The organism is Streptomyces sp. NPDC056161, assembly GCF_042268025.1.
GTDB lineage: Bacteria > Actinomycetota > Actinomycetes > Streptomycetales > Streptomycetaceae > Streptomyces.
The window spans coordinates 1-55,775 of sequence record NZ_JBHJUV010000056.1 but is presented as its reverse complement, the minus strand read 5'-3'; the positions used below and the strand labels follow the sequence as shown (position 1 = coordinate 55,775).

At 68.4% G+C, this 55,775-nt stretch carries 53 protein-coding genes and 11 pseudogenes (1 of these 64 running past the window's edge); 28 read left to right on the top strand and 36 right to left on the bottom strand.

Features of this window, described 5'->3' with window-relative positions; genetic code table 11:
- On the bottom strand, positions 1-275 hold the 5' portion of the coding sequence (locus tag ACFC09_RS37025; protein ID WP_376535840.1) for a prolipoprotein diacylglyceryl transferase family protein. Its footprint begins 127 nt before the window's first position; the window shows 275 of its 402 coding nt (coding positions 1-275); the start codon lies at positions 273-275; its stop codon lies beyond the left edge, outside the window.
- A 439-nt stretch (positions 276-714) separates the two neighbouring features.
- On the opposite strand from ACFC09_RS37025, the pseudogene ACFC09_RS37020 reads away from it, so the two are divergent.
- Positions 715-819, top strand: a pseudogene (locus tag ACFC09_RS37020) (polysaccharide deacetylase family protein); the annotation flags it as partial.
- Between the two features lie 49 nt (positions 820-868).
- Here ACFC09_RS37020 and ACFC09_RS37015 read toward each other — a convergent pair.
- Both ACFC09_RS37015 and ACFC09_RS37010 read right to left on the bottom strand, forming a co-directional pair.
- Positions 869-1,714, bottom strand: a complete 846-nt coding sequence (locus ACFC09_RS37015) for an ABC transporter permease (protein WP_376535838.1) — start codon at positions 1,712-1,714, stop codon at positions 869-871.
- Positions 1,711-2,622, bottom strand: a complete 912-nt coding sequence (locus ACFC09_RS37010; protein ID WP_376535836.1) for an ABC transporter ATP-binding protein — start codon at positions 2,620-2,622, stop codon at positions 1,711-1,713. The genes ACFC09_RS37015 and ACFC09_RS37010 overlap by 4 nt, the downstream gene beginning before the upstream one ends.
- 455 nt (positions 2,623-3,077) lie before the next feature.
- Between ACFC09_RS37010 and ACFC09_RS37005 the strand changes: the two genes are divergently transcribed.
- Together ACFC09_RS37005 and ACFC09_RS37000 are read left to right on the top strand one after the other, a co-directional pair.
- A complete protein-coding gene (locus tag ACFC09_RS37005; RefSeq protein ID WP_376535834.1) occupies positions 3,078-4,010 on the top strand; it encodes a sensor histidine kinase in 933 nt (310 codons plus the stop codon).
- The gene (locus tag ACFC09_RS37000) at positions 4,007-4,669 is read left to right on the top strand and encodes a response regulator (protein ID WP_376535832.1); all 663 of its coding nucleotides are present in this window, start codon (positions 4,007-4,009) and stop codon (positions 4,667-4,669) included. Before ACFC09_RS37005 ends, ACFC09_RS37000 begins: the two co-directional genes overlap by 4 nt.
- A gap of 352 nt (positions 4,670-5,021) precedes the next feature.
- Here ACFC09_RS37000 and ACFC09_RS36995 read toward each other — a convergent pair.
- A pseudogene (locus ACFC09_RS36995) lies at positions 5,022-5,637 on the bottom strand (NAD-dependent epimerase/dehydratase family protein); the annotation flags it as partial.
- A gap of 348 nt (positions 5,638-5,985) precedes the next feature.
- Between ACFC09_RS36995 and ACFC09_RS36990 the strand changes: the two are divergent.
- From ACFC09_RS36990 to ACFC09_RS36980, 3 genes are all read left to right on the top strand, one after another.
- Positions 5,986-6,672, top strand: a complete 687-nt coding sequence (locus ACFC09_RS36990) for an alpha/beta fold hydrolase (protein ID WP_376535849.1) — start codon at positions 5,986-5,988, stop codon at positions 6,670-6,672.
- 289 nt (positions 6,673-6,961) lie between these two features.
- A complete protein-coding gene (locus ACFC09_RS36985; RefSeq protein WP_376535830.1) occupies positions 6,962-7,282 on the top strand; it encodes a hypothetical protein in 321 nt (106 codons plus the stop codon).
- Between the two features lie 680 nt (positions 7,283-7,962).
- Complete coding sequence (locus tag ACFC09_RS36980; RefSeq protein WP_376535828.1) at positions 7,963-8,613, top strand: RNA polymerase sigma factor; 651 nt, start codon at positions 7,963-7,965, stop codon at positions 8,611-8,613.
- Positions 8,614-8,710: 97 nt separating this feature from the next.
- Here the strand turns inward: ACFC09_RS36980 and ACFC09_RS36975 are convergent, their stop codons facing one another.
- On the bottom strand, positions 8,711-8,980 hold the full coding sequence (locus tag ACFC09_RS36975) for a hypothetical protein (RefSeq protein WP_376535826.1): 270 nt from the start codon (positions 8,978-8,980) through the stop codon (positions 8,711-8,713).
- Between ACFC09_RS36975 and ACFC09_RS36970 the strand changes: the two genes are divergently transcribed.
- From ACFC09_RS36970 to ACFC09_RS36960, 3 genes and pseudogenes are all read left to right on the top strand, one after another.
- On the top strand, positions 8,973-9,524 hold the full coding sequence (locus ACFC09_RS36970) for a hypothetical protein (RefSeq protein WP_376535824.1): 552 nt from the start codon (positions 8,973-8,975) through the stop codon (positions 9,522-9,524). The two genes, ACFC09_RS36975 and ACFC09_RS36970, sit on opposite strands and share 8 nt — an antisense overlap.
- Positions 9,525-9,732: 208 nt before the next feature.
- Positions 9,733-10,125 (top strand): annotated as a pseudogene (locus ACFC09_RS36965) (transposase family protein); the annotation flags it as partial.
- 172 nt (positions 10,126-10,297) lie between these two features.
- Positions 10,298-11,020: pseudogene (locus ACFC09_RS36960) on the top strand (transposase); the annotation flags it as partial.
- Positions 11,021-11,115: 95 nt separating this feature from the next.
- Here ACFC09_RS36960 and ACFC09_RS36955 read toward each other — a convergent pair.
- Positions 11,116-11,607 carry a transposase gene (locus tag ACFC09_RS36955; RefSeq protein WP_376535822.1) on the bottom strand — a complete coding sequence of 164 codons (492 nt, stop codon included), beginning with the start codon at positions 11,605-11,607 and terminating at the stop codon, positions 11,116-11,118.
- 64 nt (positions 11,608-11,671) lie between these two features.
- On the opposite strand from ACFC09_RS36955, the gene ACFC09_RS36950 reads away from it, so the two are divergent.
- The 4 genes from ACFC09_RS36950 to ACFC09_RS36935 all read left to right on the top strand — a co-directional run bounded on the left by ACFC09_RS36950 (position 11,672) and on the right by ACFC09_RS36935 (position 14,583).
- Positions 11,672-12,172 carry an AAA family ATPase gene (locus ACFC09_RS36950; RefSeq protein WP_376535820.1) on the top strand — a complete coding sequence of 167 codons (501 nt, stop codon included), beginning with the start codon at positions 11,672-11,674 and terminating at the stop codon, positions 12,170-12,172.
- Positions 12,115-12,324: a hypothetical protein gene (locus ACFC09_RS36945; protein WP_376535818.1), complete on the top strand. Its 210-nt coding sequence runs from the start codon at positions 12,115-12,117 to the stop codon at positions 12,322-12,324. Before ACFC09_RS36950 ends, ACFC09_RS36945 begins: the two co-directional genes overlap by 58 nt.
- 468 nt (positions 12,325-12,792) lie before the next feature.
- A complete protein-coding gene (locus tag ACFC09_RS36940) occupies positions 12,793-13,098 on the top strand; it encodes a hypothetical protein (protein WP_376535816.1) in 306 nt (101 codons plus the stop codon).
- 1,182 nt (positions 13,099-14,280) lie between these two features.
- The gene (locus tag ACFC09_RS36935; protein ID WP_376535814.1) at positions 14,281-14,583 is read left to right on the top strand and encodes a response regulator transcription factor; all 303 of its coding nucleotides are present in this window, start codon (positions 14,281-14,283) and stop codon (positions 14,581-14,583) included.
- 47 nt (positions 14,584-14,630) lie between these two features.
- On the opposite strand, the gene ACFC09_RS36930 is transcribed toward ACFC09_RS36935, so the two are convergent.
- The 3 genes and pseudogenes from ACFC09_RS36930 to ACFC09_RS36920 form a co-directional block, all read right to left on the bottom strand.
- Positions 14,631-15,227, bottom strand: a complete 597-nt coding sequence (locus tag ACFC09_RS36930) for a TetR/AcrR family transcriptional regulator (RefSeq protein ID WP_376535812.1) — start codon at positions 15,225-15,227, stop codon at positions 14,631-14,633.
- Positions 15,228-15,277: 50 nt separating this feature from the next.
- Positions 15,278-16,510, bottom strand: coding sequence for an MFS transporter (locus tag ACFC09_RS36925; protein ID WP_376535810.1), 1,233 nt, complete (start codon positions 16,508-16,510; stop codon positions 15,278-15,280).
- 330 nt (positions 16,511-16,840) lie between these two features.
- A pseudogene (locus ACFC09_RS36920) lies at positions 16,841-16,942 on the bottom strand (LLM class flavin-dependent oxidoreductase); the annotation flags it as partial.
- On the opposite strand from ACFC09_RS36920, the gene ACFC09_RS36915 reads away from it, so the two are divergent.
- The 5 genes and pseudogenes from ACFC09_RS36915 (at position 16,898) to ACFC09_RS36895 (ending at position 19,387) form a co-directional block, all read left to right on the top strand.
- A complete protein-coding gene (locus tag ACFC09_RS36915) occupies positions 16,898-17,029 on the top strand; it encodes a hypothetical protein (RefSeq protein ID WP_376535857.1) in 132 nt (43 codons plus the stop codon). The pseudogene ACFC09_RS36920 and the gene ACFC09_RS36915 sit on opposite strands and share 45 nt — an antisense overlap.
- Positions 17,030-17,345: 316 nt before the next feature.
- The gene (locus tag ACFC09_RS36910; protein WP_376535808.1) at positions 17,346-17,984 is read left to right on the top strand and encodes an isochorismatase family cysteine hydrolase; all 639 of its coding nucleotides are present in this window, start codon (positions 17,346-17,348) and stop codon (positions 17,982-17,984) included.
- 148 nt (positions 17,985-18,132) lie between these two features.
- Positions 18,133-18,702: pseudogene (locus ACFC09_RS36905) on the top strand (FAD-dependent monooxygenase); the annotation flags it as partial.
- Between the two features lie 76 nt (positions 18,703-18,778).
- A pseudogene (locus tag ACFC09_RS36900) lies at positions 18,779-18,946 on the top strand (FAD-dependent monooxygenase); the annotation flags it as partial.
- Positions 18,947-19,105: 159 nt separating this feature from the next.
- On the top strand, positions 19,106-19,387 hold the full coding sequence (locus ACFC09_RS36895) for a hypothetical protein (RefSeq protein ID WP_376535855.1): 282 nt from the start codon (positions 19,106-19,108) through the stop codon (positions 19,385-19,387).
- Between the two features lie 169 nt (positions 19,388-19,556).
- Here ACFC09_RS36895 and ACFC09_RS36890 read toward each other — a convergent pair whose 3' ends face one another.
- Positions 19,557-20,051: a hypothetical protein gene (locus ACFC09_RS36890; protein ID WP_376535806.1), complete on the bottom strand. Its 495-nt coding sequence runs from the start codon at positions 20,049-20,051 to the stop codon at positions 19,557-19,559.
- Between the two features lie 328 nt (positions 20,052-20,379).
- Between ACFC09_RS36890 and ACFC09_RS36885 the strand changes: the two are divergent.
- From ACFC09_RS36885 to ACFC09_RS36875, 3 genes and pseudogenes are all read left to right on the top strand, one after another.
- A pseudogene (locus ACFC09_RS36885) lies at positions 20,380-21,576 on the top strand (ISAzo13 family transposase); the annotation flags it as partial.
- A gap of 615 nt (positions 21,577-22,191) precedes the next feature.
- On the top strand, positions 22,192-23,346 hold the full coding sequence (locus ACFC09_RS36880; protein ID WP_376535804.1) for a reverse transcriptase domain-containing protein: 1,155 nt from the start codon (positions 22,192-22,194) through the stop codon (positions 23,344-23,346).
- A 97-nt stretch (positions 23,347-23,443) separates the two neighbouring features.
- The gene (locus tag ACFC09_RS36875) at positions 23,444-23,626 is read left to right on the top strand and encodes a hypothetical protein (RefSeq protein WP_376535853.1); all 183 of its coding nucleotides are present in this window, start codon (positions 23,444-23,446) and stop codon (positions 23,624-23,626) included.
- A 278-nt stretch (positions 23,627-23,904) separates the two neighbouring features.
- Here ACFC09_RS36875 and ACFC09_RS36870 read toward each other — a convergent pair whose 3' ends face one another.
- The 13 genes from ACFC09_RS36870 to ACFC09_RS36810 form a co-directional block, all read right to left on the bottom strand.
- The gene (locus ACFC09_RS36870) at positions 23,905-25,158 is read right to left on the bottom strand and encodes an ATP-binding protein (protein ID WP_376535802.1); all 1,254 of its coding nucleotides are present in this window, start codon (positions 25,156-25,158) and stop codon (positions 23,905-23,907) included.
- Position 25,159: 1 nt separating this feature from the next.
- The gene (locus ACFC09_RS36865) at positions 25,160-25,825 is read right to left on the bottom strand and encodes a response regulator transcription factor (RefSeq protein ID WP_376535800.1); all 666 of its coding nucleotides are present in this window, start codon (positions 25,823-25,825) and stop codon (positions 25,160-25,162) included.
- 117 nt (positions 25,826-25,942) lie between these two features.
- The gene (locus tag ACFC09_RS36860; protein WP_376535798.1) at positions 25,943-26,599 is read right to left on the bottom strand and encodes a serine protease; all 657 of its coding nucleotides are present in this window, start codon (positions 26,597-26,599) and stop codon (positions 25,943-25,945) included.
- 21 nt (positions 26,600-26,620) lie between these two features.
- Positions 26,621-27,565: a trypsin-like serine protease gene (locus tag ACFC09_RS36855; protein WP_376535796.1), complete on the bottom strand. Its 945-nt coding sequence runs from the start codon at positions 27,563-27,565 to the stop codon at positions 26,621-26,623.
- Between the two features lie 398 nt (positions 27,566-27,963).
- Positions 27,964-28,959, bottom strand: a complete 996-nt coding sequence (locus ACFC09_RS36850; protein ID WP_376535794.1) for a YdcF family protein — start codon at positions 28,957-28,959, stop codon at positions 27,964-27,966.
- A 218-nt stretch (positions 28,960-29,177) separates the two neighbouring features.
- Positions 29,178-30,182 carry an ABC transporter gene (locus tag ACFC09_RS36845; protein WP_376535792.1) on the bottom strand — a complete coding sequence of 335 codons (1,005 nt, stop codon included), beginning with the start codon at positions 30,180-30,182 and terminating at the stop codon, positions 29,178-29,180.
- Positions 30,179-31,162 carry an ABC transporter ATP-binding protein gene (locus tag ACFC09_RS36840; RefSeq protein WP_376535789.1) on the bottom strand — a complete coding sequence of 328 codons (984 nt, stop codon included), beginning with the start codon at positions 31,160-31,162 and terminating at the stop codon, positions 30,179-30,181. Before ACFC09_RS36840 ends, ACFC09_RS36845 begins: the two co-directional genes overlap by 4 nt.
- A gap of 402 nt (positions 31,163-31,564) precedes the next feature.
- Positions 31,565-32,668 (bottom strand): CU044_5270 family protein, encoded by a 1,104-nt coding sequence (locus ACFC09_RS36835; RefSeq protein WP_376535787.1) that lies wholly within the window; start codon positions 32,666-32,668, stop codon positions 31,565-31,567.
- A complete protein-coding gene (locus tag ACFC09_RS36830) occupies positions 32,665-33,387 on the bottom strand; it encodes an RNA polymerase sigma factor (RefSeq protein WP_376535785.1) in 723 nt (240 codons plus the stop codon). Before ACFC09_RS36830 ends, ACFC09_RS36835 begins: the two co-directional genes overlap by 4 nt.
- Positions 33,388-33,549: 162 nt before the next feature.
- Positions 33,550-34,833, bottom strand: coding sequence for an MFS transporter (locus tag ACFC09_RS36825; protein WP_376535783.1), 1,284 nt, complete (start codon positions 34,831-34,833; stop codon positions 33,550-33,552).
- A 516-nt stretch (positions 34,834-35,349) separates the two neighbouring features.
- On the bottom strand, positions 35,350-35,835 hold the full coding sequence (locus ACFC09_RS36820; protein WP_376535781.1) for a lipocalin-like domain-containing protein: 486 nt from the start codon (positions 35,833-35,835) through the stop codon (positions 35,350-35,352).
- Between the two features lie 82 nt (positions 35,836-35,917).
- Positions 35,918-37,093: an aldehyde dehydrogenase family protein gene (locus ACFC09_RS36815; protein ID WP_376535846.1), complete on the bottom strand. Its 1,176-nt coding sequence runs from the start codon at positions 37,091-37,093 to the stop codon at positions 35,918-35,920.
- Positions 37,036-37,521 carry a cysteine hydrolase family protein gene (locus tag ACFC09_RS36810; RefSeq protein ID WP_376535779.1) on the bottom strand — a complete coding sequence of 162 codons (486 nt, stop codon included), beginning with the start codon at positions 37,519-37,521 and terminating at the stop codon, positions 37,036-37,038. The genes ACFC09_RS36815 and ACFC09_RS36810 overlap by 58 nt, the downstream gene beginning before the upstream one ends.
- 172 nt (positions 37,522-37,693) lie before the next feature.
- On the opposite strand from ACFC09_RS36810, the gene ACFC09_RS36805 reads away from it, so the two are divergent.
- Entirely contained in the window at positions 37,694-38,284 is a 591-nt protein-coding gene (locus ACFC09_RS36805; RefSeq protein ID WP_376535777.1) for a TetR/AcrR family transcriptional regulator, read from the top strand.
- Between the two features lie 684 nt (positions 38,285-38,968).
- Here ACFC09_RS36805 and ACFC09_RS36800 read toward each other — a convergent pair.
- The 3 genes and pseudogenes from ACFC09_RS36800 to ACFC09_RS36790 form a co-directional block, all read right to left on the bottom strand.
- Positions 38,969-40,693 (bottom strand): annotated as a pseudogene (locus ACFC09_RS36800) (dolichyl-phosphate-mannose--protein mannosyltransferase).
- Positions 40,690-41,613: a YitT family protein gene (locus ACFC09_RS36795; RefSeq protein WP_376535775.1), complete on the bottom strand. Its 924-nt coding sequence runs from the start codon at positions 41,611-41,613 to the stop codon at positions 40,690-40,692. The pseudogene ACFC09_RS36800 and the gene ACFC09_RS36795 overlap by 4 nt, the downstream one beginning before the upstream one ends.
- A gap of 32 nt (positions 41,614-41,645) precedes the next feature.
- Positions 41,646-41,909 (bottom strand): annotated as a pseudogene (locus tag ACFC09_RS36790) (MFS transporter); the annotation flags it as partial.
- Positions 41,910-42,208: 299 nt separating this feature from the next.
- On the opposite strand from ACFC09_RS36790, the gene ACFC09_RS36785 reads away from it, so the two are divergent.
- Entirely contained in the window at positions 42,209-42,430 is a 222-nt protein-coding gene (locus tag ACFC09_RS36785) for a hypothetical protein (protein ID WP_376535773.1), read from the top strand.
- Here ACFC09_RS36785 and ACFC09_RS36780 read toward each other — a convergent pair.
- From ACFC09_RS36780 to ACFC09_RS36760, 5 genes are all read right to left on the bottom strand, one after another.
- Positions 42,427-43,056, bottom strand: coding sequence for an HAD-IA family hydrolase (locus ACFC09_RS36780; protein ID WP_376535771.1), 630 nt, complete (start codon positions 43,054-43,056; stop codon positions 42,427-42,429). The two genes, ACFC09_RS36785 and ACFC09_RS36780, sit on opposite strands and share 4 nt — an antisense overlap.
- A gap of 302 nt (positions 43,057-43,358) precedes the next feature.
- A complete protein-coding gene (locus ACFC09_RS36775) occupies positions 43,359-43,565 on the bottom strand; it encodes a ferredoxin (protein WP_376535769.1) in 207 nt (68 codons plus the stop codon).
- A gap of 88 nt (positions 43,566-43,653) precedes the next feature.
- Entirely contained in the window at positions 43,654-44,403 is a 750-nt protein-coding gene (locus ACFC09_RS36770; RefSeq protein WP_376535767.1) for a cytochrome P450, read from the bottom strand.
- Positions 44,393-44,854 carry a hypothetical protein gene (locus ACFC09_RS36765; protein WP_376535765.1) on the bottom strand — a complete coding sequence of 154 codons (462 nt, stop codon included), beginning with the start codon at positions 44,852-44,854 and terminating at the stop codon, positions 44,393-44,395. Before ACFC09_RS36765 ends, ACFC09_RS36770 begins: the two co-directional genes overlap by 11 nt.
- 317 nt (positions 44,855-45,171) lie before the next feature.
- Complete coding sequence (locus ACFC09_RS36760; protein ID WP_376535763.1) at positions 45,172-45,759, bottom strand: ester cyclase; 588 nt, start codon at positions 45,757-45,759, stop codon at positions 45,172-45,174.
- A gap of 149 nt (positions 45,760-45,908) precedes the next feature.
- Here ACFC09_RS36760 and ACFC09_RS36755 point away from each other — a divergent pair, with 149 nt between their 5' ends.
- Both ACFC09_RS36755 and ACFC09_RS36750 read left to right on the top strand, forming a co-directional pair.
- Positions 45,909-46,520 (top strand): TetR/AcrR family transcriptional regulator, encoded by a 612-nt coding sequence (locus tag ACFC09_RS36755; protein WP_376535761.1) that lies wholly within the window; start codon positions 45,909-45,911, stop codon positions 46,518-46,520.
- A gap of 226 nt (positions 46,521-46,746) precedes the next feature.
- A complete protein-coding gene (locus ACFC09_RS36750; protein WP_376535759.1) occupies positions 46,747-47,697 on the top strand; it encodes a DJ-1/PfpI family protein in 951 nt (316 codons plus the stop codon).
- Here the strand turns inward: ACFC09_RS36750 and ACFC09_RS36745 are convergent.
- The 5 genes from ACFC09_RS36745 to ACFC09_RS36725 all read right to left on the bottom strand — a co-directional run bounded on the left by ACFC09_RS36745 (position 47,676) and on the right by ACFC09_RS36725 (position 51,498).
- Complete coding sequence (locus ACFC09_RS36745) at positions 47,676-48,047, bottom strand: YybH family protein (protein ID WP_376535757.1); 372 nt, start codon at positions 48,045-48,047, stop codon at positions 47,676-47,678. The two genes, ACFC09_RS36750 and ACFC09_RS36745, sit on opposite strands and share 22 nt — an antisense overlap.
- Before the next feature lie 161 nt (positions 48,048-48,208).
- Positions 48,209-48,511 (bottom strand): muconolactone Delta-isomerase family protein, encoded by a 303-nt coding sequence (locus tag ACFC09_RS36740; protein WP_376535755.1) that lies wholly within the window; start codon positions 48,509-48,511, stop codon positions 48,209-48,211.
- A gap of 329 nt (positions 48,512-48,840) precedes the next feature.
- Entirely contained in the window at positions 48,841-49,452 is a 612-nt protein-coding gene (wrbA, locus tag ACFC09_RS36735) for an NAD(P)H:quinone oxidoreductase (RefSeq protein WP_376535753.1), read from the bottom strand.
- A 353-nt stretch (positions 49,453-49,805) separates the two neighbouring features.
- Positions 49,806-50,219: a VOC family protein gene (locus ACFC09_RS36730; protein ID WP_376535751.1), complete on the bottom strand. Its 414-nt coding sequence runs from the start codon at positions 50,217-50,219 to the stop codon at positions 49,806-49,808.
- 247 nt (positions 50,220-50,466) lie between these two features.
- Positions 50,467-51,498, bottom strand: coding sequence for an NAD(P)H-dependent flavin oxidoreductase (locus ACFC09_RS36725; protein WP_376535749.1), 1,032 nt, complete (start codon positions 51,496-51,498; stop codon positions 50,467-50,469).
- 394 nt (positions 51,499-51,892) lie between these two features.
- On the opposite strand from ACFC09_RS36725, the pseudogene ACFC09_RS36720 reads away from it, so the two are divergent.
- The 3 genes and pseudogenes from ACFC09_RS36720 to ACFC09_RS36710 all read left to right on the top strand — a co-directional run bounded on the left by ACFC09_RS36720 (position 51,893) and on the right by ACFC09_RS36710 (position 55,615).
- Positions 51,893-52,445, top strand: a pseudogene (locus ACFC09_RS36720) (SDR family NAD(P)-dependent oxidoreductase).
- An 87-nt stretch (positions 52,446-52,532) separates the two neighbouring features.
- Positions 52,533-53,153, top strand: a complete 621-nt coding sequence (locus tag ACFC09_RS36715) for a TetR/AcrR family transcriptional regulator (RefSeq protein WP_376535747.1) — start codon at positions 52,533-52,535, stop codon at positions 53,151-53,153.
- Positions 53,154-53,359: 206 nt separating this feature from the next.
- Positions 53,360-55,615, top strand: a complete 2,256-nt coding sequence (locus ACFC09_RS36710) for a SpoIIE family protein phosphatase (protein WP_376535745.1) — start codon at positions 53,360-53,362, stop codon at positions 55,613-55,615.
- The last annotated feature ends 160 nt before the right edge of the window (positions 55,616-55,775 follow it).

Below are 55,775 nucleotides of genomic sequence, written 5' to 3'. Positions count from 1 at the left end.
TCCGCTGAAGACGCTTGAGCTCCGAAGCGGGGACTGTCGATCTGGCTGCCGTCGGACAGGACCGCGAAGGCGGACAGGCCCAAGCCGAACGGCACCCCCCACAGGGCAACCTCCTCCACCATCGCCGGATCACCCTCGGCAGCACGCCAACGGCGCCGGCCGATCAGCACCGCAAGACTGATCCCGACGATGTACATCAGCGCGTAGAAGTGCACGAACAACGGCCCCACATGGAAACCGTTCACCGACGGGGACGGTATCGAAGCGAGCAGCAAAGCCACGAGCGTACGCGGTGCGCCGAGCCGCGCGGGGGGCCTGGCGCAGGGGGCAGCAGGTTCCCGGGCAGCAGGTCGCCGCAAGCAGCTTGCCGAGCTCGATCTTGCAGTCAAGGTTGCGCCTTCCCTCCCCGCCGCGACAGAACCAGTCGGCCGCCTCCGGATCACCGTCTTCTCGGAGCAGTACGTCGAGCCTGCTGGCCGGATTGTCCGCGGACTCCCCGCGAACTTGTCAGTGATCGGTAATGAACGCATCCACCGATCACTTCCCCTCGTCCTGCCAAGTGTTCGGAAAGCGGCCAGGGATCGGCGAGGAACTGCCGGAAAGCGAGGCGGACATGACACGGCACGGCGGCAGACGGAGTTGGTACGGCAAGCTGGTCGGGGCTGCCCTCGGGGTGACGGTGCTGGGCGCCGGGGCCACAGCATGGACCACTCGCTGGGCTGGAACGTGGACTCCAAGGACTTCGAGCGGCCGGGCACGGACGCCGTCGTCGCGACCGTCGAGCGGGAACTGCCCAATGGACCGACGATCCTCTTCCACGGCACCCCTCGCCCTGAAGGCCCTTCACGTGGTGATCTGCCGTCCGGGTTCATACGTCGCGGCGGCGCACGACAACAACCGCGAGCACGACCGCGACGAGCGGCCACACCGCGTACACGCTCCACGAGCCGGGGACCGTGGCGCTGAGCACCGGGGATGTCGGATCCGGCGGCCAATTCTGGACCAGGCGCTTCCAGGCGGTGACGACCATCGCGTGGTTGATGTCGGCGGACCAGCGCTTGGTCTGCGAGAAGATCGTGGGGAGCATCAGCAGCGTGAAGGCGCTGGTGACCATGGTCGCGGCGCTGTGCCGGATCAGCGCGGCGAGGCCGAGACCGATCAGTGCGCAGACCGGCGCCAGCAGCGCGGATGCCACCAGCGCCCGGACTACCCCGGGATGGGTGATCGGAACCCCTGTGTGCCGCCCGTCCAAGATGGCCTGGGAGGTCAGGAAGGAACCGGTGGAGATGACCGTGCCCACGACGGTCCACAACGAGGCGGAGACAACGGCCTTGGCCAGCATCAGTGAGCCGCGGGCGGGGACGGCCACAGTAGTGGTGCGGATCAGGCCGCTGCTGTATTCGCTGACGACGGCAAGGGCCCCGAGGCTGCCGGCGACAAGCATCAGCGTCATGTAGCCGGCCGGCGGGAAGGCATCGAAGGGAAGGAAGACGGGCGGCTGCCGCATGCTCGCGCCGGAGCCGGACAAGTTGTCGTAGTCGGCCAGTGCCGCCACCGCTGAGGACCCGATGACGAACAGGACAGTGAGCGCGATCGTCCACGGAGTGGAACGCAGAGACCACATCTTGATCCATTCAGCGGCGAGCAAGTCGCGGAAGCGGACGGGCGGCTCGGTGACGAAAGCGGTCGGAGTGACGGTGCGGTGCGTGGTCATCGGGGCTGTCCTGCCAGGTATTCGACGCTGTCGGCGGTGAGTTCCATGAACGCCTCCTCCAACGAGGCGGCTTTGGTGGTCAACTCGTTCAACTGGATCTGGTTCTCGAAAGCGAGCGCTCCGATCCGCTCGGCCGGCAGCCCGGTCACCTTGAGCTTCTCGATACCCGCCGCGCCCTCCCGCGCGACCGTAGCGGTCAGCACCGCCGCCAGCTCACCGGCCTGCGGTGTGACCACCACGACGTTGCGCCGGGCGCTGCGGGCCGCGAAGTCGCGTACCGACTCGGCGGCGATGAGGCGTCCTCGGCCGATGACGACGAGTTGGTCGGCGGTGTTCTCCATTTCCGACATCAGGTGGCTGGAGAGGAAGACCGTGCGCCCCTCGGCAGCCAGGCGCCGGAAGAGCCGGCGTACCCAGAGCACACCCTCCGGGTCCATGCCGTTGATAGGTTCGTCGAACATCAGCACAGGCGGGTCGCCGAGGAGAGCGGTGGCGATCCCCAGCCGCTGCTTCATGCCGAGCGAGAACCCGCCGACGCGGCGGGTCGCCACCTCGGCAAGCCCCACCTCCTCAAGCACCTCGACGATCCGGCGACGCGGAAGGGCGTTGCTGCGCGCCAGGGCCGACAAGTGGGCCGCGGCGCTGCGACCGCCATGGGCCTGGGTGGCGTCCAGGAGGGCGCCGACGTGCCGCAGTCCACGGGGATGGGTGCGGAAGGGCACGCCGCTGACGGTGGCGGTGCCGCTGGTCGGCGCGTCCAGACCGAGGATCATGCGCAGCGTGGTGGTCTTGCCGGCTCCGTTCGGGCCGAGGAATCCGGTGACCTGGCCGGGCCGCACGGCGAAGGACAGCTGATCGACAGCGGTCTTGCCGCCGTAACGCTTGGTGAGTTCGTTGACTTCGATCACACGGTCAACCCTGCCGAGAGGAGCCCCGCAGGACATGAGGCCGTGGATGGCAATACCCCCGCCGGGGTAGCCCGTGGGCGTACATCCCGAGGCCGATGTCACGCGGACGGCGCCTGGTTAACCTCACGGTATGGACGACTCATCGACTCCCCAGTCGCCGGCATGCGTATCACCTGGCGATCTCCCTCGCGAAAGGTCACGTCGGTGGTGACGAGGACGAAGGCCGTGTCCTGGCTCGGGGGTGTCCTGTACTTTCTCATCCTTGGTCTGCTGCTGGGGGGCGCGCCGCGGGCCTCAGGCATGGTCCACGGTGTGGGATCGTTACTGGCCGCGAGCCTGCTCGCCGGTGTGCTGCGACGGGTGCCGCTGCTGGCGCCGGCCATGACACTCTTCGGGGCCATCTGCGTGGTAACGGTTTTCCCGCCCCGCCCCGCTACGAGCACGCGCACCGGGCCGTGTCATTTCAGGGCGAGTTCCTGTCGCTCGTGGCGGTGGACCTCGTTCTGGCCTTCATCATCGCCACCCGCACGCGGCGCGCCTCGATCGTCGCCGTGGCCGTGTCTTTCACCGTGCAGCTCCTGCTGATCGGTGGCTTCGCGCACGGAGAGAACCTGACGGTCAACGGCGTGATCGCCCTTCTGGCGATGGCCGCATCCTGCATGGCGGGACTGCTCGGCCGTGAGCGTCGCGAGCACGCGGTGGCGCTTCACGCACAGGAGGTGACCAAGGCCCTGACCGCCGAACGACTGCGGATCGCACGGGAACTGCACGACATGATCGCGCACAGCATCGGCATCATCGCCATCCAGGCCGGGATGGGCAGCCGGGTCATCCGGACACAGCCCGCACAGGCCCGCGAGGCACTGCAAGCCATCGAGGACACCAGCAGACAGACCCTGTCGGGCCTCCGCCGCACGCTGGTGGCGCTCCGTCGGACCGAACCGGAGCCAGCCGCACTGGGGCAGGCCCTCGTCCCCTCGCCGGGGCTGGCGGACATCGAACGGCTCGCGGTGGCGACCGCGGACGCGGGGGTACGCGTCGACGTGCGCTTCAGAGGGGAGCAGCGTCCGTTGCCGGACGATATCGACCTCGCCGCCTACCGCATCGTGCAGGAGGCACTGACCAACGTGGTCCGTCACGCGGGTACCGCACACTGCCGGGTGACCGTCGGCTATGGGGCCGAGGAACTGTCCGTGGAGATCACCGACGACGGGCGCGGCGCCACCGGGAGCGGCCTGGCCCATGGCTTCGGCCTCGTCGGCATGCGCGAACGCGTCGGCATGCTGCACGGCCGCCTCAGCACCGGGACACGTCCCGAGGGCGGCTTCCGGGTGGCCGGACGGCTGCCACTGCCCCAACCCGTCGCAGTCCGACTGGAGGCCCGGTGACCGTCCGGATCGTACTCGCCGACGACCAGCCGCTGGTGCGCTCAGGTCTGCGCGTGCTCATGGCCGATCACCCGGACCTGGAGGTCGTCGGTGAGGCCGCCACCGGCGCCGAGGCGGTCCAACTGGTCGGCGAGATCAGCCCCGACGTCGTGGTGATGGACATCAGGATGCCCGGCATGGACGGCATCGAGGCCACGCGCCGGATCACCGCCGGTCCGGCGATGACCCGCGTCCTCGTGCTGACCACCTTCGACGAGGACGACCACGTGTACGGCGCGCTCCGGGCCGGCGCCAGCGGCTTCGTCGTCAAGGACATGGCGCTGGACGACATCCTCACGGCGATCCGCGTGGTCGCCGCCGGCGACGCACTGATCGCGCCTGGCGTGACGCGCCGCCTGATCGCGGACTTCGCCCGACGCCCCGCGGCTGCACCGGAGCCCTCCCTACGGCCGGTGGAATGCCTCACCGAGCGGGAGCAGGAAGTACTGACCCTGGTCGGACGCGGCCGGTCGAACAGCGAAATCGCCGAGGATCTCTTCATCACGGTGGCCACCGCAAAGTCACACATATCCCGGCTGTTCACCAAACTGGGCGCCCGGGACCGGGTCCAGCTCGTGATCACCGCCTACGAGGCCGGGCTGGTCAAGCCACCCCGCTGACTACGCCGATCAGCACGTCGCTGCCTGCTGTTTCCGCTTGCCTGCTCAGGCAGTCGATGCGAGCGGCGCAAGCCCGAGGCCGCGGGACTGCCCGTCGTCGGTCATCGGCACACACCCGGCCCCGGGTGCCGATGCCCACGGGCTAACCGCCAGGCTCGCCAGTGCGCAGGAACTCTGCCGGCTCGACGGGGGCCGGACCGGCCGTCCGTACTGCGGTGGACAGTTGAGAGCCCACCCACAGTCAGACAACGGCCTATTCGTGGGGATTGAGCGCCTGAACACAGGTGAATCGGTATGCCCCGTCTCCCAAAGAGAGCACGGTACAGCGAAGGGATCAGCAAACACGCAAACGATCGAGTAACGTAACGGGTGCGTCGTCGGCGATGTTGTAGACATGACCGCTCACTGCCGACGTGGTGGCCCATCTGCAGCCGTTGCGCGGGTGCCCAGTTCGCGGCGCAGCGCAGTGACTGGGAGATGCGGGTCGCCGCCACCGTACACGAAGGGCAGCCGGCCGACGCGCACCTCCAGCCAGCAACTCCCGCTCGGCCGCCGCCTTGGACTCGGCGTAGGCGCCCCACAGCTCTCCGCCGGGCCGGATCTCATCATCCTCGGTCATCAGACGGCCCCGCGGTGCCGTACACGACCCCGGTGCTGACCTGCACGAATCGCCGCACACCGGAGGCCGGCGCGGCCCGCCCCAACCCCACCGCCGCATCCCGGTTGACGGCGCACGCCTCCTCGTCCGGTACCCCGCGGAAGGACGCGGCGACGTTCACGACCGCGTCCACCCCGGCCACCGCCTTGCCGAGGGCCTCCTCTTCCCGCTGTTCGCGCTCTGCGTGCCACCGTGGAGCGGCCTCGCCCTGTGCAGGGACCCCGCTGCGGCCGGAGAGCAGACGGCCCGAGCCGTCCGGTTCTCCTGGCCGAGATCCGGGCTCATCGAGGCCGCGGGGAAACCGTTCCACGCCGCGAACTGGCGACGAGCAGGCACGGCGCTTCGATCATGGGTGGCAACCTCCCTGTCGCTCGGCGCCTGACCCTCTGCGCTGCTACGCGGTGACGGACCAGCCTGCAGCCCAGCGAGCTCCTCCATCCGTTGAACCTCCTCCTGGCTCAGGACGGCCGGCTTCACCTCACCCTTCTTGCCCCCACCAGGACTCCCTTGAGGCGTTCCCGGAAGTCGGTCGGCCTCGGCTTCCCCGCCTCCTGCCCGCCATTCGGACATCCCGTCATGGCCTGATTCTCCCCGCACGACTACCCCGAGTCGCTGTTCGACACCGGTGAGGTGATGCTGAACCACGCCACCGCCGGATCTGCCGACAAGCCTGCCCTGGTGCTCAGCCATACGGCTGCTGGCCGACGATTTCGAGGTCTACGCCGTCGGCCTGCGCGGCCAAGGACGCTCCACCCGCACCCCGGGGCGCTTCACGATTGACAACATGCGCAACGACCTGGTCCGGTTCATTTCCGGCCGGATCAGGCGCCCGGTCATCGTGGCCGGCAACTCCTCCGGCGATCTCGTCTCCGCCTGGCTGTCGGCCTACGTTCCACCCGGCATGATCCGCGGCGCGTACTACGAGGACGCGCCGCTGTTCTCTTCTGAGAGGACGACTATGTCGAGATGCTCCGTGCTGTTCGTTGCGATCGGCGAGCTGCTGGAGCGTACGGGAGCGCGGCAGTGGACCGAGCCCGATCTGGTTGAGGCGGAGGACGCGGAGTTCGAGATGTGGGGTTACTCGGGCTTGCACGCCGTTCGTCGTCTCGCCGTCCACCTTGCGGCGGGTGGGCGCGTGCCCGAGCCGTTGCATGAGGCCCAGCGTGCGACTGACGACTCGCTGGGCCTGCACGACATGTCTGCGGCGGAACGCCGGTACGATAAGGAGCACGACCAGGACCGGGACGTGAAGCACGACCAGAGGCACGACCTTACGGGGCCGCTGCGGACGTCGGCGCTTCGGTGTTTGTGCCTGTGTACCGTAGATGGCCACTTTGCAGGGTAGATGGCCAAGGGTTACAGGCTGATTGGCCAGACAGTTTAGCCGAAGCACGATAGCTGTCACCCAGGCAGGCTGTTGTCACCAGGGTTTCCGGACAGGGCGCGCGGGGCTGGAAGCTGCACCAGAGCTGGTGTCTGCAACATACACGTACTGTGGCGGTGGGCCAGTCGGTGGGGCCGGTGCGGCTCCCGGCAGTCACCTGAAACTCACCAGATTCGCGCCTCCGCAACCAACTTCGATGCCACGACGTCCAACTCCACGACGGACGGCTGCCGATCACCCGGGAGAGCACGTGGCGAAGAAAGACCAGAAGACAGACATGGCGACGGAGAAGGACCGCGAAAAGTGGATGGCGCGTTTCCAGGTACGGCTGGCCATGCAGCCGGGCGTGGACCGGGCAGTCGTGCTCCAGGCGGTCAAGGATGTCACGGGGCACTGCGCGGTTACGGGAGAGCACCCGCGGACTGCCTTCGGTGACCCGGACGCCTATGCCGTGCAGGCCGCCGCGCGGCTGGTCCCGGCGGACCGGGCGGCGCGCGCGAAGCAGCACAACGCGTGGGTGGACGCGCTCGACTCCGTGCAGAACAGGACCGGGGGCCTCGCCGGTCTGTGACCGGTCGGAGCGACTGCCGTCATGGCCCGGCGCACAGTTCTGACATGGCTTCCATCCGCCGGGGCCGCTGGGCGGCTCAGGCGGATGGCGGAGCGCCGGAGCCGGTGACACCGATCCTGCTGTGCGCGCCGCTGGTGACAGACAGCGCGCCGCCCCAGCGCCAACGGTCGTGCTTCGCCCGGTCGAAGCCGCAGGTCAGCCGATGCCGTAGGTGACACCTACCGTGCTTCGGCTCAACAGTGCAGCCGATCTGTCCTGGACATGCACGAGGACCTGTCGCGATTCGTGCTGATCACCCTTCACTCAAGCCAAGGCGACCGCATCCTGGACACCGTGCACTTTGCGGTGGATCACGGACTTGTCGGTTACGGTCCCCAGACCGACTCCGCCATCGCGTGACTACCGGCGACGACCACACTGTTGGCATGGGCGTCGCGGCTGATCAGCATCTCCTGGAGCAAGCATGCTGGCCCACCACCAGCTCACTTGCGACCTCCCCGACGGGTCCCGCCCTTTTCGAGCGATCGAGGCACCGGGCCACAGGCTGGAGGCTGCACAACAGGCTCGACTAACAAAGCCTCGCCCACGCCTTGGCGGCGTGACCATCACACCGACGGCGTCCGTCAAAAACGAGCGAGTTCAACGGGAACCTTCGGCCCGGTGCCGGACACATACAGTGCATGGAACTGAACGACGCTGGTCCCACCGCACCTATGGGAGGGATATCCGACCGGGAGTTGTGGGCACGGGCAGTCGACGGCGACCGGGATGCGTTCGGTCGGATCTTCGACCGTCATGCGAAGACCGTTTACAACCACCTGTTCCGGCGGACGGCCGACTGGTCCGAGGCCGAGGATCTCACGGCGACCGTTTTCCTTCATGCCTGGCGTCGGCGGTCGGAGACTGTGCTGGACCGTGAATCTGCCCTGCCGTGGCTGCTCGGCATCGCCGACCGCCTGCTGTCGAACACCAGGCGGCGGCTGCGGCGGGCCGAGGCGCTGCTACACCGGCTCGTCTCGCATGACGAGCCAGTTGTGGGCGACCACGCCGACCGCGTCGCCGGCCTGGTCGACGACGCGCGTCGGATGTCGCAGATCCACCGGGCGCTGGCCCGGCTCCCGCGCCACGAACGCGAGGTCGTCGAGATGTGCATGTGGTCGGGCCTGGATCAGCAGGCGGCCGCGGCGGCGCTGGGGGTGGCGGTCGGAACCGTGAAGTCCAGACTGCACCGGGCACGGCGCAGACTGGGGGCCGACCTCGCCGACGGACCCACGGTTCCGACGTCGTCCAGTTCAAAGAATCCCGTCACCGTGGAGGAGGTCGCACGATGATTGACACGCAGGGTATTCCCGTGCCTCCCCCCGATCGTGATCTGCCGAACCACCGGCGGATCCGAGAGGACCTACTGATGAAGATCGACCCAGAGGATCAGCATACTTCGCTGTCGCGCAGGTGGGGACTGCCGCTGGGCGTTGCCGCCGGTGTCGCGGCAGTGAGCGTCGCGGCAGTGGCCGTCTTCGGCGGGAAGGGGGCCGCCAAGCCGGTCCTGGCCGCCAGCGGTGGAAATCCGACGAGCGCTGCCACATCACCGAGTCCGAGCCCGACGCGGGTCTCCCCGTCAGCCGGGGTCGGCTCGGCGCCGTCCTCGGCCAGTGTGACTTCCGACCCCGCCGCGTTCAAAGTCACCAGCGTGACCACGACCCCGATCGACGCCGGGACCGTCGCCAAGATCCTGGCCTCCTGCCTGGGATCGGACGCCTCGAAATACCACGCGGTGATCGCCGTCCGAACCCCTGTCGCCTCGCAGCACTGGGACGGCGCGGTCATCGCCGTCGACTCCGCCGGCCAGTACGTGCAATGCGAGACCAAGGGCGACCGGGGCACCAGCCAGGACGTCCCGCCGACGTTCATCAACAACCGGCTGTGGGGCACCGGTCACATCGTCGAGTACTTCGACTCCATCGGCGAGCCGGTCGGCCAAGGGCGGTATCTCTCGCTCGGTGCCGGGCACTACACATCGGACGTCGCCAAGATCACCATCAGCTACGGCGACAACCCGAAGCAGTACCCGGCGGTCATGGCGGGCGGCGCATTCTTCTACACGGCGGCCTTCTCCACCGGCACGTCTGCCACCAACCACTTCTCTGCGACGTCGGCCCCGTACGTCCATGCCTACAACGCAGCCGGCAAGGAGATCTACAACCAGAAGAAGGACGCGCAGTTCACCGGCAACCACAAGTAAGCCGGCCTGACAACCGCCCTCACTGCTGCCACGGCGATATTGCCGGGGCAGCAGTGACTGAGCTGATCCCGGTTTTGTGGAGTCCCTGAGCCTTTGCCAACCTGGTTGACCTCCAGCTGAGTTGACGTGGGGGCGGTGCGTGGGAAGGGGTGAAGCTCCTGGTAGATGGGTTGTCGACCAAGATCAACCTGTCCGCCCGGAGCTTCATGTGCTTGTCTACCCATCGGGGATCGATCTGTCCAGCTCGGCCCTTCGCTTCCTGTCCCGGCTCCTGACTGCCCGACGGCGTGAGCTCGGTACCCGATGGCGCCGGCTCCCGGCAGAGCGCCAAGCCCTGCTGGTCCTGGCCCATCTGCGGTGCGGACACACCTACGCGCAGCTCGCCGCCGGCTTCGGCGTCGGAACCAGCACGGTCCACCGGTACGTGGCCGGGGCCGTCGAGGTCCTGGCCGCTCTCGCGCCCGACCTCGCCACGGCCGTCCGGGCTGCAGCGCGCAAGGCGTTCGTGATCCTCGACGGGACGCTGCTGCCGATCGACCGCATCGCCGCCGACCGCCCGTACCACTCCAGTGTTCGGCGGAGAAGTACGCCTAATGGGCAGTGAAACGGGGCACCGCCAGGCCCACCCCGGCCCGTCGAGGCCCTGAAAGAGACTGCGGGCCCCGCTTCAGCAAGCGCCATACATCCTGGTGGTGATCGGTGCCGGGAAGCCGCAGAGTACGCCTGGGGCCTCGAGCCGTTGGACAAGCACCGGCCCCGGTTCCGGACGCGAAGGGCTGTGCTCGAAGGCAGCCCGCGTCGTACTGGCCGCCGCGCCCACCCCGGAACAGGCCGCCAAGCTCACCCGCACCCAGCTGTGCTCGCTCCTGAAGAAGGCCGGCCGCCAGCGCGGCATCGAGGCGGAAGCCGAACGGCTCCGCCAGGCCCTGCGGGTCCCGCAGATGCGGCAGCTTCCGCCAGTCGAACAGGCCACGGGCCGTCAGGCCATCGCTCTGCTGAGACAGCTCGACGCCGCCTGCACCAGCGCGGACGATCTGACGGCTGCTGCGGTGGAGTCTTTTGAAGCACACCCGGACGCCGAGATCATCACCAGCTTTCCAGGGCTCGGGTCTCTCACCGGCGCCCGGGTGTTCGCCGAGATCGGCGACGACCGATCCCGCTTCACCGACGCGAAAGGACTCAAAGCCTTCGCCGGGGCCGCACCGGTCACCCGGGCGTCCGGCAGAAGCCTCGCGGTCATGGCCCGCCGGGTCAAGAACCAGCGCCTGGCCTCGGTCGGCTACGCCTGGGCCTTCGCCGCACTCACCGCCTCACCAGGCGCCCGCGCCCACTACGACCGCCGACGTGCCGACGGCGACCGCCACACCGCCGCCCAGCGCAACCTCTTCAACCGCATGCTCGGCTGCCTCCACCACTGCCTCACCAAACGAACCCACTACGACGAAGCCACCGCATTCCCCGTCCCCCAAGCTCCTCAACTCTCCGTTGCCGCTTGACAGATCAACCGCATCGGATGTCTTGTCCGCACGGAGTTTGACGGGTCGGCGCCGCCGCGGCCCGCGGCGGGAGCGGACGGCGGGTATGCCGCGGATCAGTGGCGAGAGCCAGGCTGTCGTGGGTGTTCGCACCGGACACTGCGACGGCCAGAGGGACGCCCTGGGCCTCGGACCGCACGTGCAGCTTGCTGCCCTTCTTGCCGCGGTCGACCGGGTTCGGCCCGGTCAACGTGCCCCCCTTTTTTGGCTCGGACGGAGGCGGCGTCGACGATCGCCGAGGCCCAGTCCAGCCTGCCCCGCGCACCGAGTTCGTCCAGGACCGCCCGGTGGAGCCGACGCCACAGCCCCGCCCGGCTCCACACGGTGAACCGGCGATGCGCCGTCGCGGGTGAGACGCCGAACGTCTCCGGCAGATGCCGCCAGGCACACCCACTGGTCAACACGTACACGACCGCCGTGAACACGGCTCGCTCATCACACGGAGCGGTCCCGCCACCTTGCGGACGGGACTTGAACGACGGCAGCAACCGACCGACCAGCTCCCACAGACCGTCAGGAACCAGCCGCTGCGACAGATCGACACCCACAAGCAGCAATGATGCCCCAGCTCACCGCATCACCACATGAGACATCCTCTTACTGATCAATTATGTGCGAGAAGTACGTCACTCCCTGCTTGGCTTTCCCGTCGCTTGCGAGGTATGTCGGCGGCCTCTTGGCCGATGCCCCGTCCCTACGGGTGAACCGGCGGGGTGCTTCGCAGGCACGGGCAGCGCTGAAGGCGGTCGAGTGCGGCGGAAGGCGAGTGCGGACAGCCCCCGTTTCGTGGGCCGCGAGCGCGAGTTGCTGCGCGTCACGGACGCTCTCCGGCGGCGGCCCGCCCTGGTGATTATCGAGGGCGAATCCGGCATCGGCAAGAGCCGTCTGGTACGGGAGGCCCTGGCGGCGGTCTGCCCCCCATTCCGTGAGGCGCTGACTCTGGGCCCGATCGTCGACGCGGTACGGCAAGCAGTCGCACCCGCGCCGACCTGGCGGACCTCGAACTGTCGGCACTGGCAGGCACGTTGCGGTCGCATTTCCCCGAGTGGGCGGATGTGCTGCCCCCCACGCCCGAACCCCTGGCCGACGCGGGCGCGGTCCGGCACCGGCTGATCAACGCTTTCGCCGAACTCCTCGGCCTGCTCGGCATCGAGATCCTGGTCCTGGAGGACGTGCACTGGGACGAGGTGACGCTGGAACTGCTGCTGGCCCTCGCCTTCGCGGCAGCCTCAGCCGGTCAGCCTGGTGCTGACGTTCCGCCCTGAGGAAGTGGCCCCTGATTCCCTGCTGCTCCGCCTCTCCTCGTGGATTCCGGGGTACGAGGAGGTCAGCGCGCCTGTCGACCTCGGCGTACTTCCGGTGGCGGCCACGGCGGAACTCGTCTCGTCGATGGTGGACGACGAGCACGTCTCCGTGGCGTTCGCCGGGTTCCTGCACGAGCGGACCGTGGGTGTGCCGCTCGTCCTGGAGGAATGTGTCCGGCTGATGCGTGACCGGGCGCACGTCGTCCAGCGGGACGGCGAGTGGGTGCGGCGCACCCTCGATGAGATCACCGTGCTACCGACTATCCGGGACGCCGTCGCCGAACGAGCGGCCCGGCTGGGACCCGACGCGCAGAAGGTACTGCTGGCCGCCGCCGTGCTCGGCGACCCGGCGGACGAGCATGCCCTCGGCGTGGTCGGCAGGCTGCCGGTGACGGGGGCCCGCGGTCCGTACCGTCGACCGAGGCCGCGGTGGCCGAGGCGGTGCGCATCGGTCTGCTCGTCGAAGAGGCTGCCGGTACGGGCAGGGTCGCCTTCCGGCATGCGCTCGCCGCGCAGGCGGTCTATGACGGAGCACGACTGGCCTACCGCCGCGCGGCCCACCGGCGTGCCGCCGCCCTGCTGGAGACCGTCCGGCCACGGCCGATCGGGAAGCTGGCCCACCACTTCCGCCAGGCCCGCGACACGGCGCGTTGGTGCGCATACACCGAGCAGGCTGCGGACGTGGCGTTCGTCTCCGGTGACCACCCCACCGCCTCACGCTGCTGCACGAGCTGATCAGCGAACCGTCGCTGCCCGCGGGAGCGGTCGCGCCGTTGGTACGGAAGAAGCCGTTCCTGGCGTTCACCGGCTACGCGCGGCGCACCGAGGCCATCGCCGCCCTGCACGCCGTCCTGGAGACGGACCGGCTCAGCGCGCCCGACCGCGCCGCGGTGCGCGGCCAACTGGGCCGGGTTCTCTTCGGTCTCGGCGACTACTCCGCCGCAGCCGCGGAGTTCGAGCTCGTGGTCCCCGACCTCGGCGAGGGCACGTACGTCGACGCCTGGGCGATGACCCTGTTCGGACTGCCATGGGTCAGACCGTGGCCCGTCGTGACCCATCTGCGTTGGCTGGACCTGGCCGAGCGGTTCGCGGCCGGCTGCGAACCGCTGCCGCACGAACGGATGAGCCTTCAGGTGAACAGGATGACAGCCCTGCTCGAACTCGGTGAGGAAGCCGGCTGGGCTCTCGTGCCCGAGCTGAGCGGCGAGGCGTCCGAACCGCAGCTCGCGGTCGAACACGCCCGCGCCGCGCTGAACATCGGTGACTCGGCGCTGCGGTGGGGACGGTATGAGGAGGCGCGCGCCCACCTGACCACCGCCGTGCACGTCGCGGGGAGACACGGCTTGGAGGTGATCCGGATCATGGCGCTGGTGACCTTGCTGCGCCTCGACTACCTCACCGGATCGAGGCAGGGGCTGGCCGAGCAGGCGAGTGAGTGGTCCGAGACCGCTGACGAGCCGGTCTGCCGCCTGGAGGCGTCGCTGCTGACGCCCAGCTCACAGCGGCGGCCAAAGGCGGCGACGAGCGCCTGGAAAACCTGCTGCGGAGCATCTGCGAGAAGGGGGACGTCGCGGCGTCATCGCCGTGTGGCTGGAGTCCGCGGCGGCTCACGCACGTCTGAGGCTGGCCGCGGCCGACGCCGAGCAGGCGCTCGTCCTCACCGAGGACTGCATGCGTCTGATCACGGACAAAGAGATGTGGATCTGGGCGACGGATGTCGCGCCTGTGCGGGTTGCCGCGCTGACGGCACTCGGACTGCGGACGCGGGCGGAGCATGCCGTCGCGGCCTTCGCACAGGGACTGAGCGGACGGAACGCCCCCCCCTGCGCAGGCTGCCCTCAAGGAGTGCCGGGCGATCGTGTGCGAAGCCCGCGGAGACGCCGGGCCGTCGGCGCTGGCGGGTGAGGCGGCACGGGCGTGGGCACGGCTGCCCCGCTCGCGCGAGGAGGCACGGGCCCAGGAGGGTGCCGAGTGGTGTGCCCGTGCGGCACGCGGCGGCCAGCGGCGCGGAGGCCGCCGTGGATACGGCAACCGACTTTCCCCCGCGAGCGCGAAGTGGTGCGGCTGGTGCTGCGGAGTATGGCGAACCGTCAGATCGCCGGTGAACTGTTGAGGTCCCCGAGCACGGTCGGCGACCAGCTGAAGTCGGCGATGCGCAAGTACGGAGTGAGCTCCCGGACAGCGCTGGCCGTGATCGTCAGCCAGGCGGACGGCGAATGAGGCGCCCTTGCCCCCGGGTGCGTTCCCGGCCAGGGGGGAGGGCCCCCTTACCGAGTGCTCGTGCCCGCCGTCGGCGGTGCGGCGTCGAGCAGGACGGCTGCGGCGGCCCGGGCGGTCGTGGCGGCGGACGGGTCGCGGTCCATCCGTGCCGACTGCCCCGCGCCGTCGTACAGCAGATGGAGCTGTCGGGCCAGCGTCTCGGGGGCGGCGTAGCCGGATGCCGTGGCCAGTTCTGTGAACAGGCTGCGGAGCCAGAGACGGTAGGTGTCGGCGACCTGGCGGATCGAGCTGTCCTCGGCCGTCTCGGCGGTGGCCCGCACGAAGGCACAGCCGTTGTACCTGGGGTCGGTGATCGCCTCGCCCAGGGCGTCGAAGACGCCGAGCAACTGCTCGCGCGGGGTGCGGAAGCGGGTCAGGGTCGTGGTGATCCGGTCCCTCATCCGCACGTAGCGCAGCTCCAGGTAGGCGCAGACGAGGCCTTCCTTGCTTCCGAAGGTGTTGTAGAGGGACGCCTTGGCCACTCCGGCGTGCTCGATCACACGGTCGATGCCGACGGTCTGCACGCCTTCACCGTAGAAGAGCTCGTTGGCCGCTTCGAGCAGCCGTTCGCGTGCGGACGGCTTGGTCGCGGTTCTGGTTGCCATGGCCACACCCTTTCAGACAGACCTGTTCATTCTAATGCCGGAGAGCTCCGTCACACCTCTGAGATCGGAGCCACAGGGGCTGCCTCGGAGGGGACATCCGCCGACCGGAGCACCGTCACCTGCTGCACCGGCTCGACCCGGCGGCCACGGAGCAGCAGCCCGGTCAGGGCCGCGAGAGCCAGCACGATGACGGCGATGCCGTACTCCCTGGAGGTCTGGATCAGTCCGCCGCCGTGCACGACCAGGACGCCGGCGATCACGGCCGGCACACCCAGGCCCACGTAGCACACGACATACAGCAGGGAGAGGACTCCGGCCCGCTCATGCGGCTCCACCTGCGGAATGACCAGCCTGATGCCGCCCTGGAACCCGCTTCCGAAACCGACGCCGGAGATCACGCCGCCCACGAAGAAGCCGATCACGGAGAGCGTGCCGCCGGTGCCCGAGCCGATGGACATCAGGGTGATCGCCACGCCGACGACCAGTGTGCCGATGCTGATGAGCATCATGGTCCGGGTCCCGGCGTTGCGCAGCACCACGACGGTCAGACCGGCGCAGCCCGCGATGACGAACAGGGGCAGCCCGCCCCACACCACGGAGGTGGAGTGGACTAGGGTCCGGGTGATGGCCGGGCCGAGTGCGCCGTACAGGCCGGCCAGCGCCCACACCGCGAAGATCACAGGTGCGGCGATGGCCACCGGCCCACGGGCCGACCTGGGCAGCTTGAACTCGGGAACCATGCTGGCCAGCGCGCCCGGCTTGCGGGTCACCGTTTCGTTCAGGGCGAGCACGCCCAGCGCCTGCACCACGAAGACACCGAGAAGCATGACGTAGACGAGATGGGTGGGGGCCGGCAGGTACTGCACGATCAGTCCGGAGGCGAAGGCGCCGCTCGCGGTTCCCAGTGTCGGCGCGAAGGAGTTCAGGAAGCTGCCCTTGTGCGCGTCGATGGCGAGCATTCCGGCGCCGAGCGCACCGACCGCCGCGCCGGTGCTCAGCCCTTGCAGGACGCGGCCGACCAGCAACGTGCCCACGTCACCGGCGGTGATGAACATGACCATCCCCAGTACCTGCACGAGCAGGGCCGTCAGGAGCACCGGGCGGCGGCCCACCTGGTCGGAGATCCTGCCGAAGACCAGGAGTGCGGCCAGTACGGCCACCGCGTAGGTGCCGAAGACGATGGTGATGGTGATGGGGGAGAAGCCCCAGTGCTGCTGGTAGATCGCGTAAAGGGGGGTCGGAGCGCTGGACGACGCCAGCAGCGATATGAGGATCGATGCCAACAGGCATATGGAGGCGTTGGGCCCCAGGATCAGGGCCCGGCGCCGCGGTGCCGCGTGCGCGGGAGATGACTTGACCGGTGCACCCGGTGAGGCGGGTTGACGCGAGGTGGATGCGCGGCTCATGGGTCACTTTCGGGATAGGGCGAAGCGGGCCCTCATATTAGACAGACCTGTCTGACTGGTGCGAGGTCGGAGAGCGTGAGGTGTGTCGCACCAGCCCCATTTGTGGGGGCTGTCGCTGTGTGTGCCGCGGGAGCGGGGTCTGCTGAAGCCGCGGCCGGAGGCACGGCACCCGACGCGGTCGGCGCACCGCTCACGCGGCGGGCCGCGGCGCGCCGGATCCACCCCGAGCAGCGTGGTGGGCGAGGAGGTGACGAACGGGCGGTTATGGTGCTCGCCGGTCGCGAAGACGTCCAGACCGACGTCGTCGGCGAGACGGGGGTGGGGCACGCACCGCAGCTGGAGACGCCGAAGGTCTTCGCGGAACTGCTCACCCGATTCATCGTCGACCTGGGCTGACGGCCCCGCGCTGCCGCCCGGGGAGGACGGTACTGCCCCGGGGAGAACGAGGTCACACTGAGATGCAATCCCATTGGGAGCGTGAGAGCGTGGTGGTGACGGCTGCGGAACCGTCCTCATCCTCGGGCGGCCGGGTTGTGGGCCGGGCGACGAGGGCGACGGCGGCCGCCGCCACCGAGTGGTGCGGAGACAGTGGGGCGACGCTTTCCCGAAGCGAGCACGCCTCCCGGGCGGTGATCGCCGAGAGGCGGCGGGGTGCTTTGGCGAGGGCATGCCGATGCGCCGTGAATTCTTTAAGTGGAAGAACCGAGGTGCGATGAACGCCCAGCAGGTGACATATTCGCCCGAAAGTACCGCCCTGCTGATCATCGATCCGTACAACGACTTCCTGTCGGAGGGCGGAAAGATATGGCCGCAGGTCAAGGAGATCGCGGAGGAGATCGACCTTCTCGACCACATGCGGACGGTGCTCGCTGCCGCCCGCGAACAGGGTTTCCACGTGTTCATCGTGCCTCACCACCAGACGGCGCCAGGAGACTATGAGACCTGGGATCACCTGTCCCCGACCCAGCAGCGCGTCGTCGAGCGGCAGACCTTCGCGGTCGGCAGCTGGGGCGCCGAGTGGCATCCGGACTTCGTGCCGCAGGAGAACGAGCTGGTCATGCGCCAACACTGGGCGTCGAGTGGCTTCGCCAACACGGACCTGGACATGATGCTGAAGCAGCACGGTGTCCAGAAAGTCGTGATCATCGGCATGAAGGCCAACACATGCGTCGACACCACCGCCCGTTTCGGGCAGGAGCTGGGGTACCACGTGACGCTTATCCGCGATGCCATCGGCGCCTTCTCGTGGGACGAGATGAGGGCGACGTTCGACATCAACGGCCCCGCGTACGCCCACGCGATCTTCACCACGGACGAGTTTCTGAACACCTTTCAGAAAACCGCCGCGTAGGCCGACTCGGAACGGGTGCGGCGTGCCGTGCAGCCGGATCTCCAGTCCGGCTGCACTTCAATGGGCATATGCTTGACTAGTCAAGTACTATCGGTTTTCGCAACCAGGAACCAAGGGGCGTCATGGGTAGTGTCACCCCCACCGGGCTGTGGACAGCGGCGGAGCTGCGGCTTCGGGGTGTGTGACCGTCGTTGAACAGCTTCCCGAGCGCAGTCCGTACTCCAAGGGATTCACCGTTCACCCCCGCACCCTGGAGATGTGGGCGTCGCGGGGGATCGCCGACCGTTTCGTCGAGCACGGCAACCGTGTGCCCAGTGGCCGCTTCGGCCTCCTCGACGAGCGAATGGACTTCGGCGCACTGGACACCCCCTTTCCGTACACTCTGATGCTGCCGCAGCCCAAGGTCGAGGAGCTGCTGGAGGAGTACGCGCTGCATCTGGGCGCGGACATCCGGCGCGGTCACACCTTCGCCGGGCTCGAGAACAAGCCGCACTCGGTCGTGGCGAACATCGAGGGCCCCGACATGGGATACGCCCTCGAGGCCGACTATCTGGTTGGCTGCGACGGCACTCGCAGCGCCGTCCGCGAGAGCGCGGGCATCGGCTTCTCCGGAACCGATTCCACCTGGTACGGATGGCTGGCCGACGTCGCGCTCGACGCCCCGCCGCGGCAGGTGCCCTACACTCATGTCAACGCCCGGGGCACCTTGATGGTCGTACCGATGTCGCCCGGCGTGTACCGCGTCGGCGGACTCGACCTGGAGGACCGCAACGCCCAGTGGGACGGGTTACACGGTGGAGGAGCTGCTTGCCAAGGCGGCCGCCGTCGCCGGGACCGACTTCGGCCTGCGCGACCCACTGTGGGTGTCACGCTCCGGCAACGCCGCGAAACTGGCGGACCAGTACCGCAAGGGCCGCGTACTGCTCGTGGGCGATGCCGCTCACCGGCACCTGTCGGCCGGCGGCGTCGGTCTGAACGTCGGTGTGCAGGACGTGTGGAATCTGGGCTGGAAGCTGGCTGCCAGGCCGGGACCTGGCCGACAAGCTCAGCCGCAGCATGGAACAAATCCACGGCTGGCGGGTGCAGATGCTGGCCCGCCTCGGCGAGCAGATGACCGGGACGTGCGCGTCGTGACCGCGGCGATACCGGCGGCCGCTTCCGAGACGGCCACGGCCCCTTCCTGGCCTTGGCCCATTGACCTGGCCCGGTACGACCGTCGCCCCGAACTCACCGAACGCGAGCGTGTAGCACTGACCAGTCTGGGCTGGGAAGTCCGCCGACGCCGCGGCTATGCCCCGGACCGGGTCGAGTGGCGAGCGATCTCCCGTCTGCTCCGCCCGCTCGACGACGCACGAGCCGCGCTTCGGTGGTGCCCGGACACGCCCCCCACCGCCGGGCTGTGACCGACGCCATCGGCCCCGTCCTGCGGCGCTGCCTGGAAGACAGCACGTTGTTCTGGGCGTGGTCGGCAGACGACTGGGTCCGCCTCATCGCCCCTGGCCATAAGGAGTTCAAGGATGCCTGGCCGGGGTGGATCGACGGCACGGTCCGGCCCTACGTGGCCGCGTTCGCCTACCTGCTCGGCGACTTCACCGACTTCCACCGAATCGGCGGGTTCACCGCTTCTCGCTTGCCTGGCGCGTCTTCGGCCAGGAATCGGTCGAGGGGACGATTGCGCAGGTGGCGGCCACCCTCCAGGGCTGGGGCTACCACCCCTCGAACGGCGTCTTCGGCCAGTTCCGCACCGTGCTGGTCCAGATCATGCTGATCAACCGCAGCCCGCTTCTGCAGGACATGACCACCGATGCCTTGCAACGGGCCCGCGAGAGCCCTGCGCTCCCGTCCGGGGCCCGTCGCGGAAACCTCCACGGTGTTCATCGGGCGATCGCCGCCCTCGGACACGCCGGCCCACCGCCCAAGCCCATCCAAGATGCCCGATCTCGAAGGCATTCCCGAGCCCTGGGCCGCGATGGTGGAGCGCTGGCACGACACCTCGACGCTCACGCCGAAGGTCACGAATTCCGGTCCATCGTGGCCAAGGCAGGCCGGTGGCTGGCTGCCGAGCACCCTGAGATCGTCGAACCCGCCCAGTGGACCCGCGAGACCTGCGCGGCCAGGGTCGCGGCGCTGGACGGGATGACCGTCGGCGAGCACTGCAGCGCCGGGCGGGACTCGACAAGCGCGGCGGCCAACCGCTGTCCCCTCGCACGAAGTCCGGCTACCTCACCGCAACCAGGACTTTCTTCAGGGACTGCCAGGAGTGGGAGTGGATTCCCCGCCGCTTCGACCTCGTTCGCGCGCTGGCCACGCCCAGGAGCGTCGTGGCGCTGATCGGCCCTAAGGGCGTGCAGATCTTTAATTCGTGGCTTTCTGTTCGGTGGTTCGTTGATCTGGTATGAGCGGGTTGGAAGGGCAACGGGCCGTGCTGGCGGCCAAGTTCGAGGCGATTCTGCCGCACCTCGACGAGCGGCAGCGTCGTCTGTTGATAGGGGCGGAGGCCCAGTCTCTCGGTCACGGCGGGATCAGAGCAGTCGCCCGTGCCGCCGGTGTCCGTGAAGCCACTGTGTCCGCTGGAGTGCGGGAACTCGGCTCCGGACAGGCTCTGCTGGGACGGGTCCGCCGGCCCGGCGCTGGCCGCAAACGCGTCGTCGACCGCAACCCTGCTGTTCGGGAGGCACTCCTCATGCTGGTCGAACCCGACGTCCGCGGAGATCCCATGTCACCGCTGCGCTGGACCACCAAATCCACCCGCAGGCTCGCCGAGCAGCTGACCCGGCAGGGCCACAAGATCTCCGCGGACACGGTGGGCGATCTCCTGCGCGAGGAGGGCTTCAGCCTGCAGAGCAACGCCAAGACCCTCGAAGGCAAGCAGCACCCCGACCGGGAGGCACAGTTCCATTACCTCAACGAGCAGGTCCGCAATCACCAGGACGGTGGGGCTCCGGTGATCAGTGTGGACACGAAGAAGAAGGAACTGGTCGGCCTGTTCAAGAACAGCGGCCGTGGATGGGAGCCGAGAGGCGATCCGGTGCGGGTCGACACCCATGACTTCCCTGACCGCGAGCTGGGCAGGGCGGTGCCCTACGGCATCTACGATGTCGCCGCGAACACCGGCTGGGTCGACGTGGGCACCGACCACGACACCGCCGCGTTCGCGGTCGAGTCGATCCGCCGCTGGTGGAACGGAGCAGGGCGGGCCACCTATCCGACGGCCGACCGGCTGCTGATCACCGCCGACGCGGGCGGCTCCAACGGGTATCGCACCCGCACCTGGAAGACCGAACTCGCCCGGTTCGCCACTGAGGCCGGACTGGCGATCACGGTCTGTCACCTGCCTCCCGGCACTTCGAAGTGGAACCGGATCGAGCACCGGCTGTTCTCCCACATCACCATGAACTGGCGCGGCAGGCCCCTGACCAGCCACGAAGTCATCGCCGAGAGTATCGCCGCGACCACCACCAAAACCGGTCTGACCGTGCACGCCGAACTCGACACCAACCCGTACCCCACCAGCATCCAGGTCAGCGACGGTGAGATCGCCGCCCTGCCGATCACCCGGCACCGTTTCCACGGCGACTGGAACTACACCCTGTGCGCCACGAGGCGCGACGAGATCGAGCGGGGGTGAAAGGACCCTGCCGCCGGGCAATCGCAGTTGCCCGGTGAAGCTGAGGGCAGGCCGACCCCGGGAACGCCGGGAAGGCTGGGAGCAGCCCTGAGAAAGTACGGGACGGGTCGGCACTGTCAGACGATCCGGGTCCGGCGAGCAGCGAGGAGAAGGTGTACGCGAGGAACCACTGTCTGATGCCCCGTAACAGTTCCGCCCGGCTCAAATCTGACGGATACGGGCCCGGGGTGCAGCGCGTGACCATCGCCGCGAAGTGGCGGGATTGGTCAACTCCGAAGCCGGTCAGGGTGTCCGGTGGGGAGGCCACGGTGAATGCCTGCGGCGTAGTCGTGGCGCTGCTGCCGGGGTAGAGGTGGGCACCTCACTCCTTGATCGATTTGGTCGTGAACGTGGGAACCACCCGCGGTCGCCCCAACCTTCGAGCAGCCAGCTCGGTGGCGGGCAGGCCCGTTGTCGGCTGAGGGCCGTCGGGTGGGGCGGAAGCCTCGTAGTAGTCCGAACGGAGGAGAGCTCCGTGCATGGCAAAGGAAGCCAGCAAGTCAGTGGTGGAGATACTGGAAGATCAGGAGGTCGTCGCCGGTGAATACCGACGATCTTGAGCTCGCCTTGTACGAGGCCGAGCGCAAGGTACTGAAGATCCAGCTGCGCCGTCTGGGCATCGCCACCATCACCGACCGGGTAGTCCAGGCGTCCCTCAAGCTGGTGTTGGAGCCGATCTTCGAGGCGGATTTCCTCCCGTGTTCCTACGGGTTCCGCCCGAACCGCCGGGCTCACGACGCGGTGGCCGAGGTGCGCCACTTCGCGTCCCACTCGTATGAGTGGGTCGTTGAGGGCGACATCAAAGCCGGTTTCGACGAAATCTCGCACACCGCTCTACTCGAACGGGTGCGCGGTCGTGTCGGAGACAAACGCGTCCTGCCCCTGCTCAAGGCGTTCCTCAAGGCGGCCATCCTCGGTGAGGACCGCGTGCTGCGGGAGAACAACGCCGGTACCCCCCAGGGTTCGATTCTCTCCCCGTTGCTCAGCAATGTGGCCCTCACCGTCCTGGACGAGTTCATCGCCCAGCACCCCGGGGGTCCCGGCGCTGGGAAGCTGGAACGGGAAAAGCGTCGCCGTCGCGGTCTGCCCAACGTCAGGCTGGTCCGGTTCGCTGACGACTGGTGCCTGATGGTGCACGGAACCAAGACCGACGCCGAAGCCCTACAGAAGGAAATCGCAGGGGTCTTGTCCACGATGGGCCTGCGCCTGTCGCAGGAGAAGACCTTGATCACCCATATCGACGAGGGCCTTGATTTTCTCGGCTGGCGCATCCAACGCCACCGAAAACGAGGCACGTCCAAGCAGTACGTCTATGCCTATCCGTCGCGCAAGTCCGTCAAGGCCGTGACGCGCAAGGTGAAGACGCTGTGCCGACGAATGGATACGAGCCAGCCGCTCGATTCCCTGTTGCGCCAACTCAACCCGGCGCTGAAGGGCTGGTGCGTCTACTTCCGTCCCGGGGTGTCCAGTGCGGTCTTCGGCTACCTCAGCTACTACGCGTGGCTGCGGTTGGGCCGATGGCTGTGCCGCAAACACCACCGATCGGGATGGAAGGTCCTCCGCCGCCGCTACTGCGTCGGCGGATGGTGGCCCGCCTCGGAAGAAAGATCACTGTTCAATCCGGCCAAGGTGAGCACGACACGCTACCGATATCGGGGAGCAGTCATCCCGACGCCGTGGCCGACCATGGGATGAGAGAGGCAAACGGAAACCAGCACGGCTTGTGGGGCGCCCGGTGCTCGGAAACGGGCACGCCGGGTGCGGGAAGCGGCCTGGGGAAACGGGCCGGTGGATGACACCGGAACCGCGCCCCAGGTCGACTTCACCGCCCCTTTTCGGGTTCGGCTGGCCCGCTGCGTTCCCGGTGGCGCGGATCGACCAGATCCTCGTCAAGGGCGTCACCCCGGTCTCGGCCCGAACGCTGCCGCGCACCGGAAGCGACCACCTGCCCGTAGCAGCCGCCTTGCGCCTGTGACGGCGGTGTGATTTTCATCGATCACTGGCGTGGTTACTCGGTGGCATCTGGCGAACGGCGGGGGCAGTGGCCGATGCAGCGTGCGAGCTGGCCGACACAGTGACGCCGGGGACCTGGAGCACGGGCGCGGTCGAGGACGCCGCCTACGCCATCGACACACTCGCCGAGGCCCTCGCCGCGAACCTGACGACAGTGCCAGACGGACCCCTTCTCGCCAGGGCGGATGAGGTTTCGGCAGTCGCGGTGCCAGGGACGTCTGTCCAAAGCCGTCGGACGTGTCAGTCGGCAGGCGGGAGGCGGAGCGTGGCGACGGCCCCGCCGTCGGGCGCCTTGGCGAAGGACAGCGACGCCCCGATGACCCGGGCCTGGCCGAGCGCGAAGGTCAGTCCGAGGCCGTGGCCCCGGCCGCGTTCGGACGCGCCGGTGCGGAACCGTTGGGGTCCGTCGGCGAGCAGCTGGCGGGGGAAGCCCGGGCCGTGGTCCCGTACGGTAACGCAGGTCCCCGCCACGTCGACCTCGACGGGTGCGCGACCGTGCCGGTGGGCGTTGACGACCAGGTTGGTGACGATCCTGTCGAGCCGACGCGGGTCGGTCTGGGCGGTCAGGGCGCCGGACGTGGTGAGCCGTGTCTGCAGCCCGGTGCGCCGTACGGATTCCGTCACCAGTTCGCCGAGCGGTACCGGCTGGGTGTCGGCCTGTTCGGCGCCCGCGTCGAGCCGGGAGATCTCCAGCAGGTTCTCCACCAGGGTCCGCAGCACCCCCACCCGGTCCCTGACCAGATCCGTGGCCTCCCCCTCGGGGAGCAGCCCGCTCGCGGTGACCAGACCCATCAGCGGGGTGCGCAGTTCGTGGGCGACGTCGGCGGTGAAGTGCTGCTCGGCCAGGAGCCGCCCGAGCAGGCTGTCGGCCATCGAATCGACGGTGGCGGAGATCTCGGCGATCTCGTCGCTGCCGCGGCCGGCCCCGGTCCTGGCGGCCAGGTCACCGGCCGTGATCCGGCGTGCGGTCCGTGCCACCCGCCGAAGCCTGCGGTTGGGCAGTTCTGCGGCGAGCGCCGACAGCGGTACGACGACGGCCAGCGCGAGCAGGGAGTACTTCCACATGTGCCGGTCCAGGGCGCGCCGGGTGAGCAGGTCGGGTGTCATGTCGACCTCCACCGCCACGGGGCTGCCTCGGTACGTTTGTGCCGCCCACATCGAGGGGTGGTCCCCGGGGCCGTCACCGTCGTACCAGGTGGCATACCCGTCCCTCAGCCCCTGCGGGCCGCGGAGTCGGCGCAACAGTTCGACGGGCATGGCCCCGGGCGACATGCGAAGCGAGTCGGGCGGGGTGGCGTCCCGTTCGTGGTCCTGCAGGTCTCGGGACAACTGCGTCACGGCCTTGGCCCTGCCGTCGTTCAGGGACCGGGCCAGGGTGCTGCGGTGGACCAGCACCCCGACGGTCAGCGCGATGGCGCAGCAGGCCACGGCGACAAGCACAGCGATCTTCCAGCGCAGTGAACGCCAGTTCAGCAGGTCGCGCAGGATGCCCACGTCAGCGCCGCAACTTGTAGCCGAAGCCGCAAACGGTCTGGATCCGCGCGGCTCGGATCTTCCTCCGCAGCCGCTGGACGCACAGGTCGACCACGCGGCTGTCGCCGTCCCAGCCGTAGTCCCACACGTTGCGCAGCAGCATGTGCCGGTCCAGTACGACGCCGGGGTTCGCGGCGAACTCCAGCAGGAGCCGCAGCTCGGTGGGGGCCAGCGCAACCGGTTCGCCGGTCGGGGGGTGGTGCGGCACGTCCGGGGCGGTGGCGGGGTTGAAGGTCGCCCGCCGCAACAGCGAGCGGATCCGGGCCACCAGCACCGCGGTGTCGACGGGTTTGACCACGTAGTCGTCGGCGCCCGCCTCCAGGCCGGAGACCACGTCCAGGGCGTCGTCGCGCGCGGACATCATCCGGATCGGGTCCATGCTGGTCTCCCTGACTCGGCGGCACAGCCCGATGCCGTCGAGGGCGGCCAGCATCACGTCCAGCAGTAGCAGGTCGTGGCGGCCCTCCCGGAACAGTTCGAGCCCGGTCAGGCCGTCACCGGCGGAGGTGACATGGTAGCCGTAGCGCTCCAGTGCCAAGGTGACCGATCTGCGGATCACTTCGTCGTCCTCCACGAGCAGGATCGCCACAGGCACCAGGGCGGTTCCCCCGGCCACTGGATCCGACATCTCTCCCCATCGGACGTAGTTGCTGGAGGTCCATCATGCGACAGGGCATCCCGCCCTGCCGAATTCCGCCTCCACCACGCATACGCCGGCGCCGGGTTCGCCGGTGATGCTGTCGGGTCAGGGTTCGCGGGTCTGGGGGCTGTGGTTCGGGTCCTGGTCACCGAGATGGCTGTCGCGGTGGTCGGGACGGGGCGGGGCACCGGTGGGGGTGCAGCCCTGGCGGGACAGGTCCAGTTTCGATCCCTTGGCCAGACAGTCAGTGATCATGTAAACCTGCTGGCCGTAGCTGCGACCCTTCGTGGAGGTCACTTCCCCGTTCGGGCCCACTTCGCAGGGGTTGTTGTCGGTGCATTGCTCGCCGTCGTCGTTGTGGGTGTTGTGGATTCCCACGACCATGGTGCCGTCGGGGGCCAGCAGAGCCGAACCGGAGTCGCCGTGCCAGGGGGCGCAGTCGTCGCTGGTGGTGTAGCGGATTGAGTTGTTCAGCTGGTAGCCGCCTTCCCGCAGGTGCGGGACTACGGCCTCGGCGGTGCAGTGGTAGCGGGCGCCGACGGAGGCCACGGTCAGTGGGTCGCCTGCGCGCACGGGGGCGGACGCGAGCTGGAAGACTTTCGCCCCTTCGGCCTTCAACTGCGCGTAGGTCTTGTCCAGGCGGTAGAGCGCGATGTCGGTGCCGGTCATCGTCGCGTACACCAGCCGTTTCGCACGGGCCGTGGTCTGCGGATAGCCCTGACGGTCGACGATGGGCACCTCGCGGTCGGCAGGCTGGTCCACCAGCGCGGCTCCGGGCGCGGGCTACTGTCCTTGCACACAGTGACCGTTGGTCAGCAACAGCGCCGGGTCCTGCGGACGGGAGGCGGGGGTACGGATCACCGAGCCCGCACAGCCGCTCAGGTCCACCGACCCTTCCATGTCCGGGATCAGATCATCGGGGGGCACATCGGTCCCCGTAATGATGCCGTTGATCCAGTCGGCGTGCCTGGTGACATCGGAGTACAGCGTCTTGCCGCTCTCGTCGGGGCCGCTGACCACACCGGCCACGGCCCACTGACCGCCCTCACGGACCAGCGCGGGACCGCCGGAGTCCATGTTCGACGCGGCGACGCTGCCGTCGGCGCTACCGACGCACAACTCTCCGCTGGCCGCGTGTGACGGACACGCCGAGGCCGGCTGCACCACGGTGTCGGCCTCCCGCAGCCGCGTGGGGAAACACGCCGGATTGGTGCTGTCGTCGCAGGTCATGCCCCAGCCCATGATACGGACGGGCGTGGTGTCCGGCGGCGTGGTCGAGGCGATCCGCACCGGCTTGGCCCGAACCGGGGTCCGCAGGTGCACCAACGCGAGGTCGCGGCCCCAGAACCCTGCCTCATCGCGACTGGTCGCCAGCCGGTAGTAGTGGTCGACCTCGGCGACCTCGCCGCCGGAGGTGGTGTCCAGTGACCCGACCCGGACCTTCCAGCCACGCGGGACACCCGCCTTCGCATTGGTCGGGTTCCGGCTGGCACCGTGGCTGGCGGTCAGGACCCATTGCGGCGCGAGGACCTCCACCCCACAGCCGTGCTTGTCCGGGCGCGGCGGGGCGGGGTAGGACAGCTGGAACGAGCCCATGAACGAGTAGGCCCGGGTGGACTCGGTGCCACCCACGATGGCCTGCGCCGATAAGGGCGCTACAAGGGCCGCGGTCAGCGCGATCCCCGCCGTCAGGGCGGCGGCCGCCCTTCGGCCTGTCGACGTGTGCATGCGTGGCTCCCCTTGCGTCTGCCGTCGGCCATCGCTCCGGCGGGCTGGTGCTGAGGACAGCAGTCGGCCGCCGGCGCGGACGGGGGAGGACCGGCCGCCAGTTGAGCCTGCACCAACCCTGGTGACCCGACCGTCACCGCGAACATTGCGGCGGTGGCGACCAATATCTGCCGGATACGGATCAACGAGCTCTCCTTCTGTATTGACTCTCGTATGGGCGGCCCCGAAAGTCGGCCCGATTCCCCTTGCCGAACGTGAATGTGACGGCGCGTCATGACCGGATGGAGCCACCTGGTCACCTGGGGGTGTGGAACGGTCCGGCGCGACGGCCGCGAACGGGTGTGGACCGTCTGTGCCTCTGTGCGCCATGGGTAACCCCGCCGCGAGTCACCCAGGTCTCACCAGGCGGCGGCCAGTCCCAGCAGGCCGAGCGCCAGGCAGATCCCAAGGTTGATCACTTTGTGGGACAGGAAGACCGCGATGAACTCGCGGATCGTCGCGTTGGGCCAGAAGTACGCGGCGGTGGGCGCGCCAACGACCTGGCCTCGGACGCCGGTGCGGCGGGCCGTGAGCGCGGCACGGAAGACATGGAAGTTGTTGGTGACGACGACACGCCGGTAGTCCGGCTTCAGCTCCTGCATGATCGCCTTGCTGAACCGCAGGTTCTCCTCGGTGGTGCGGGAGCGGTCCTCGCGCTGGATCCGGTCCTTGGGGACACCGCGTTCGACGAGGTAGTCGGCCATCGCGTCGGCCTCGGGGAGCTCCTCGTCGGTGCCCTGGCCGCCGGAGGTGACCAGCACCGGGGGGTTGCCGCGTGCAGCCTGCGCCTCATACACCGTGCGCCCCCGGTCCAGCCTGTTCGCCAACAGCCACGGCACCCGGGAGCCGCCGATGAGACCGGAGCCGAGAACGACGACGAAGTCCACGTTCCGCCGGACCGGCAGCCGACCGTAGAGGAATGCGTAGCAGAGGAAGCAGAGGAAGAGGAAGGAGACGTAGCCGACCACCGGTATCGCGGCGCTCGCGACGCGGACGAGCGTGGGCGAACCGTGGACGAGGATCGCGCCGAGCAGCACGATGAAGCCGAGGATCGCCAGCCCGGTCAGCAGCGAGAGCAGGTTGGCAGGGCTCGTGCTCTCCTTGCGGACCATCTTCACACCGTTCGCGATCAGGAAGAACGCGAGCGCGAAGGCGCCCAGGCCGAGGAGCAGGCAGGTGCTCACCACTGTGGCATTCGAGACCGCCGACGGTTCCCGCGCCTTCTCCAGGGTCTCGTGGATGGCCAGGAGGATGACGGCGGTGCCGAGGAGGACGGCGCTGCTGAACCGGCGGGGGTCGTACGCAACGCGGGCGCAGAAGATCAGAAAGAACAGCGCGGCGGCGCAGGCGAACATCGGTCTCCTGTCGGGATCCTGGCCATTCGGTCGAGGGGCAGGGTCAGTAGGTGCGGCGAGAGTGGTGCGGCGAGCCGCAGGTCGCTGCCGAACAGGACGGCGGACCCGCGCGTTGCGGGCGGTGATCGACCGTGCGGCCGAGATACCGATCTGCACGCCGGAGGCCACGCGGGCACCTTGCCGGGGCGTTCAAGAGGCCGAGGAACAGCTCGCGGGTGTCAGACGATGCGCTTACGACCCCGGATGAAGATGAACGCGATGACGGCTGAGGTCAGGGCGAAGAGGACCGAGGCGCCGAACCACTGCATGCCGCTCATCTGCGAGATCGGCAGGTAGTCCACCGACCAGCCCACGAGGTCGAACTTCTGGACACAGACCTTGTCCGACACCTCGCGCGCGCAGGTGCCCCAGCCGTAGGTCTGCCCGGAGTGCGAGATGAGCGACCGGTCGATCTCGAGGGCGGACCGAGGTAGCTGCGGGAACGCGTTGATTCCCTTGTTGGTGGTGACCGTGACGACGTGGCCGAGGTCCAGCCGGAAGTAGCTCCAGATCACCTGGACGACGACGGCGAAGGCGAAGGTGACGACCATGGAGATCAGGGTGCGGCGCAGGAGCATGCCGATCACCACGCCGCCCACGAAGGTGAAGAGCGCGAGCGCGACGGGCACGGGTCCGGTGTTGTCGAACGCGGAGCCATCGCTCCACCCCAGAACTGTGGGCTCGTTCTTGACCGGGCCCCACCACCGGCCGAACGCGATGGAGAGCGCCGCCGTGCACACGATGAGCACCAGGCCGCCGATGCCGAGCTTGGTGGCCAGCCAGCGGCTGGAGGTGACGGACTGGGAGGCGACGAGTTTGGCGGTGCCGTTTTCCAGATCGCCGGCGAGCAGAGGGGCGCCGAGGAAGACGCCAAGCAGGATGGGGATGAAACCGAGGCCGTAGCTGACGAGTTGGAACCGTTGGCGGTGTACGCCCTCGGGCCACTTGTCGGAGTCGGGCCAGCCATGGGCGGTGAGGTAGTCCATCAGGTCGATGCGCTGATAGACGAGCCACGCCACGGTGACGGCAGTGGCGACGAAGAGGGTCCAGAAACCGGCCCGGTGCTGGCGCCAGATGAGCCAGTTCATGCCGCTGAGCCGGGGGCCACGGGTGGCCGTGGGGGACGCAGCGGACCCGTCGGGCCTGGTGGGCCTGATGGAGGAGGTCTTGGTTGGGTTGCTCATGCCGCCGCCGTCCGTGAACCGTTGGAGCCGTAGGTCTGGCCCGGGACGTGGGCTTGGGGCGTGATCAGCGGTGGCGCGTCGGGGCAGCGCAGGTAGGAGAGCAGGAGTTCCTCCAGGTTCGGTGTGTCGGCCTGCCACTGGCCGGTCACCGGGCCGTCGGGGCGGATGAGGGCGGTGACCTGGTGTCCGCTGGTGCGGTACTCGACGAGGGTGTGGCCGGCGAGCTCCGCCGGGACGCCCTGCGTACGTCCCTGCCACTGGCTGTCGCCCTCGTCGATCCGGACGCCGCGCAACAGCAGGTGGGCGCTGCGGAGTTCGTCCACATCACCGGCCATGCGCAGTCCGCCCGAGGACATGACGAGGAGGAAGTCGCAGACGCTCTCCAGCTCGCTGAGCATGTGGGAGGACATCAGCACGGTGGTGCCGTGTTCGGCGGCCTCGGCCATCAACGTGTTCATGAGCTCGTGGCGTACCAGCGGGTCGAGGTCGGACATCGGCTCGTCGAGTATCAGCAGGTCGGGGCGCTTGCCGAAGGCGAGGGCGAAGGCGACCCGGGTGCGCTGCCCGCCGGAGAGGGTGCCGATCCTCGCTTCCATGGGCACATTGCCCGCGCGGACGATGTTCTCGGCGGCCCGCTGGTCCCAGCCGGGGTTCAGCTCGTGGCCCATGCGCAGCGTCTCGGCCACGGTGAAGCGGGGGAACAGCGGCTTCTCCTGGGCGAGGAACGCGGTACGGCGTCCAGCCTCCACGGATTCCGGTGCCGCGCCGAACACCTTGAGGGTGCCGTCCGTCGGCTGCAGCAGATTGGTGGTGATCGCCATCAGCGTTGTCTTTCCCGCGCCGTTCGGGCCCACCAGGCCGCAGATCCGGCCGGCCGGCAGCCGGAACGAGCAGTCCCGCAGGGCCCAGCCCCGGCGGTACTTCATGCCCACCCCGTTGGCCTCTATCGCCGGCTCCTGCGCCGGGTCCCCGACGTCCATGGCACTCCTGGCGTTACTCACTGGTACCTCGTTTCCGGACTTTCCGTTGTGCCGACGGCCGCCGCGGTCTCGGCGTACCGCTCTTCCCGGACCGCCGCGACCAGCGCGGCCACATACTCCCGCTCCAGGCCCGCCTCGCGGGCCCGCCAGTGACCGTCGGGTGAAGGTGCCCAGGCCGAGCCGTGGTTCGGCCAGACCTTCGCGTTCCAGCTCCCGGTAGGCCTTGAGTGTGGTGTTCGGGTTGACCGCGCGGGTGTCGGCGACCTCCCTGACGGTGGGCAGCCGGTCCCGGCATCAAAACGCCCAGCCGCAGGGCCTGCTCGATCTGCTGTGTCCGCCGTCCCGGGACTGCGGACACAGGGGTGTGGGCAGCGGTGGGCGTCAGCCCGTGGCGGCGGGACGTCAGCTGTTCTGCGCGGGGGTCTGCTTCATGCCGGCGACGATCGCGCGCTTGGTGATGGCGCTGGTGTAGCGGATGGTGCCGGGCTTCACCACGACCCCGTACTCGAAGACCTTCTTCACCTGCACGGTGCGGTCACCGAGGAAGACATGGGTCTTCTTGTCGAAGATCCATTCCTCGCGTTCGCCGCTGGTCTCGTCCAGCCTCGCCACCGCGACTCCCGAACGGCCGATCGCGTCCTGAGCGTCGTTCACCAGCACCACGCCGGGGATCTTCGCGGCGGCCTTGAACAGTGCCGAGTAGAGATCCGCGGGCGGGTAACTCTCGGTGAGCAGATCACCGATCGTGCTGAACGCCTGCTGGTCGGGGGTGTTGCCCTGTCCCTTGGTCTCCTTGTAGATCAGCTTCAGCAGTTTGTCGGGGTCGGTGGTCAGCTGGGTCAGGAAGTCGTACGACTGGTGGCCTACGCCGGCCTTCGGGGTGTTGCCCTGCTCGTCGGGCAGGCTCAGCGTCTCGCCCTCGGAGTTCTCGTTGACGGTGGGGTCGATCAGCCAGCCCTTGGTGCCGTCGGCGGACTGCCAGATCTGGCGCTTGTGGAGTGCGTAGCTGGCCAGGCTGCTCTTGTTGTCGACCGTCTTCACGAAGGTGTCGGCCGTCTCGGACTCGATGTAGACGTACTGGCCCGGCTTGACCGTGGGGTGGGTTTCCTCGGCCGCCACCGTCGAGACCTGGTCGAGCAGTTGCGGCAGACCCTTGGTCGTCGTGGCGCCGACAAGGGTGGTCAGGGCAGGTCCGGTGGCGACGCCGCCAGAGCGCACGCCGCCGCCGTTGAGCGCCGTCCCGGCGACGACCGCGCCGGCCACGGTCAGCGCCATCACGGGCAGTGTGAATGCCGGGCGCGGCAGCCGGAACCCGCGGGTTTTCGGCCGGACGGGGGCTGCCACCATGGCGCTCTCGTTCCCCTGGATGTCCTGCTGAATGTGGGCCATCAGACGCTCCTTGTGGAACTGGTGACGGCCCGCCGGGAGATCGCGCGCAGTCTGGGGCAGGAGCGGGGCGCTCTCTTCCCACTCGGCCGGGATTTGCCGGGACTGGGTTGCTTTCATCGGATTCCTTTGGATACAGGCCGGATCAAGTTGACATGTTCTTCTCTTGTCTGCCGATCCGGCCGACCGAGTTCCCGATTTCGTCGCACGAGTTTTTCCGCGTGTCTTTCGGCGTGCATGTCGGCGTGCATGTCGGCGTACGGGCTCGGCGCTGACGTCGTGGCGGGCGCGCCGCCGAGTTCGGCCTCGGTGAGTTTGCGCAGCTTGGTGCGGGCGCGGGAGAGGCGCGAGCGGACCGTTCCGACGGGGATGCCGAGCGCCTCGGCCGCGGCCGTGTACTCCAGCCCCTCCCACAGACACAGCGTCAGGACCTCACGTTCAGGTCTGCGCAGTGCGGTGAGCGCGCGCAGTGCGGCGGCGAGGCGCCGTCGGTCGTCGAGCCGGCCCGCTACCTCGTCGGCGTGGTCGGGCAGGGCCGTCTCGGCCTCCGCGGCGGCGTTCGCCGCGGCCCGGTAACGCCGGTTGCTGCGGTAGTGGCCACGGGCGACATTGGTCGCCACGCCCAGCAGCCACGGCCGTAGGGAGCCGCCCTCGGGCTCGACCCGGTCGCGCAGCCGCCAGGCCTCCATGAAGGTCTCGGCCATCACGTCCTCGGCCGCGGACCAGTCGGGGGCCAGACGGAAGGCGTGGTTGTAGACCGCGCTGGCGTAGCTGTCGTACAGCTCGGCGAACGCGCTCGGATCCCCGGCCCGTACCCGGGTACGCATATCGGTGCTCACCTTCATTGACTGTCGAACCGTCCGCTCCGAGTTCCCGTGACCTACACCACAGGCAGGTGAGATCCGCGATCCCGCGTACGCGGGCGGAAGGCCCCCTGGAATCCGCCGGCCCGGTGCGCGCTCCCCAGCGGATGGCCGTGTACGGGGACCCGGCCGCGCGCTCTACCGCCGGCCTCTGATGTCGGCGACGCGGCCGTCGGCCCCCGCACGCTGCTCCAGAGTGTCGGCGGCTGCGGCCGTCCGGCCGACTGCGCGGGGGGCGCGCAGGGCGTACCCCACCAGGACGACACCTGCGAGCAGCAGGAAACCGAGTCCGCTGAACACCACACCGGTCCACCCGAAGGCGGAGAACAGCACCCCGGCGACTGCGGATCCGACGGCGCCTCCAGCGAAGACCGCGAAGATGTATACGGTATTGAGCCGAGCCCTGATCGCGGGGCGCGCGGCGAAGATGCGCGCCTGGTTGGCTATCTGACCGCTGGTCGTCCCGTATCCGAGAAGGTTGCAGCCCACGGCGAGGGCGATGAGTGACTGGCCGGCGAACCCGAACAGTGCGAAGGCGAGCAGCGCCGACGTGAGGGACAGGACATTGACGTTGCGCGTGCCCCATCGGTCGGTGAGGCGCCCCGAGTAACGGGCGGCCAGGGCACCGGGCACGCTGAACAGGCCGAAGAGCCCGATCACCGCGGGGCCCAGCGAGATCGGGGCCGCGGTGAGGTGGAAGGCGAGTGCCGACCAGAAGGCGGAGAAGGCCGCGAAGACCGTCGCTCCCAGCGCGGCCGACAGACGCAACGGAGCGTGTTCGGCGATAAGCCCGGGGAGCGACGCCAGCAGACGGAGGTAGCTTTCCGAGGCTTCGGTCGGGGTCGGCCGGTCGTCCGGCATGTAGCGCGGAAGGACCAGGAGCAGGGCTCCGGTGGCCAGGGCAGCGATGACGAATCCGGCCCGCCAGGTACCTGTGGCCTCGGCGATGAGGCCGGCGGCGGTGCGCGAGAGCAGGGCTCCCATGGTCAGTCCCGTCCCCACCGCGCCCAGGACGCGACCGGCATTTCCGGGAGTCGCCATGGAGACGACGGTCGGCATGATGACCTGTGGCAACACGGTGCTGGCAGAGAGTATGAGGGTGGCCATGCTCAGCAGAGCGACCGAGGGGGCGAAAGCGCCCGCGAGGAGGGCGGTGGCGGTGACGGCCAGCAGAAGGACGGACAACCGGCGAAGCCGAACGGTGTCAGCAAGCGGGACGATGGCGAGGATGCCCAGTGCATAGCCGATCTGTCCTGTCGTGGCCACCAGCCCGGCAGCGGAGGGCGATATCCGAAAGCCCCGGGCGATCTCGTCGAGGAGCGGTTGGGTGAAATAGATGTTGGAGACGGTGATCGCAGTCGCGGTGGCGAAGACGGGGACGGTTCCCCGTTTCGTGCCCGGGCGGGTGGCTGCGCTGGTCATGGGGTCCTTAAGTGCGTGAAGCACGGGTTGTGATGGGCGCAGGCGCGATCGCGTCGACCGGACGCAACAGCGGCTGTCACGGTGGGTTCGGCACGCCGTGGCGGTCCGGTGCCGATGAGCAGGCCGGTCCCTGTGCTGCCCGTTGGATACGCCCTGTCTGCGTGCAGGCGTGGCCGCAGCGACTGCACGCCTGCCGAAGCAATGCCTGTTCGCGACATGGAGCCGGTAGGACGATCTGGCGCCGGGCGGCACCGGGAACATCGCCGTCGAGCGCATGCGGCGCAATCGCGCTTTCGCGGCTTGGGGGACTGGCACCGCTCGTTGCTCAGGCGGTCACGCCTACGAGACCGGAACCGCTGATCACGGACAGCGACGCAGCCGTGGACGGGAACACCGGAGACCTGTCCGAGGAGCGCCCTGAGCGGGTGGAACGGACGCCGGGTGCGCCTTCGCTCACCTCTGCGGAACGATGTGCAGGGCCCAGTTCGCGAGGAGAGGCAGCGGCGCGGGCCGCAGTCAGGCCGACCTGCTCCAGGTGAGTTCGGCTGTGCGTTCCGCGCCCCACAGTCGGATGGGAGTGGCGACGCCGAGTCTGAGGAGCGAGCCTTCGAAGCTCACCGTCCGCACCTGGGACCGCCCGATCCAGTTCGGGAAGAGGCTGGTCGTGACGTGGTGTTCGACGGTCGTGGGATCGACGACCTCGAACGGCCCGCCGTAGGCGACGTAGCCCGCCGCTGCCCGGGCCAGTTCATCGGCCGCCGCGTCCTCGAGACGTGCCGATCTCATGGGCGGGCGGTCGCCACGCCCCAACTGGGCGGACATGTATCCCTGAGGGGTGTAGACGATCAGGCCGTACGGGGTGGAGCCGAGGGGATGGATGACCTCCCCGTCCGTGCTCGTGGCGGTGTAGGACACGAGGTGCCATGCGCCGAGCAGCTTCCCACGGATCTCTTCACGGGCCTGGTGTTCATTCCCCACGGCGGTGTGGTCCGTAGTGGTCACGGAAGTGACTCCTTTCATTCCGGTCATTCCGGGAGAGCGAGCGGGCCCCGTTCGGAAGAGCGAACGGGGCCCGTGGCAACGGTCAGCGCTGGGTGAGTTCGCCGTCGACGAGCCGCCACAGGTGCAGCGGGTTCGCCTCGCGCAGTGGCTCGGGCAGCAGGTCGTCGGGGAAGTTCTGGTAGGTGACCGGACGTACGAACCGTTCGATCGCGCCCATGCCTACGGAGGTGAAGCGGCTGTCGGAGGTGGCCGGGAACGGGCCTCCGTGGGTGGAGGCGTAGGAGACCTCCTGCGGGATCGAGAAGGCGTTGAACACGATGCGCCCGGTGCGGCGCTCCAGGATCGGCAGGAGCTGTTCGGCGGCGGTGCGGTCGGCGGCCTCGGCGTGCAGGGTGGCCGAGAGCTGTCCGCGGAAGGCGCGGGCCACCTCAAGCAGTTGATCCGTGCCGGTCAGCCTGACCAGCAGGACGGCAGGGCCGAAGACCTCCTCACGGAGGGCCGGTTCGGCCAGCAGTTGCTCACCGGTGACCTCGTACAGCAGGGACTGGCCGTCCCCCGCGTGAACCGGGGCTGATCCCGCGCCGATCAGGCCGGCGCCGTCGTCCTCCATCCGCTGTGCGTTGCGGGTGTAGGCGTCGTGGATACCGGGGGTGAGCATGGTCCGTGCGGCCACCTTCTCCACCTCGGCCGTCGCCGCGTCACGCAGTCCCCGGAAGCCGGGTCCCTCGACGGCGAGGAGGACGGCGGGCTTCAGGCAGGCCTGCCCGACGTTGTACATGGCGCGCTGGACCAGGCCTGCGCCGATCTCGGCGCCGCGGGCCGCGAGGGCGGCAGGCAGTACGAAGGTCGGGTTGACGCTGGTCATCTCGGTGAACACGGGGATGGGGTCGGGACGCTGCTGACCCCGGCGGTAGAGGGCCATGCCGCCGGCCTCGGAGCCGGTGAAGGTGACTGCCCGGACCAGAGGATGGTCCACCAGCGCCTCACCGATCTCGTTGCCGGCACCCCGGACGAGGGAGAAGACGCCTTCGTGCAGTCCCGCCTCGGCGACGGCCTGCTGGATGACACGGCCCTGGATCTCGGAAGCACCGGGGTGTGCGTTGTGGGCCTTGAGGATGACGGGGCAGCCGGCCGCCAGGGCCGAGGCGGTGTCGCCGCCCGCCGCCGAGTAGGAGATCGGGAAGTTACTGGCGCCGAAGATCACCACGGGGCCCAGGGCCACCTTCTGCAGCCGGTGATCCATGCGCGGCGCGGGCAGGCGGTCCGGCTGCGCGGGGTCGACGGCCGACTGAAGGAAGCGGCCCTGACGGACGACGGTGGCGAGCCGCTCTGCGCCCAGTGCTCCTGGACGACGATGTCGCCGGGCTGAGGCTGGAAGTCGCTGTGGAACTCCCCGCCCCAGGTTCCGCGGGCGAAACTGTGCCGCTCCATGATGGTCCGCTGGGTGGGGTTGGGGTGATCCCACGTCTCGTAGTCCCCCGCCTCCCAGCGACGGTGCGGAACGAACATCACGCGGACACCGGCCTCACGGGCGGAGGCGACCACAGAGCGCAGGTGGTCCAGCAGGCCCACCGCCTCCGCCATGGGCTCCAGGTGCGGCCAGATCTTGCCTCCCTCGGACAGAAAGTCGTTGTAGGGGTCGACCAGCAAAACGGCCGTATGGCGGGGGTCATAGGTCTGGGACATGGTTCCTGCTCCGATCTGGATGATGACTGACAGGCAGTTTCTACATTACGTTCATCATCCTGAAAGTCAAATAAATGGCATATGAGCTGGCCTTACGCCACAGGGAGTATGATGGATATCATGCAGTTGCGTAGTGGCTACACTGCGCCGCCTCACGAAAGGCAGGGCCGACATGGGCCACTCACAGGCAGAGAAGGCCGCGACCCACGAAAGGGTCCTGCGGATCGCGTCCCGCAAGGTCCGCACCGAAGGCGTCACCCGCCCCGGCATCGCGGACCTCATGAAAGAAGCCGGGCTGACACATGGCGCCTTCTACACTCACTTCGACTCACGTGATGACCTGATCACCCAGGCCGCCGCCGCTGCCCTGGCCCAGGGCTCAGCGAAGATGGAACGCGCCGCGCGGAAGAACGAACAGGACGCACGGGCCGGTCTCGTTGACGCCTACCTCGCGAAACAGCACCGCGACGCGCCGGCCACCGGCTGCGCGCTGGTCCCGCTCGGTGCCGCCGCGGGACGCGGTGACCAGCACTTCCAAGAGGCATACGAGAAGCAGGTCCGCACCTACCTGGAACTGATCGCAGGCCTGGACGACGATGCCGAAGACGCCCGGGCCGAGGCAATGCTCACCCTCAGCGCCCTGGTCGGCGCTGTACTCATGTCCCGGGCCGTGGCCGACAAGGACTTCTCTGACGAACTACTGAAGACGGTCTCCGAGCAACTCAAGCGATACGCGTCAAGAACTTCGTCCCCCACCGCCTGACACCCGCCCCGCCCCCCGACTGGAACCTCGACTACGGCCGACTCGTCCTGGCGATCCGCCTGACGCCGCCTACCTGGCCCGGCGCGGACTGCCTGCGCGCGGTATGAGACGAGCCAGTCGGTTGCGGGCGTGAAGCCGATGGCCACCACGACACGACCACGTCTGCGTGCGTGGCGCTTTGCCGCTGGTGCAGGAGGTGCGGACGGGGCAGGGGTTGCAGTGTGCGGGGTTGAAGCGGACGACTGCGTAGGGGGCCGTCGCCGGGAGTTTGAGCCAGTTGCCGCTGATCTTCCCGTTCGGGCACGTGACGGTGCGGCGGTTGAAGCCGATGGTGAAATCCTCGCGAGCGAAGCCGGGGGGCCTGCCTCCGCCAGGCGGGGCTGGGCGGGAGCGGGTCGACCTCGCGGATGCGTTGGGTGCGGACGACGGTGTCGAGTGGCGCGACGGAGGTGTAGCCACTGTCGACCAGGTGCGTGGCGGGCAGCAGGCGGCGCCGCTTGAGCCGGGCGTGGATGTCGGGCAAGGGGTGCTGTCCGCGGTCAGGACGGTGGTGGCCAGGTCTGTGATGACGTTGACACCCTTGTCGTCGCGCGTTTCGGTGACGTGGACGTCTACAACGCAAAAATCAACTTCGAGTTCGAGGTCACAGCAGGTCTGACTGGTGACAGAAACGCGGCATTGAAGCTACACCCAAGTGTCCAGCCACATACGCGACCGCCAGTCGTCGATCGGGATCGCCGTGCCGGTGTACAGGGGCCAGAAGTAGATGAAGTTCCAGGCGATGAGCAGCACCAGCACGCCCGCGGCCACCGCGCCCCGTGCGCGGCGTCTGCCATCCGCCCCCGGCGGCCCCAGCAGCGCGCCCAGCATCATCGCCACGGCCAGGCACAGGTACGGCACGAAGGCGACCGCGTAGAAGGAGAAGATCGTGCGGTCCTGGTACAGGAACCAGGGCAGATAACCGGCAGCTACCGCGCACAGGACGGCGCCGGCGCGCCAGTCGCGGCGCAGTGCCCATCGGTAGAGCAGATAGACACGTGCGCAGCATGCCGTCCACCACAGGAGCGGGGTGCCAAGTGCGAGGATCGTCTGCACGCAGTCGGCTGTCGGGGGGCACCCGTCCTGCCCGGGTTTCGGTGACTGGTAGTGGAACAGCACCGGGCGGCCGAGGATCAGCCAGCTCCACGGGTTGGACTCGTACCGGTGCCAGGTGTGGAGCCCCACATTGAACTGGTACACCCCGTACTCGTAGTGCCACAGACTGCGCAGCGGAGCCGGAATCCACGACCAGGTGCCGCCGCGGCCGTCTGCCCAGTGCCGTCCGTAGCCGTTGTCGGACAGGAACCAGCCTGTCCACGTCGCCAGATAGGTCGCCACGGCGACCGGGGCGACGGACAGCAGCGATCAGCCGAGGTCCTTGCCCAGCACTGCCCGGTACGGGCGGCGGGCTCCGGCCACGCGGCGGGAGCCGACGTCCCACAGCATGGTGAGGACCATGAAGAAGGCGAGGAAGTACAGGCCGTTCCACTTGGTCGAGGCCGCCAGTCCCAGGAAGAGGCCGGCTGCGAGCCGCCATGGACGCAATCCCGTCCCGGCGCGGTCGCCTGTGACTTGATCCGGACGCGCGTGGCCGTCCTCACCCACTGGGAGGGCTGCCGCGAGCCGGGACCGTGCACGGTCCCGGTCGAGCAGCAGGCATCCGAACGCCGCCAGTACGAAGAACATGACGATGATGTCCAGGAGAGCGGAGCGGCTCATCACCAGGTGCAGACCGTCCACCGCCATCAGGGCGCCGGCCAGGCAGCCCAGTGCCGTCGACCGGAACAGGCGGCGGCCTATTCGGCACAGCATCAGGACCGACAGGGTGCCCAGGAGCGCGGTCATGAAGCGCCAGCCGAACGGGGTGAGGCCGAACATCCCTTCGCCGAGGGCGATCACCCACTTGCCCGTCGGCGGGTGGGCGAGGAAGGCCCCGGTGTCGGTGAGCGGGATCACCTGCGGGTGGGCGAGGATCTGTGGGTCGGCGATCTTGCGGTCCGGCCAGGTGCCCTCATAGCCGAGTTGCAGCAGCGACCAGGCGTCCTTGGCGTAGTAGGTCTCGTCGAAGACGAGGTCCTGTGGTTGCCCGAGGCGCCAGAAGCGGATCGCTCCGGCCATGACGGCGACGAGCACCGGCCCCAGCCAGTCCATCGCCTTCGCGACGCGGTACGCCAGTGCCCGATTGATGCCGGTGAGCTCCCAAAGGCGGGTTGACGACTCGGGAAAGGGCGGAACCAGGCGTTCGCGGGTGTCGGTCCGGGGACGTCTGGCGTATCCGAACAGGCGTAGGCGGTCCTTCCAGTTGCCGGGCGCCGCAGTCGGACGGGTGCTGTCGAGGACAGGGCAACGCGGCGCACTGCTACTCGTCACCGGATGATCCTCATACGTGGCAGCCGAGTTCTGGCAGCGGGCGGCGGCGCAGGCCAGTCCTGTGCTGCCGAGCGTCGTGCTGTGTGATCCCCACCTGGATGGTCCGCTCGAGGAGTAGCCCTCAAACGGGGTCGGTATTTATTTGCAGCTCCCTGACCTGCCTGGCGGCTTGCGGCCTGTGTGGGATCCGGACGCGGGCCACGACGAGTGAATGACGTCCGGGAGTCGTCGTCACTGCGGTAGGCAAACCTGGGCAGGAAGAACTGGGTGATGGCGCCGACGGTGAGTGCGTACAGCACAGTGCCGACGCCCACGCTTCCCCCGAGCAGCCAGCCCGCCGCGAGCACGATGATCTCGATCAGGGTGCGGATGACCCGTATGGAGCGCGTGGTGATGCCGGACACTCCGGTCATCAGTCCGTCGCGAGGGCCAGGTCCCAAGCGCGCGCCGACGTACACGGCGATGGAGAATCCATTGAGGAGGACACCCCCGACCAGCAGGCCGGCCCGGACCGGGAGCCCGAGGTGCTCGGGGATGAGTGCGAGGCCGAGATCCGACGAGTACGCCAGGACGAGGATGTTGGCGATGGTGCCGAGTCTCGGTCTCTGTTTGAGGGGGATCCACAGCAGGAGCACGAGAACTCCGACGACGGCGCTGATAGTGCCGAAGCTGAGGGACGTGTGGTGCATCAGCCCCTCGTAGAGAACGCTCCAGGGGTTGACGCCCAGCGAGGCCCGGACCATGACCGAGAGGCTGAATCCGTACAGGGCGAGACCGATGAGCAGTTGGGGAAGGCGTCTCAGCGGGTGCTCACGCAGGGGAACGTAGGCGAGCAGCGGCGCAGGAAGGCGCGATGCCGGCGCAGCTTCGGTGGGATGTTCCGGAGCGCGGTCATGGGGGTGCGGAGCGTCAGTGCTCACGGACGGACCTCCAGCACGGCGCCGACGGCCTGCAGGACGGACAGCGCCAGTCCGCCCGTCGTGCCCGACACCGTCCAACTGTTCGTGCTCGTCGTCACCTCGAAGTCAGGGGAGACGAGCGGTAGCAGGACCTGCGTGGAGCAGAGGAGCGCGAAGGTCGCGACCCCGGCGTGGAAGAGGGCGAGGCTCATCCGGCGGTGGCCGGCACCGCCCGGGGGCAGACGGGAATCGGCGGCGGAAAAGGCGGTGGCATGGGCGCCCGTGGTGGTGGACGCCCCTGTATCGGCAGCAGGCATGCCGCGAACGTACGGACCGCTGAATCCATCCGTCCAATGCACAGATACTCCTTGATCGTTCCTGTGGTGCATCAGCCGAGCCCAGCGGGGCTCCGCCATCGTCCGGTGACACAAGCAGACTTCGGCACGCTGCTCGCGCCGCATCTTGCGTACTGCGCGGCGCGGCCCGGACCGAGCACGTGACGCGTCCGGCGGGCCGCGTAGAAGATCCGGGTCCCGCAGAAGAAGTCACGTCGGGCCTGCCTCGGCCCTGCTGTTGATCCGAAACTCAATCGGCTCTGTTCGAGGGTGCAGCGGACGTGCTGGCCGCTGAAGCAGCCGCGGACGATGTTCGGCCGGCGCCTGCCTCGGTGGAAGAACCGGCGCGCCTCGGTGGCGAGTTGGACCTGGTTTCGGACCCGGCTGTGTATCGGCAGGCTGCGCTTGAGATCGGCGTTGACCAGCTCGTCAGGGTTGAGCCCGGGCGAGGGAACTGGATGCGCGACCGCATCGCTACCCGCAATACGACGGTTACGGTCTAGACCTCTTCGGTCAGGGAGATCCCGAGCAGTTCCTCAAGCTGGGAAATCGTTTGCTGGGGTGCCTTCGCGTGGACCGTCGCGAAGCCGAGATTGGCAGCTGCCGGGAGGTAGCCGGCGGTGTCGTCGACGAAGACGCACTGCTCGGCGGGCAGTTCCAGAAGCTTCAGCGTGGCCTGGAAGATCTCCGGGTCGGGCTTGTGTATGCCGTGGTGCTCGGAGATCACCACGGCGTCGTACAGTGCGTCGAGGTCGTATCCGTCGTAGAGGTTCCAGGGCGCGAGTCCGACGGAGTTGGACAGGATGCCGACCTTGATCCCTGCTCGTCGTGCCGCGGCAGCCGCGTTGATCATCAGTGGTTCGGGGCGCAGGTCGGCGAAGATCCTGCCCATCAGGTTGCCCGGAGCGATCCCGAGTCGCGCCGCCGCGGCCTCGTTCCACTGGTCCTGGGTGATCGCGCCGCGCTCCAGGTCGTGGGTGCGGCGGGTTCCTTCCTCGTCCAGGTACAGCGCTGTGATGCACGCGCCCTCGGCCAGTCCCTCGCGCTTTTCGAAATTGAGCACGGCGGGCAGCAGTGGTGTGGTCAGCACCCCGCCGAAGTCGAGGACGAGGCCGGCGCGGTAGGACATCTGGGAACTCCCCTAGTGATGAGGCTCATGTGTCGATCTGGGAAAGCGGGCCGAGCCGCGGCATCGAACCGTGCCCGGTATAGGCGACGCGAATGCACCCGCTGGTCGCGGTGCCGGAGGATCGGATCACGTTGGGCCGGCCGCGGCCCGAACCCTTACCGGACCCACCGGCCCTTCATCGAGGGAGGGTGTGCTTCGGCATCCAGCCACAAGCTGGACGGTGCCGCGGAGGCCCCCTGCGCGCAGCGCCTCCACAGCCGTGAGTCCACCGACCGAAGCACCGACCACCAGAACGTCAGCGGTCATGAGCCCAGCGACTCCGTCAGTCGAATGGCGGCAGCGGGGCAGATCGTCGCGGCCGTCCTCACCCGTTCGAACTCCTCCACAGGCGGCTTCTCCTGAAGCAGAATCACGACACCGTCGTCATCCCGCTGGTCGAAGACCGCAGGCGCCGCTACGACACACTGGCCGCCGGCGACGCACTTGTCCTCTTCCACCGTGACAATCATGAATTGTTCTCCGAAATATCCTGAGTCGTGCATACGAGGGAGCTCCGTCGGGCGGGCCCCCTGGTGTTCGCGAGGGCTCGCCCGGTGCTCACCAGGCGACGGGGAGGGCATCCAGGGCGTAGACGTTCGGTCCGAAGCGGTGGAAGGACAGCTGCTCGGCCGGTACGGCGAGCCGCAGGCCGGGGAACCGGCGGAAGAGGGGGACCAGGGCCATCTGCAGTTCCGCACGGGCCAGATGCTGTCCGGGGCACTGGTGGATTCCGGACCCGAAGGTCATGACCTGGATCGGTTCACGGGTCAGGTCAAGGGTGTTCGGGTCTCCGGAGACGACCTCCGGGTCCCGGTTCGCGTTCAGTGGCGACGCAACGACCCACTCGCCGGCCTTCACCGTGTATCCACCGATGGCGACGTCCTCGGTCGCCATCCGGGGGAAGCCACCCGCGACGCTCATGTAGCGGAGCAGTTCCTCCGCTGCGTCCGCCGCGGAGTTCGCGTCGTCGAGCAGGATGGCGAGTTGCTCGGGCTGCTGCATCAACGCCAGAGTGCTCAGTGCGATCGTCGACGCCGACGTCTCGTGGCCCGCGAGGACCAGTGCGCCGACCATGCCGACGATCTCATCGTCGCTGACTTCGCCGTGCCGCTGTTCCACCAGCGCGCCGATCAGGCCGTCGGTCGGGTTCTTGTGGTTCTGGGCCACGAGGCCGCCGACGTAGTCGTTCAGCCGCGTGAAGTTCTCGAATGCCTCCTTGGGCGGCAGCGAGAGGTCGACGATCCCCGCGCACATCCGGTCGAAGCCCCGGTGCTCGGCACTGGGGATGCCCAGAATCTCACCGATCACGATGGAGGGCAGCGGAAGGGCGTAGGACCTTGAACAGGTCTACGCCCGGTCCGGCTTCCTCCACCTCGTCCAGGAGCTCGGAGATGATGCTCTCGATCCTCGGCCGCAGCTGCGCGACGCGCTTGGGCGTGAAGGAGCCGGCGACCATACGACGCAGCCGGGTGTGCTCCGTGCCGTGGAACCGCGGGAAGAAGCCCGGCTGCGCGGTCTGCATGGCTCCGTCGGGCGCAGGGATGAAGCTGTGGTCGAGACGGGGGTCGTTGTAAAGAGCCCGTACATCGGCGTAGCGGTGGAACGTCAGTACCTCGACCTCGCCGTACTCCCGCTCGAACACCGTGACCCGGGTGGGTTCCTCGCGTCGGGCCATCTTCGCGAGTCGCTCGGAAGGATCGAACGGGCACCGGACCTCGCGGTCCGTGGCGACGAACCCGCGCGTCAGTTGCTCGGTCATGTTGAGCTCCAAGGAAGATATGGAACGTAAGCGTGAAGGCGCCCGAATCGCCGGGCCGCAGCCGGAATTGCGCGAACGGCAAGTTGTGTCGCCGGAGCCGATCATCACTGCTCGGCAGAGGGCCGCAGGAGATGTGACCTGGTCAGGTCGCCTGTCGGATCCGTGAAGAATCCAACATCAAAAGCAGGGTCACGGCATTGGGGCCAGACACGTGGCGCGGTCGAGTGCCCCGGCCCAGGGCCAGTCCATGCCGGTTTCATGGCCGGACGTCATCGTTCAACGGGTGGAGCGGCCGGGACCTCCGGCCGGACAGCTCCTCAGCGGCTCCGTGCCGACGAACGTGAGCTGTCCGCCAGGGTGCCAGCGGCGTCGGCGGCCAGCTTCGTGACCTCGGCGGCCGCACGGGCGGCTCGTCCGGACACCCGCCAGGCGAGCATACGCAAGGCGGTGGCCGGAGCCGGTGGGAAGACGCCGAGCTGGCCGAGCATGGTGATGTCGTCCCGGACTCCTTCGTGCCGGACCACCTTCCCGTCGCGGACGTCGAGCAGGTGAATCTGCTCGACGTCGATCTCACGTCCGGTCGGAGGGACAGCCTGGTCGAGCTTGCCGTCCCGGAAACGTACGAACGGGCCGGTGTGCCGACCCTGCATGCGCAGCCGGATCCAGACCTGATCGTCGTTGTGGGCAACGCCGAGGACGGCAAAGCGCAGGCCGCTGAAGGCCGACCGCAGCCACGCGCCCGAAGCCAGGGCGCCCGCCGGACCGGGGATGCTACAGGCCGGAGGCGCGACGGTGGCCTCGCGGTTGTAGTTGTCCTCGCCCACGACCTCGGCAGCCAGTGACGGGTCGCCCGTCTCGAGTATCCGGAAGAGCCCGTGTGCCAGTTCGGCGCTTTCCAAGGTCAACGTCGTCACCTCTCCGCTGCGCGGTTCTTTGCTGCTGCCACAAACCAGTGCTCGGCAGCCGTGGCGATCTGAGGCCCGCCTGGCTGGAACAATTTAAGGTTATAGAGCGCCTAATCAATACGTCAAACGGCCATCGGTAGCATGGGGCCATGGCATCCAAGCGCGCGTACAGCTCTCCATTGCGCGAGAAGGCCGCAGCTCAGACGCGTGAGCTGATCCTGCAGCACGCCACCGGACTGTTCGCCGACCGCGGTTATGGACGGGTGACCGTTGCGGACATCGCAGCGGCGGCCGGGGTCGCGTCGAAGACCGTCTTCGCCAGCGTGGGCAGCAAGCGGGACATCCTGGACCGGATCGTCGACGAAGGCGTCGCCGCTTCGGGCTACGAGCAGGCCATGGCACACCTGACCGCCCAGCGGACGCCCGAGGCGGTGCTCGAAGCGCTCACTCGCGGCACGCGGAAGGGCAACGAGGGGCAGTTCACCGTGCACGAGGCGATCCGCAAGGCCCTGCCCTCGCACGAGCACGGCGAGGCACTGTGGGAACGGGCGACCGCGGACTACCGTGCCGCCCTGCACGCCGCGGCCCGTCACCTCCACACTCTGACACCGCCCCCGCGCTGTTCGGTCGACGAGGCGTCAGACCTGCTGTGGTTCTGGTTCGGCCCCAGTGGTTGGCGCATATTCGTGATCGAGAACCGCTGGTCGTGGGACCGGACCGAGGAATTCCTGTTCCGGACCGCGATCGCCACGTTGTACTGACGGCAGCACCTCCCCGGCGCTACGGCGGCGCGGCCCTGGCCGTCGACCTGCCCGGGCTTCCCCGGTGCTGCCGAGATGAGCCCGGAGAGAGGGACCAGGGTGTCGTACGGGTACGAACGAAAGCTTCGCGCGCGTCCGCGGGATCAAGGAACGGTTCCGCAGTGCCAACATGGGCGTCGAACCGGGACTGCGGGCGTGATCGACCATGCCGAAGCTGCTGTTCGTAATGACGGGAGCCACGTACTGGACGCTCAAGGACGGCACCCGGTATGCGACCGGCTACTGGACCGAGGAATTCACGGCACCGTACAAGGCGCTCGCGGAAGCCGGCCACCAGGTCGTGGTGGCCACTCCCAACGGCGTCGTCGCGAACGTCGACATGATGAGCCTGCGCCCCGACATGGCAGGCAGTGCTGGGATCGCCCTGGAACTGGAGGGCATCATCCGCTCAGCAGAGGAGATGCGGCGTCCCATCCAGATCTCGGACGCCCGCCTGGACTACGACGCCGTTTACTTCCCCGGCGGCCACGGTCCGATGGAAGACCTGTGGGCCGACGCCGACACAGGCCGGCTGCTGACCGCGGCGCTCACCTCGGGCAAGCCACTCACCGTCGTCTGCCACGCCCCGGCCGCGATGCGGGCCACGAGGATCCACGGCGTTTCACCATTCGCCGCCTACCGTGTCACGGCCTTCACCGACGCCGGGGATGACGCCGTCGGGCCGCCACGCCAGTACGGCTCATGCTTCCAGGAGAACGCCGAAGCTCGGACCCACCCCGTCTGTGCTGGGTCGCAGGACGCCCGTTCCCGCGTCGGGCCCGCCCCGGACATCACCGAGCTGGGAGGTCAACGACGATGCGCACCCATCAACCGGACCAGGATGTCGTCAGGCCGGCGGGTGCTGCCTGCTGACATCGACTGGCGGCCGCTCCCGGCGTTCCCGCAGTCCGCCCGGCCGACGATCAAAGTCGGTCGGCCCACCGAACCCGCGCATGGCCGCGAGACACCGACCGCAATCATCTCCGTAGCCACTTCCGGCTGCACCCGGCGGCAGCTTCCGCCCGTCTTCGGACCCCACCGGCCATCGTCTACGGGCGCTTCGCCCAGTGGGGCCAGGGGCGGGCCAGGGCCGGCTCCCACCGCATCCTCCGCTCGTCAGTTCACCTTCGACACCTGATAGTGGGCGATGAGCCACTGGCCGGCGACATGCCTGAGGACCACGCCGAGCGTGACCTTGAGGGTCGGCCGGTCGGTGAATGAGAAGTCGACGCCCAGGTAGCCGAGCAGGACCTCCTCGGCCAACTGCCGTGTTTCCAGTACCTGGTAGTCCGCCGTCAAGACGAGGGGCTGGGATTCGTAGTATTCGGCGACGCCCTGACGGCCGACGGTGAAGGGACGAAGCCCCTGGAAGATGGCGTCCTTGGCGAAATGTGAGGCGACTTCCTGCGGCTCGTGTGTATCGATCGCGGCCTTCCATCGGTCCATGACTCCACGCAGAATCGCTTCCTGCGCTGCTGTGCTGGTCATCAGGGTTCTCCTCTCATGAAGGGGCGGCGCCGGGTGATGGGTGTTCCTTGCTCGTGGAACCTGCCTGGCGCCTGGACGCGGCATCGCGCAGGCGGCGGATCCAACGTTGCTTCCTGCACAGCCGCCACGGCTGCAGGAAACACGGGCAGGGGGCGGCTCGATCAGGCCGTGTAGCCGGTCGGGCCCGGGTCGTTGGGATGCGACTGTACGGCGGTGGCCACTGCGGTCATCCAGGGCCACAGGGGCAGTGTTCCAAGGACCTTCTCGCGCAGATCCGCCTCGTCGTCGGCGCGCCACACACCAATGCTGCGGAGCTCGCCCACCGGGCGCCACAGCCGGACCAGGTGGCCCGTGGAGGCGAGCTCCTTCGCCCGAACAGCCTCGGCAGCGCGACGCCGATCGACTTCGGCGGGGTCGGTGCCCTCGGGCACGGTCGTGGTGAGCTCGACCAGGAACTCTTTCATGGTCGTTTTCCTCTCTCAGTTCTGTTCGGGGTGGCTTCCGATGGGGACAGGGGCGGCCCATCACCGACGGACAGCGAGGTGAGGCGTGGCAGTGCCGGTTCACTGCAGACCGCTTCAGCCGAACGGCGAAAACGGAGCCACCTGTCGCCCTCGGCACCAGCGCTGCGCCGGAGGACGGACAGGCCTCCCACGAAGGGGAGGAGCCGCTGGGCCGCGGCACCGGCAGAGCGTTAACCGTGTGGCACGCAGCGGTACTGATACCCCGCCGTCGGCGCCGCAGGAGCGGCGCCGCAGGAGCGGCGCCGACAGGCTTGCGTCCAGCGGGCTGATCAGGCAGCGGTCTTGAGCGCAGCGGCGATCTTGACGGCACGCTCGGCCTGGATGCGGGCGGCGGTCCGGGTGGTGTCGCCGACGGGGTTGTTGCCTTGGGCGTCGACGTGAGAGGTGCCGTACGGGTTGCCGTCGATGAACTTGGCGGGATCGGTGAAGCCGGGGCTGGCGGTGATGCCGCCGAAGTGGTGGATGGAGTTGTAGAGGGCAAGCAGGGTGGACTCCTGGCCTGCGTGAGCCGTGGCGCTGGATACGAAGCCGCTGTAGACCTTGTCGGCGAGCTTGCCCTGGGCCCAGAGGCCGCCGAGGGTGTCGATGAACTGCTTGAGCTGGGAGGAGACGTTCCCGAATCGAGTGGGGGTGCCGAAGAGGACCGCGTCGGCCCACTCGATGTCCTCGGGGGTGGCCTCGGGGATGTCCGCGGTGGCGGCGTGGGTGGCGGCCCAGGCGGGGTTGGAGTCGATGGCTGCCTGGGGGGCGAGTTCGGCGACCTTGAGCAGGCGGACTTCGGCACCGGCCTTCACGCCGGCATCGCGGAGCTCCTTGGCGATCTCGGCGATGGTGCCGGTGGACGAGTAGTAGACAACGGCGAGCTTGACGGGGGTGGCCACAGGGACTCTCCACTTTCATGGGGGATTCGGTACAGGTGGTCGTGACGTCGACCGATTCGAATAATAGTAGACCGGTCGGCTACTTCAAAATGTGAAAGCAGACTTAGGTCGGCATGACGTGACAACGCGGCTGGTCAGGTGCGCTCTTCGGAGAGATTGGTGACGTAGCTGACAGGCTGCCCGGCACGCGGATTTGCGCCACTGTCGAGGACTCGCAGCAGACCCTTCGCGGCGGCGCCAGGGGCGAACAGGGCGTCATGGGCCCGCGCAAAGCGCCGACCGTCGGTAGACAGTTTGCCGACCCGCAGGCAGCAAGGCGTCACGCTACGCGGCCCCTGACGGGTGTGGCCTGCTCAGCGCGCCGGCTTGGTGGCCCACAACTCCCAGGCGATACCGTCCGGGTCGGCCACGGAGACGAACTCCGCATAGCCGGCGTCCCGTACCGGCGAACGAGGCACCCCGAGACCGTCCAGACGCCGGGCCCAACCGTCCAGAGCAGCCCGGTCGGAAACGGCGAGCGAGAAATGGTCGAGCCCGGTGCGGGACGGGTCGAACATGTCGCCGCTGCGCCGCAGGGGTTCGTGGACGGCCAGGACGAGCCCGCTGTCGGGGTGGTGCATGATCTGCCGTGGATGCCCCACCTCGACCGGCCCGGGCCTCACTCCGCCGTCGGGCTCGAATCCGAGCGCGCGCCGGTACCAGTCGACGCTGGCATCCATGTCGTGCACCACTATGGCTATGTGGGCAATCCCGGTGAACGTGCTCATGTTGCGTCGTCTTCCTCTCTGGTCGTCGGCCGCCAGTCTCCAGGCGGTCCGAACAGGTTGGGGACCGGCTCCGCTCGGACGAACCGGCGGGAGCGGGGTCGAAGCAGCGTGGGACTCACTCATGCGAGCAGCGCCGTCGGCTCGGCCACCCGGTGCGCGTCGAGTTCCTCGACAACGCTGACGATGTCTTCACGCAGTGCCGGGTCCGCGTATGGCTCAAGGTTCGGCCACACGAAGGCCAGGACTTTCAGCCCCGGGACGCCAACCGGTGAAGAATCTGCCTGACGGGCTCCGCCGTGGCGTGACGGTAGCCCGTTCCGGCCCACAGATTGATCCGCTCGGGATCGTTCGCCGCTGCTGCGGCTCTGCGTATCGGGCTGGTCAAGTGGTGCAGGGCAGGGTAACCGTCCGGGGCCAGGCCGCTGTACCGATCGGTGAAGGCGTTGCGCAGTGCCCGTGCCGGGCGGCCGGTGAACGCCCGGGTCACCACAGTCCCCTTGCGTGCGGGGTCAGCAATCGCAGTGCGGTAGGGGGCCGAGGTCCCGGCTTCGTCGGCGCGCAGCAGGACGGTACCCACCATGACCGCGACGGCCCCGGCCGCAAGCGCTTCACTCACCTCGTCCGGTGTGGCAATGCCACCTGCGGCCACAAGGGGCACAGACACTTCCTTCCGCACCGCCTTCAGCAGGTCAGGCAGGGGCACGAAGGGGGGCGTGCGCTGCGGGGTCCACGTTCCCGAGTGGCCTCCCGCGGCTGAAGCCTGTACGGCGAGTACGTCGACGCCTGCTTCCGCGGCTGCACTCGCTTCCACCGGCGAGGTGACCGTCTGGACGACCAGCGTTCCGGCCGCGCGAAAGGCCGCGACAACGGCCGGTTCCGGGATGCCGAAGGTGAAGCTGACGACGGGTATGGGGGAAGAAAGCAGTAGATCGATCTTGGCTCTCCAACGGTCGTCGTCCTCCACGATCCCGTCCTCCGCGGCGTCGAGACCGTATGCCCGAGCCTCCGGTGCGATCGCTCGGGCGAAAACGCGGAAAGCTTCGGGATCCACCGGTACGGGGCGGGGAGCGAACAAGTTGACCCCGAAGCCGACGCCCGCCGAACGGACGCGGGCGATCTGCTCACCCAGGGCCTCCGTGGTCTTGTACCCGCCGGCGAGGAAGCCAAGGCCGCCGCCACCGGCCGCCGCGATGACCAGTTCGGGCGTGGTCGGACCGCCTGCCATCGGCGCCGCCAGAACCGGTACTTCCACCCCCAGATCAGTGAGCGTCGAAGCCATCAGAAGTCTCCTTCCCGGGAACCTCGGCACTCCGCAGAAGTCCCCGGCCCGTAGGGCATGGGCAGCCCGGCGCCGGTCGAGCCCACGGCGGAGCGGCGCTTTCGGGACGGAAGTGGTGATCCCGGCCGAAGAAATCCCGCATACCCTGCTCCCTTCTCGGCACCGGTCCACCCACCTTTGGGGTGCCCATGGCCTCACCGTGCGCAGCCCCCAGGGCACTTTCCATGACGGACTTTCTCCCAACCGCTAGGCGTGGGCTCCCACCGCAGGTCATGGGCCGGCCGGAGACCGGGCTGCCGGAAACACCGCAATCATAGTCGACCGGTTGACTAGTTCATTCCGGTGACCGGCTCGCAGCGCTGGTTTTCGAACGACTACCGCAATGAAGGTCGTCATGAGCATTCCCGGCAAGAAGGTTGCCGTCGTCGCCGGCGCGTCTCAGGGCATCGGCGCCGGCCTGGTGGACGCCTACCGCAAGCTCAGCTACACCGGCGTCGCCACCTCCAGTGGCATTGCCGCCTCGGAGGATCCGGACGTCCTCAGCGTTCAGGCGACGTCACCGACCCAGCCACAGCCGAGCGTGTCATCGCCGCTGAGCTCGAGCGCTTCGGCTGCATCGACACCCTGGTCAACAACGCCAGCATCTTCGTCGCCAAGGCGTTCACCGGATACACGCAGGAGGACTACGACGCAGTCACGGGCGTCAAATCTGAGGCTCTGGCGATCGAGTACGCCACCCGAGGCGTCCACAGCAACGCCGTCGCGTCGGCGTCATCAAGACGCCGATGCACCTGGACAACACGCACTAGACGCTCGCCGGCCTTCACCCGGTCTGCCGGACGGGCGAGATCGGCGGCATCGTGGAGGCAGCCGTTCCCGTGGAGAACGCCCCCTTCGTCACAGGAGAGATTCTCCACGTCGACTGCGACCAGAGCGCCGGCCACTGATCCTTCCCCCCTCCCTCCCCCAGGCGTCCTGCCAGACGCCCAGGAGGAGCGCGTCTCGTTATAGACGACTGGTCGTAAACTTGCGTCATGGGACGTACCAGTGATGCGAGGGAGAAGATCCTCACCGTCGCGCAGGAGCTCATCGAGTCGCGCGGCTACTCCGGGCTCGGCGTGGCCGAGATCTGCAAGGCCGCAGGCGTGCCCAAGGGCAGCTTCTACTACTTCTTCGAGTCCAAAGAGGCTCTGGCCCTGGCCGTGCTGGACGAACACTGGGAGGCTCAGCGCAGTGCCTGGTCCCGGGTCCTGCAGGACGACGCGGAGCCGCTCTCGCGGCTGCGCCGGCTGTTCGAGGAGACCGAGGCCGGCCTGCGGGAAAACCAGCAGAACTGCGGAACCGTCTCCGGATGCATGTTCGGCAACCTCACCCTGGAGCTGAGCAACCAGACCGAGCCCATCCGCAAACGCCTGCAGCAGATCTTCGAGGCCCAGGTGGAGATGGTCGACCAGGTCATCGCCGAAGCCCGAGAGCCTGGTGAGACCGCTCTCGGTGACACCCGTGAGGCCGCCCGGTCGATCGTCGCTCAGCTTGAGGGCCAGGTGCTGTTCGCCAAGCTCTACAACAACCCCCAGCACCTCGAAGCACTGTGGGAGAACTGCCTCTCGCTGCTTTCCGTGCGCCGAACGAACACGGCTGCCGTCAGCTCCTGACCGACCCTGGCCCCGGATCGCTCGGATACTCGCTCAGCCGCGTAGTCTCCGTGGCGAGTGACTCGGCAAAGCCCGAGCGAGGCAAGGCCCGCCTGCGCGCCGGATGCCCGTTCGCGGGAGGCAACCTCACACGATCGGTACACCACTTCACAGGACGCGATCCATCGGCCGGCGAACCTATACTTCTCGCTGTAGGGAGCTGTTCAGTGGAGAGCTTCGACGCAGCAGGAGAAGACCGCCGCAGACACGGGGCGACGCGGATCCGGGGCACTGATCTGGTGACAATCCTGCACTGCGGGATCTGCGAGGCGGTGCACCGACTGGGTGCCGTGGCGGCAGTGGTGTACCTCCTTGACGAGGATCGCAACGAACTCCGGGCCGCGATGATCGGCGGCAGCCTGCCTTCCGTCTTCACACTTCCCGGGCGAATGGACGTGGCGGCGCCCTGGGCGTCGGCACGTGCCCTGGCGTCAGGGAGAGTGGAGGTTCTGGCCGACCCCGGCCCGAGGGAAGCGGACCAGCAGTACATGTCAAGCTTTCCTTACATGGCTCTCGCGGCTCCGGTCATCACTGAGAAGCACCGCTTCGGCGCCGTCACCGTCGTCCGGCTGGAAACCCATGGCGCCTACGGAACGGCGGACCGCGCAGGGTTGCAGGAGATCGGTGACGGGCTTGCCGTGGCCCTCGCTGAGCTCGCCGGGAGCGGCGCAGTCATCGCGCCCGGACCCACGCCGCTGCTCGTTCCGGTCTTCAGTCCGGAGGCGGACACCGACACGCCGGGCTGGGGGATTCCCGGTGTCCCCGGTTCTGTGGGCACAAGCCTGATGTACCCGCTTCGGCGTCTTGCCGAAATGCTGAACCAGGCCGCGACCATGGACGACATTGTCCGGGCAGCCCGGTCCTACGTCATGTCCCCGTTCCGTGCCCGGTCCCTGGTACTGGCCTCTGCCAGTGAGGGCCGTCTGTGGGTTCTCGGGCAATGTGGGGCGTCTTCCGGCGTGGTCCGGAACGTCCATGGCACCCGGCTGGACGCCCGGATACCGGCGGCGGAGGCGGTCCGAGGACGTCCGCTGTTCATTTCCGAGCACCGGCCGTCGGGTGACGACCCGGACTCTTTCGATGATGAGTCGCAAGCCGAGGCGTACCTTCCGCTGAGCGCAACCAGGTCGTACTTCATCGACCTTCCTCCCGTCGGTGGCAGCCATGCCACCGGCGTCTGCTGCCTGTCGTTCAAAGGCCCCCGCCGCTTCCCGACCGAGGAGAGGGCCGTGCTGAGCACGATGGCAGGATTGCTGGGTGCGGCGGTGAAGCGTGTCGAGCTGAGTGCAGAGCAGCACGCGGTCGCCGAGTGTCTCCAACGGCGGCTGCTCCCGTCCACGCTCTGCGAGCTGCCCCAACTCGCCGCCACCGCGCGGTTCCGGCCCGCCACAGGCACGTCCAAGGTGGGCGGCGACTGGTATGACGTGATCAAAGGGCCGGGCGAGCGGGTGGTGCTGGTCGTCGGCGACGTCGAAGGCCATGCCATGGAGAGCGCCGCTGTGATGAGCCAGGCGCGCACCGCGGTGACTTCTTACGCCGCCGAAGGTCACAGCCCCTCCGCGGTGATCGACCGGACCGGCAGGCTGCTCGCCGCATTCGGCACGGAGCAGCTGGTGACCTGCTGCGTCATCGCGCTGGACACGGCCGACGGCATGGCGGAGGTGGCCCTGGCCGGCCATCCCGCGCCGCTGGTGCAGGGACCCGACGGGACCACCAGCACGCTCGATGCGCCCGCCAACCTGCCTCTGGGCGTCACGCTGAGCCACGTCTACCAGGGACGTGAGCATGTTGTCGAGCCCGGGAGTGTGCTGATGCTGTACTCCGACGGCCTGATCGGCTGCGACGGAACCGACCCCGAGCCGCGCGCGAGAGCTCTGTTCGGTTCCAGCAGCCGGGAGACCGGAGGCGATCTCGAGCAGATGGCCGACCTCCTCATCGCCGACGCACTCGGCCCCCACCAGCGCCGCGACGACGCGGTGCTGCTGCTGGCCCGCTACGAGGACGCCGGTGGCGAGGGTGTGCCGCCGCGGACGGGAAGCCTGCACATCCAGCAGCGTGACCTGCACGGAGTCAAGGCCGCGCGTTCTTTCGTGGACGACCGGTTGAGCTCCTGGGGGTTGGCGGAGATCTCGGACACCCTCCGACTCATCGTCTCCGAGATCGTGACCAACGCGCTCATCCACGCAGGCAGCGACGTCGACCTGCGCCTGCGGGCCTTTGCGGACCATGTCCGGCTCGAGGTACGGGACTCCGACAGCAACCCACCCGTCCCCTCTCCCCTGGCGCTCGCCGAAGAAGAGAACGCACAGGCCGAGCACGGCCGCGGCCTCCTCATCGTGGAGGCCCTGTCCAACCAGTGGAACACCTCCCCGAACGGCCGCGGCAAAACGGTGTGGCTGGATGTGGCCATTCCGGATGCCTGAGCCACTTGGTGATGCAGTCCAGGCCGAGTGAACCGCTCCCGGGTCGTCAATTGTCCAGCAACCCGGTCGGGTAGCGACGGCGCATTGCTGCGCCGCCGCCCCCTCGGAACCGTGCATGCGACTTATCACCGCACACGGCTCGGGCAAGCCACAAGGGCTG

Coding starts and splice junctions, on each gene's coding strand:
- ACFC09_RS37015 (WP_376535838.1), bottom strand. CDS start 1,714: ATGACCACGCACCGCACCGTCACTCCGACCGCTTTCGTCACCGAGCCG.
- ACFC09_RS36980 (WP_376535828.1), top strand. CDS start 7,963: ATGGAACTGAACGACGCTGGTCCCACCGCACCTATGGGAGGGATATCC.
- ACFC09_RS36930 (WP_376535812.1), bottom strand. CDS start 15,227: ATGGCAACCAGAACCGCGACCAAGCCGTCCGCACGCGAACGGCTGCTC.
- ACFC09_RS36915 (WP_376535857.1), top strand. CDS start 16,898: ATGGTGCTCGCCGGTCGCGAAGACGTCCAGACCGACGTCGTCGGCGAG.
- ACFC09_RS36910 (WP_376535808.1), top strand. CDS start 17,346: ATGAACGCCCAGCAGGTGACATATTCGCCCGAAAGTACCGCCCTGCTG.
- ACFC09_RS36875 (WP_376535853.1), top strand. CDS start 23,444: ATGACACCGGAACCGCGCCCCAGGTCGACTTCACCGCCCCTTTTCGGG.
- ACFC09_RS36865 (WP_376535800.1), bottom strand. CDS start 25,825: ATGTCGGATCCAGTGGCCGGGGGAACCGCCCTGGTGCCTGTGGCGATC.
- ACFC09_RS36855 (WP_376535796.1), bottom strand. CDS start 27,565: ATGCACACGTCGACAGGCCGAAGGGCGGCCGCCGCCCTGACGGCGGGG.
- ACFC09_RS36850 (WP_376535794.1), bottom strand. CDS start 28,959: ATGTTCGCCTGCGCCGCCGCGCTGTTCTTTCTGATCTTCTGCGCCCGC.
- ACFC09_RS36845 (WP_376535792.1), bottom strand. CDS start 30,182: ATGAGCAACCCAACCAAGACCTCCTCCATCAGGCCCACCAGGCCCGAC.
- ACFC09_RS36840 (WP_376535789.1), bottom strand. CDS start 31,162: ATGGACGTCGGGGACCCGGCGCAGGAGCCGGCGATAGAGGCCAACGGG.
- ACFC09_RS36835 (WP_376535787.1), bottom strand. CDS start 32,668: ATGAAAGCAACCCAGTCCCGGCAAATCCCGGCCGAGTGGGAAGAGAGC.
- ACFC09_RS36825 (WP_376535783.1), bottom strand. CDS start 34,833: ATGACCAGCGCAGCCACCCGCCCGGGCACGAAACGGGGAACCGTCCCC.
- ACFC09_RS36810 (WP_376535779.1), bottom strand. CDS start 37,521: ATGTCCCAGACCTATGACCCCCGCCATACGGCCGTTTTGCTGGTCGAC.
- ACFC09_RS36805 (WP_376535777.1), top strand. CDS start 37,694: ATGGGCCACTCACAGGCAGAGAAGGCCGCGACCCACGAAAGGGTCCTG.
- ACFC09_RS36780 (WP_376535771.1), bottom strand. CDS start 43,056: ATGTCCTACCGCGCCGGCCTCGTCCTCGACTTCGGCGGGGTGCTGACC.
- ACFC09_RS36775 (WP_376535769.1), bottom strand. CDS start 43,565: ATGATTGTCACGGTGGAAGAGGACAAGTGCGTCGCCGGCGGCCAGTGT.
- ACFC09_RS36765 (WP_376535765.1), bottom strand. CDS start 44,854: ATGACCGAGCAACTGACGCGCGGGTTCGTCGCCACGGACCGCGAGGTC.
- ACFC09_RS36755 (WP_376535761.1), top strand. CDS start 45,909: ATGGCATCCAAGCGCGCGTACAGCTCTCCATTGCGCGAGAAGGCCGCA.
- ACFC09_RS36750 (WP_376535759.1), top strand. CDS start 46,747: ATGACGGGAGCCACGTACTGGACGCTCAAGGACGGCACCCGGTATGCG.
- ACFC09_RS36745 (WP_376535757.1), bottom strand. CDS start 48,047: ATGACCAGCACAGCAGCGCAGGAAGCGATTCTGCGTGGAGTCATGGAC.
- ACFC09_RS36740 (WP_376535755.1), bottom strand. CDS start 48,511: ATGAAAGAGTTCCTGGTCGAGCTCACCACGACCGTGCCCGAGGGCACC.
- ACFC09_RS36730 (WP_376535751.1), bottom strand. CDS start 50,219: ATGAGCACGTTCACCGGGATTGCCCACATAGCCATAGTGGTGCACGAC.
- ACFC09_RS36725 (WP_376535749.1), bottom strand. CDS start 51,498: ATGGCTTCGACGCTCACTGATCTGGGGGTGGAAGTACCGGTTCTGGCG.
- ACFC09_RS36715 (WP_376535747.1), top strand. CDS start 52,533: ATGGGACGTACCAGTGATGCGAGGGAGAAGATCCTCACCGTCGCGCAG.